A 42,296-nucleotide genomic window follows, 5' to 3' on the forward strand; every position below is an offset into this window, starting at 1 on the left:
GACGCCGTCCAGCTCCTCGGCGGCTACGGCTACACCCGCGACTACCCCGTCGAGCGCATGATGCGCGACGCCAAGATCACCCAGATCTACGAGGGAACCAACCAGGTCCAGCGCATCGTCATGGCCCGCAACCTCCCGTAACCACCCGCCACCCGGTGTGGCCGACGCCGGCCGGAGGCGATCCCCCCAGGGATCGTCTCCGGCCTTTTCGTGTCCTCGGGGTGACCGGGGGGCCGCTGAACGGAAAAGGTTCTGTGGAGGTACCGTGATCGGGCCGGCGGGACGTTCGAGTCCCCGGTGGTCGAGGGGGACCGCACAGCCGGTGGGGGACGACAGACGACACTTCGCGCGGGGGGCGTGCGAGTGCGGCACTCGGCAGGACCGCCCGTGCCGTGGCGCGCACATTCTCGGACCGCCGGCCCACGGGCCGGCGGTATGCGCGTCCGAGCGAGTTCAGTGAGGCACCACCCAGTGACAGGCGAACACCAGACCACCCCGGCCGTCGCGCTGCCCGACGCATGGGCGAGCACCCCGCTGACGGTCGTCATGCCGACCTACAACGAGGCGGGCAACGTCCCCGCTATGGCAGAGCTGCTGATGGGCCTTGAGATACCCGGCCTCCGGCTCCTCGTGGTCGACGACTCATCCCCGGACGGAACCGGCGAGATCGCCGAGAAGCTGGCCGAGCGGTACGTCACCGCCGACGGCAGGCCGCGCATGTCGGTCATGCACCGCACCGCCAAGGACGGCCTCGGCCGTGCCTACGCGGCCGGCATGGGCAAGGCCGTCCAGGACGGCGCCCGGTACGTCCTCCAGATGGACGCCGACGGCTCCCACCCGGGCGCCAAGATCGCCGAGATGCTCGGGGTCGCGCTCTCCACCGGCGCCGGTCTCGTCGTCGGCAGCCGCTACGTCCCCGGCGGCACCCTCTCCGACGCCTGGGGCACCCACCGCAAGCTGCTCTCGCGCTGGGCCAACGCCTACGCGAGCACCATCCTCGGCACCCGGGTCCGCGACATCACCGGCGGCTTCAACCTGTGGAGCGCGGACGCCCTGCGTGCCATCGACCTCGCCTCGGTCGGCAGCGCCGGCTACAGCTTCCAGGTCGAGATGAAGTACGCCGCCCTGCGCCGCGGCTTCCAGGTCATGGAGGTCCCGATCCACTTCGAGGACCGCACCGTCGGCGAGTCCAAGATGAGCCTCGCCGTCCAGCTGGAGTCCATCGCCATGCCTTGGAAGCTGCGCGCCCGGTCCGTCGGCCGCCGCTGAGTCCGGAGCAGCTCTACATGTCCAGCGTGCTTGACACCAGACCCGTCGTGCCCCGCTCCGGCAGCCGCCGACGCCGCCCGCCGCGTCGGCGGCTGCTCGGCGTCGACCGCCTGGTCGCCGCCCTGAACGGAGCGGTACTGCTGGTGGCCGCGACCTTCACCTTCATGATCGTCAGACTGCCCTGGATCGGCGACATGGGCGTGCACGCGGCCACGATCGAACGGCTCCGCCACGACCTCGTCCACCCCGGGAACCCCATGGTCGACTCGCCGACGGAGAGTCCGTACTACTCCCCGTGGACGGTCTTCCTCGCCCTGCTCGCCAAGGCTACCGACCTCGACACCTTCGACGTGCTGCGGTGTGCCGCCGTCATCAGCCTGCCCCTGCTGCTCAGTGGCGTCTGGCATTTCACCCGCACCCTCACCCGGCACCGCGGCGCGCCGCAGCTGGCCGTGCTCTGCCTGCTCTTCCTGTGGGGCGGCGAGTCCCTGCTGTGGAGCGGCTTCCTCGGGTTCTTCTCCCTCTCCCTGAACGCCTCCTACCCGAGCACCTTCGCAGCCGGCCTCGGCTTCCACTTCCTCGCCCTGCTCGCCAGGGCACTCCACCGCACCTCCACCGGCTGGGCGGGCTACCTCGGCCTGGGTGGGCTGTGGGCCGTGACGGCCCTGATCCACCAGTTCTCCGGCGTGGTCTTCACCTTCGGCGCACTGGGCGTGCTGGCCTCCCTGCGCACCTGGCCGGCCAGGACCGTCCGGTTGCGGCTCGGCGCCGCCCTCGCGTTCGGCCTCGCGGTCCTGGCGGCATGGCCGTACTACTCGTTCTTCAGCCTCATCGGCGTCGGCGGTCTGGAGACGATCCACCAGGACCTGTACTGGCGGGCGAAGCTTCGCTTCACGCTGATCCCCATCGGCGTGCTCGCCCTGGCCCTGCGCCTGCGCCGCAACCGCCGGGATCCGCTGGTCATCTGGTTCCTGCTCGGGGTGGTGACGGTCGGGGCCGGTGCCGTCCTGGGCAAGTGGTCACTGGGCCGGGCCGAACCCGCCGTCGTCATGCCCGCACAGATCGCCGCCGCGATATGCGCGGTCGAGGGCGGCAGACGCCTCTTCCGCCTGTCCTTCGGCGCCGTGCTCGCCGCGGCCCTGGCTGTCGGCCTCTGGGCCCAGAAGGACGCCCTCAACTTCATCCTCCGCGAGGACGCCCTGCCGAAGGCCGTCGCGGAGAGCGGGGTGCAGTCGAGGATCTCGTACACGTGGACGACCCCGTACGTCGAGTACGGCGACGTCCTCATGACCGGACCGTGGACCGCGCAGAAGATCCCCGGCTACGGCGGCTACACCGTCATGGCGGGCTACCCCGACTTCTTCCTGCCGGACGAGAAGCAGCGCATCACCGACACCGAGCGCTACTTCGCCCCGGGCACCCCGCGCGAGGAGCGGCTGGCCATCCTGCGCAAGTACCACGTGAAGTGGGTCCTGCAGTGGGGCCCCGAGGGCGGGCTCTCCGGGAAGGACCCGGCCCTGCGCCTCGTGAAGAAGGGCCCGAACGCCCAGTTCCTCTACCGCGTGGCCGGCTGACCGCGGACGATGCGACGGCGCCCCCGCGTTCACGCGAGGGCGCCGTCGTGCATCGTGCGGGGAGGTCAGCGGGTGGAGGTGACCGTGACCGGCTCGTCGTTGCGGATCTGCTCGACGAGCTGCTTGACCTTCGGCATGTCCCACTTCAGGGAGTTCTGCGGGGCACTGCCCGAGATCGGCATGTTCATCGACTTGCCGTCGCCGCCGCTGATGCCCTTCATCGCGAAGAACATCTTGCCGAGGTCGTAGAGCGACATCTCCTTGTCCACGATCAGCGTGTCCAGACCCGCGCCCAGCGTCGGGTAGAGCGCGAACGGGTTGAGGATCGTGCCCGGCGTGGCCGCCTCGTTGGCCAGGGCCGACAGGAACTTCTGCTGGTTCTTCGTCCGGGCCAGGTCCGACTCGGCGAAGGCGTAGCGGGTACGGACGAAGGCCAGGGCCTGCTCGCCGTTGAGGGTCTGGGTGCCGGCCTGGAAGTCGGCGCCGGACTTCTTGTCCTTGAAGCCCTTCTCGATGTTCAGCTCCACGCCGCCGAGCGCGTCCACGATGTTCGCGAAGCCGGCGAAGCCGATCTCCGCGTAGTGGTCGATGCGCAGCCCGGTGTTGAACTCGACCGTGCGGACCAGCAGCTCCGGGCCGTCCATGGCGTACGCGGCGTTCAGCTTGGAGCCGCCGCGCGCCTCGTACTTCTTGCCGGACTCCGAGCCCACGAAGGACGGGATCGTCACCCAGGAGTCGCGGGGGAGCGAGACCATCGTGTTCCCGCTGGAGCAGGCCGCGAGGATCATCATCGAGTCGGTCCGCTTGCCCTCGGCGGAGCCGGTGTGCAGCTTCTTCTTCTCCTCGGCCGTCATGCCCTCGCGGCTGTCGGAGCCGACGATCAGATACGTGGTGCAGTCGCCCTCGGAGGGGCGCTCGATCACCTTGGCGAGGTCGACCTCGCCCCGCATCTTCGAGCTGGCCCACGCGTACGTGCCGACGCTCCAGCCGACCACGGCGATGACCAGGACGATCGAACCGATCTTGATCCGGCGCCGCCAGTCGGGCCCGGCCGCGCCGGGTCCGGACGGCGGCGCGTACTGCGGCGGGACGGTGCCCTGGCCGCCCCGGCCGGGCGCCTGCGGGGCGCCGTAGACCTGGCCCGTGTTGTACCCGGAGTCGTAGCCGGAGGCCTGCTGCTGGGTGAAGTTCGGGTTGTAGCCCTGGTCGTACGACGGCTGGCCGTACGGCTGCTGCTGCGGGGGCACCTGCGGACGCTGTACATGGCGCATCCGGCGCGGCCCCTCGGGCTGTCCGTTCGCGCTTCCGCCGCCGTATCCGCGGTCTTCGGGCCAGTCATTCATGCGGACCAGTCTGCCGTTCGGCCCGGTCGGCCCGACAGGGCGGGTGGGGAATCGGGGCGGCGTCGTTGCGAAGCTGATGCAATCAGGACGGCGCCGGGACCCCGCTGAGGACCAGGCATAAGGTAGAGGGCATGACAGATCAGGGCGACATCCCGGGCAAGCCCACCTCCGCGTCCCGCACCACTCTCAGCCACATCATGACGAGCCACGACACCAACCTCCTCGGTACGGTGCACGGCGGCGTGATCATGAAGCTGGTGGACGACGCCGCGGGCGCGGTCGCGGGCCGGCACTCGGGTGGCCCCGCCGTCACCGCCTCGATGGACGAGATGGCCTTCCTCGAGCCCGTCCGGGTCGGCGACCTGGTCCACGTGAAGGCCCAGGTCAACTGGACCGGGCGGTCCTCCATGGAGGTCGGCGTCCGGGTGCTGGCCGAGCGGTGGAACGAGTCCACGCCCGCCACCCAGGTCGGCTCCGCCTATCTCGTCTTCGCGGCCGTCGACGGTGACGGCAAGCCCCGCCCGGTGCCGCAGGTCATCCCGGAGACCGAGCGCGACAAGCGCCGCTACCAGGAGGCCCAGATCCGCCGTACCCACCGACTGGCCCGCCGCCGCGCGATCAAGGAGCTGCGGGAGCGCCGCGCGGCGGAGGGCTACGAGGACTGACTGACTCGGCCACCGGCGGCCGGGCCCCAGCCCGGCCCCCCGGCGGCCGGTGCCCCTACGGGCACACCACCTGGTCCCCCCGTACCGCCTCGAACTGCCCCGACTGGGTCTCCCGGGCACGTACCGGCGTGACCCCCTTGTAGTCCGCGCCCACCGTGACCCGCAGCGTCGGCCCCTGGCCCGGGACCGGCTCCAGCTCGGCGCCCGGCAGCGCGGCCGCCAGGGACTTCGCCGAGCGGTCCCAGCGCGGGTCGAACGCGACGACCGTACGGCCGTGCCCCTTCCCCCCGGCCGTACGCGGCGCGCCCGTCGTGTCGAAGCCGGTGCCGCGCAGTGCCGCGTCGACCCGGCCCCCGAGGCCGTCGGTCCGCGTCCCGTTGTAGACCTGCACCCGGACGCTCTTCGGCGCGACGTCCACGTCGGCCGGCCGCGGCCCCTTCGCGGCGCCGGGACCGGCCGCGGCGGGCCCGGCGGCGGGCGCGGCGGCGGGCGCGGCGAGCGGCCGGTCCTCGCGCAGCGACTGGAAGAGCCTCTGCGCCTTGGCCGCGTCCCACTTCACGGTCGAGCCGATCCCCTTCACCGGGAAGCTCATGACCCCGATGGGCACGGACACGAACTCCGACGACGCCGGCGTGAAGCCGCGCATCGCCTTGGCGAGGGCCAGCATCTGCTCCGTACCGAAGCCCTGGTCGGCCCGGACCGAGCTGAGCGTGGTCGTGGCGACCTCGCGGAACCGCACCGGATTGAGCAGCACCCCGCCGCTGGTGATCCGGTCGATCAGCGCCGCCAGGAACTTCTGCTGGCGCTGCATCCGCCCGAGGTCCGCCGCCCCGTCGACATGGCGGGAGCGCACGTACTGCAGCGCCTGCCCGCCGTCGAGCTCGTGCGGTCCGGCCGGCAGGTCGAGGCCGGTGTAGGAGTCCTTCAACGGCTTGGTGGTGCAGATCTGCACCCCGCCGACCGCGTCGACCGTCTTGATGAAGCTGGTGAAGTCGACCTCCAGGTAGTGGTCGATCTTCACCCCCGTCATCGACTCGACGGTCCGCAGGGTGAGCGCGGGCCCGCCCTCCGCGTAGGCGGCGTTCAGCTTCACCGGGTGCGCGTGGTGGCGCCGGCCGGTGGTCAGATCCGTGTGCTCGGGCATCTCGGCGTACGAGTCCCGGGGCAGCGAGACCACGCTGGCCCGCTCCCGGTCCTCGGAGATGTGCACGAGCATCACGGTGTCCGTGCAGTGGCACGGGGCACCGCCGAGCCGGTACTGCCGGCGCTCCTGCTCGGTGACCTTGTCCCGCCCGTCGGTGCCGACGACCAGCACGTTCATCCCGTGCCCGGCCTGCGGGCGGTTCTTCATGTCCTTGAAGGGGTCGATCCGGGTGATGCCGGTGTCCAGGCTCGTCACCACCGCGTGCCCGATCCCCCCGGCGGCGAGCACGGCCACCGAGAGTCCGGTCGCGACCCGCATCCCCCACCTCGGCCTCCTCGGCCTCCTCCGTGGCCGCCGGCGGACGGGCACGGGCCGGGCGGCGGGCCGGGGACGGGGCGGCGTGCGGGGCGGTGTGGGCACCGGGGGACACCTCCGCGGGTGTGACAGGGGGACCGTGAGCACCGTAGGCCCATACGATCAGCGCCACCCCGCACGGCTCCGGCGGCGCGCGACCGGGTCCCCCATTCGCGGTAACGTGGCGGACGATGAACGCCAAGCCCCCTGTCTCCGTGATCATGCCGGTCCTCAACGAGGAGCGGCATCTGCGCAACTCGGTCCGTCACATCCTCGAGCAGGAGTACGACGGCGAGATGGAGGTGGTGATCGCGCTCGGCCCGTCCACGGACCGCACCGACGAGATCGCCGCCGAGCTCGTACGAGAAGACCCGCGCGTCCACACCGTGCCGAACCCCACGGGCCGTACGCCCGCCGCCCTCAACGCGGCGATCAAGGCGTCCCGTCACCCGATCGTGGTCCGCGTCGACGGCCACGGCATGCTGTCGCCGAACTACATCGCCACGGCCGTCCGGCTCCTGGAGGACACCGGCGCGCAGAACGTCGGCGGCATCATGCACGCCGAGGGCGAGAACGCCTGGGAGGACGCGGTCGCCGCCGCCATGACGTCGAAGGTCGGCGTGGGCAACGCGGCCTTCCACACCGGCGGCCAGGCCGGCCCGGCCGAGACCGTCTACCTGGGCGTCTTCCGCCGCGAGGCGCTGGAGCGACAGGGCGGATACAACGAGGAGTTCATCCGCGCCCAGGACTGGGAGCTGAACTTCCGCATCCGCGAGGCAGGCGGCCTGATCTGGTTCTCGCCCGAGCTGCGCGTCCAGTACCGCCCCCGGCCCAGCGTGCGCGCGCTGGCGAAGCAGTACAAGGACTACGGCCGCTGGCGGCACGTGGTGGCCCGCTACCACTCCGGCTCCATCAACCTGCGCTACCTCGCCCCGCCGACCGCCGTCTGCGCGATCGCCGCGGGCCTGGTCGTGGGCGCCGTGCTCACCCCGCTCGGCTTCGTGATCCCGGCCGGCTACCTCGCCGCCATCACCGCCGGCTCCGTCCCGGCCGGCAAGGGCCTCTCCCTGAAGGCCCGCCTCCAGATCCCGGTGGCGCTGGCGACGATGCACATGTCGTGGGGGTACGGCTTCCTCACCAGCCCCCGGTCCCTGGCGAGGAAGGTCATCGCGAGCAAGCGCCCCGCGGTGCAGGCCGAGGCCGAGCACGCCGGCGCCGAGCAGGCCTGACACACCGGACGCGAACGGCCGGGCCCCTGCACAGGGACCCGGCCGTTTCGCCGTTCACATCGGGCTCAGCCCGCCTTGCCGTTCGCATCGGGCTGAGCCCGCCTTGCCGTTCGCATCGGGCTGAGCCCGGCTCGCCGTTCACGCCGGGCGGGCTCAGCTCTTCTTGCCGTTCCACCGGTAGACCGAGTAGACGTCCATGCACTCCACCTTGTCGTCCGCGCCCTCCGGCAGGTCGCCGGCCGCGATCTTCGGCTTCTTGTACGTGGACCCCTCACGCCAGTCCGAGCCGATGACCAGGGTGATCCCCTCGGCCTTGGCGTCGGCCCGTACCGCCGAGTCCGGCAGGCCAAGGGACTTGGCCACGGAGGCGGCGTTCGCCTTGCCCTGGTCGCCGTCCGCCTTCGGGTAGAGCACCACGCTGTCCTTGCGCGGTGCGGCGGACTGCGAGGAGTCGGCCTGGGTGAAGCCCTTGCCGCGCAGGATCCCGGCCACGTCGCCGGCCCGGCCCTCGGTCGCCGATTCGCCGTCCCCCGCGGTGCCGTTGACGACCGCGACCTTGAAGGACCCGGACTCCTCGGCGGCCGTCGTCGGCTTCGCCGACGCGGACGGCTTCGGCTTGGCGCCGGACTCGTCGCCGTTCTTGTCGAGGGCGACGTCGTCGCGGAGCATCGCCCAGATCTTGTCGGCGGCGCTCGGTACCATGACGAGCTTGTCCTTGTTCTGCGCCCACTCGACCGTCGGCACCGTCGCCGTCGTCAGCCGGTTCACGTTCACGTTCTTCAGCTGCATCGACAGGTCGAAGAGCTTCTTCACCGTCTTGATCTCCTCGGAGACCTGGAACGCCCTGGTGGCGGTGTCGGCGAGGCTCATGAGCTGCCCGGTGTCGCTCCAGGCGTCCTGCTCCTGGAGCTTCTTCATCAGGCCGTTCATGTACATGTGCTGGGCCTTGGCGCGGCCCTGGTCGTTGCCCCAGGCGTGCCGCGTGCGCAGCCACTGCAGGGCCTGCTCGCCCTGGACCTCATGGGTGCCCTCGGGCAACTGGAGGCCGGAACCGCCCTTCACCAGCCGCGTCGACCTGTCCCAGACGCCGGTCTTCACACAGACCGGGACGCCGCCGACCTCGTCCGCCATCGCCACCACGCCCGCGAAGTCGATCATCATCCAGTGGTCGATGTAGACCCCGGTGATGCTCTCCCAGGTGGTGAGGGTGCAGCCCGGACCACCGCGGGCCAGGGTCTCGTTGATGGGCTGGTTGGTCGTGGCCGGGTACGTCTGGCCGTCCTCGCCCGTGCACTTGGGGATCGGCACGATCGTGTCGCGCGGTATGGAGGTGATCGAGGCGTTCTTCCGGTCGGCCGAGACGTGCAGCAGCATCTGCACGTCGGCGAGCGCCGCCCGGTTGCGGTCGTTCTTGCCGCCGCCGAGGGCCACGTTCTTCGCGTCGGCGCGGCTGTCTGAGCCGATGAGGAGGATGTTCAGCGGAGTGTCGCCCAGCGCGTTCGGCGCGGCCTTCTTCACGCCGCTGTCGCCGCCGGCACGGTCACCGCTGCGGATGTTGCCGTTGAGGTGCTCGTAATACAGGTATCCGGCGCCGGCCGTGCCGAGTATCAGCAGCGACAGCGTCGCGGCCACCCAGCGCAGCACCTTGCGTTTGCCGGTCTTCTTGGCACGCCGGCGCGGGCCGCCGCGCCGGTGGCCCTTACGGCTGTCGCCGTCACCGCCTCCGTCGCCGGAGCCGCTGTCGCCCGCGTCGGCGGCACGGCGGGAGCGGGGCACGGAGACGTCCGACGCCTCGCCCTGCTCCTCGTAGAGACTCTCGTCCCAACCAAGATCGCGGGCGTGCGGGACGCGTTCCCGCGACCCTCCCCTACGCACGCTGCTACGTCCCACCCCAGGTCTCCTCGTCCTTCAGGTGCGGTCCAAGGCCGGATGGCTCCGGGTCACTTGGCGCATACCTGCTTGTCTGCCGTCTGCGCACCCTCCGGCGTCTTTGCCGGACCGGTGAGGGGCACCCCCGCGCCCTTGAAGTCCGCGCCGAGGACGAGCGTCATCGGCTCGCGCTCCCCGGCGTCCTGCGTGCCCGGCTTGAGCGCCGTGGCGGGCAGGCCCATCAGATCCGCGAGCTTGCGGGCCTGGTCGGCCTGGTTCGGTGCATACGTGAGCGTGGTCTTGGCCGCCTTCTGGGGGGCGTTGCTCTTGTTGGTCGACCGCGTCACGCCGTTGTCGTTCTGGAGCCAGTTGATCGTGGACTGCGCCGCGCCCTGGATGCCGCTGCCGTTGTAGACGTCGACGCGGACCTCGCGGGCGGTGGAGCGCTCGCCCTTCAGGAGCGCCGCCTGGGCCTGCGCCTGGGCGTTCTTGGCGTCCTGCTGCTTCTGCTTCACCTCGGTGAGCGAGGTGTCGGACTGCATCATCGCGAACAGCTGCGGGGCCTTGACCGGGTCCGGGACGACCGTGATCGGCTTGGGCTCGGCGGGGTTGTCGATGACCGGCAGCGTCATGAAGGTGATGTTCTTGGCGTCGATCTTGGCGAGCTCCTCGGCGAGTGCCGTGAGCTTCTTGATGCTCCCTATGCCCGTGTCGACGGTGAGGGCGTTGGTGGCCGCCTCGGCGAGCCCGTACATCTTGGTCGGGGACGTCAGGGTGTCGTCCGACTTCATCTGACGGATCATCGAGCTGAGGAACTGCTGCTGGACCTTGATCCGGTCCAGGTCGCTCTCGTTGCCGAAGCTGTGCCTGGTGCGGACGAAGGCGAGCGCCTGCTCGCCCATGATCGTCGACTCGCCGGCGGGCAGGTTCAGCTTGGAGTCCTTGTCCTTGACCGGCTTCTCGACGCAGACCTTCACGCCGCCGACGGCCGTCGTCATCTCCTTGACGGCGTTGAAGTCGGCCATCATGAAGTGGTCGACGGTCAGGCCGGTGATCGCCTTGACCGTGCGCATCGTGCAGCCCGGGTCACGGTCGGACTGGCCCAGGCTGACGTTGAAGCGGGTGTTCGACTGCGCCGGGATGGTCTTCGTGGTGCCGTCGGGGAGCTTGCTCTGGCACTCGGGGATGTCGGTCATCAGGTCGCGCGGGATGGACATCGCCGTGGCGTTCGTCCGGTCCTTGGAGACGTGGAACAGGATCGTGGTGTCGGCATGGCCGGGACTGTTCTTGTCCCCGTAGCCCGCGTTGCCGTCGCCGGTCCGCTTGTCGGTGCCGATGAGAAGGACGTTGAAGGCCTCGTCCTTGCGGAAACCGCCACTGCCGGCGCCGGCCACGTCGACGGTCTTGATGTTGCCGTCGAAGTGCTCGTACAGGGCGTACGCGCCCGCCGCGCCGCCGACGAGCACGAAGGCCATCGTGCCGCCGGTCCAGATCAGGACCTTCTTCTTGCGGGACGACCCCTGCTTGCGCTTGCGACGGCTCGCCGAGGCGCGCTCACCGGGCTCGGCCGCGCGCCGGCGGCGCTGGCCGGGCACGGGCGGCGCGGTCTCCGCGGCGCGGTCCTGCGGCACCTGGACTCTGCGGTCTCTCTGGCTCGGCGGGGTGGCGCCGCGGTGGGTGCCGGGGCTCTGGTGGGACGGGGCGGCCTGGCGCGGCTGCCCAGCGGAGTGGTCCAGTCGCAGTTCGTAGTTGCCGGTCTGCGGGTTGAGTACCCACTGGTCGGCGGGGTCGATCTCGTCCGCCCGTCCACGGCTGTGCGCGTCCACGGTTACTTGAGTCCTCCGTCGGTGCCACGCGAGGCGCCTCCCCCTCGGGCGCTCGGTCGTTCGATCCAAAGCGTGCGCGACCACATGGCCGGGAGCACTGGATCGCGTCACACTATCCGCCCAGTTCAGCGTGGGGCGACGTCCGTGACAAATTCCACGCACCTTACAACCGGGCAATTCGCTCAAACCTCATCCCCTGCGTCCCTCCCCTTGGTTTCGCCTTTAAGAAGTGCGGGGGAACCCTCTCCCTCCCGCAAACCCCCAACGGCCCCTCGGTGCCCCCCTAGCAGGCCCCCTCCGCGGCGTTCCGCCCCGGGAAGGCCGGGGTCTCCGACGGGCTCGGTGTGCTCTCGGTCTCGTCCGTCTTGCCGTCGCCGTCGCTGTCGCCGCCCGGCCGTACGGTCACCGGCAGGTCGGCCTTGAGGCGGGCGAAGAGCCGGTCCGCGGCGGGTTGCACCAGTTCGTCACGGTTCGGGTTGTACGCGTAAGGCCGCCGAGGCACCGTCAGGAACTGGACCTTCTCGGTCGGGATCGCCCGCATCGACCGGGCCAGGTCGTACAGGTCGCGCAGCGAGTCGAGCCCCGGGTCGGTGGTGATCGACTTGGTGGCCGCGTCAAGGACCGGGTAGAGCCGGGTCGGATTGAGCAGCACGCCGTCGCTCTGGATCTTGTTCACCAGGGCGCCGAGGAACTGCTGCTGGCGGTCCATCCGCTCGGTGTCGCTGCCGTTGCCGAGCGACTTGCGGGCCCGTACGAAGCCGAGCGCCTGCTCCCCGCGGAGCGTCTGGCGCCCCGCGGGCAGCTTCAGATGGGCGTCGCGGTCGTCGATCGGCTCCTTGAGGCAGATCTCGACCCCGTCCACGGCGTCGACCATCTTCTTGAAGCCCCGGAAGTCGATCACCATGTGGTGGTCGATGCGGATGTGGGTCAGCTTCTCCAGGGTGCGGATCGTGCATGCCGTACCGCCCAGCTCGAACGCCCAGTTGAATTGGGCGAACTGTTCGCGTGTGCGCTTTTTATCGGGTTTCGCGCAACTGGGGATCCGCACCATCAGATCGCGTGGGATGGAGACGGCGGTCGCGCTCTTCCCGCCCTCCGCGAGGTGCAGCAGGATCGTGGTGTCCGAGCGCTGGGTGCCCCCGTCCTGCCCGTACTCCGAGTTCCCGGCGCCCGAACGCGTGTCGGAGCCGATCAGCAGGATGTTCCGCGCCGCGTTGACGGCCGGGGACGGCCGCTCGCTCTCGTACGCGCGCAGCTCCGCCTCGGCCGTCGTGTCCGTGGTGATGTTGGCGTCGAGCTTGCGGTAGAACCACCAGCCGACCCCGGCCGCGGCGAGCACCACGGCCGCCACGGCCAGAGCGGTCCAGCGCAGCCAGTGCCGCTTGCGTTCGGCGGGCGGTTCTGCGCTGTCCGTCACGTCTGGGTCCGTCCTTGATGGCGTCTTCGGCGGACCGGGCGGCCGTCATGTCGCTGAAGTAGACGGCCGATCCCGGCGCTTGGTTGTGCGGAAGGCATCAGTACCCCCCGGCCGATCATGTACCGGAGTCGACGTCCGGACCCGGGTACTCGGCGCGTCGGTAGGCCGTACGGGTGGGTCGGGGGGTGCGGAGCGGGTGACGGTCGGACGAAAGGAGGTCCCCGCGGGCAGGACCTCCGGGGGAGGGGGTTTCTGCGAAAGAGGGTCTCTGTGGAAGAGGGTCTCTGCGGAAGGGCTCAGTCGGCGAGGGTGACGGTGACCCGCTCGCTCTCCACCCGCTTGGCCAGCCCCTCGGCCCCCAACTGTGCGAGGTTGCGGCACAGGACGACGGAGCCGCCGGCGGCGAGCGGCGCGTAGAGCCCGGCCGACAGTCCGGCCCAGGTGTCGTACGGGCGCCCGGAGAGCAGTCGCGCGCCCGGCGCGAGCCCGAGCTCTTCGGCGTCCTTACGGGCGCGGTCGACGAGCTGTGCGCCCGTCAGTTCCGTACCGTCGACGACGAGAGCGGGCATATCGGGATTTACCGGCACGAACGGGGTGAACCGATCACCCTGGCTCGGCACCTCCACCGCGTAGTCCGCGTACCCCGCGGGCGGCGCAGGGAAGCGGCGGCCCAACGGGGCCAGGGAGAGCGCGATCCGGTCTCCCGAACACGCCAGGCCCGCCTCCAGGCCCTCCGGCCCCGCGACCACGTAGTCGGCGTCGGCCGGGTCGCCGCCGAGCTCGACGGTCACGCCGACGGACGAGCAGGCGAGCAGCCACGCGGCGGTCTGCCAGTGCGCGGGCAGCAGCAGCGCGAGCCGGTCGCCCGGGGCGGCGGACAGCTCGCCCTGGAGGAGATTGGCGGTCTTGGCCACCCAATTGGCGAAGGTGGCCACCGACAATTCCACGCGTTCACCGGTGGCGTCGTCGTAGAAAGTGACCAAGGGGCGGGCCGGGTCCGCGGCGAGCGCGGATCGCAGCAGGTCGGCGGGGGTGCGGTCGCTGGCGTTCACGCGGGCAAGGGTACGCGCGGGCGCCCGCGCGGTCCGCCGTACCGGTGACCCCGTCCACCGGTCGGCCCGACGGGCCGTCAGTTTCCGCGCGGATTCCCGCCGAGCGGAACGCCCGCGCGGTACGGACGATCACCCCATGCGTGCCTACCTCGCCTCCTCGATCGCCGTCAGTTGCGCGGCAGTGCTCGCACTGCCCCTCTCCCTCGCAGGCCCGGCCGCGGCGACGGGCCCGACCGTCCTGACACCGGGCCCACCGGCCGCGCCGGCGACGCCCCCCGTACAGCCGGCCATGCCCGGCACCAACCCCAGCACCAACCCCAGCCCCGACCCCAGCCCTGACGCCGACACCAGAGCCGGCGCCGCCGTCGGCGAAGTCGCCGGCTCCACCCAGTCGCTCCCGCTCGGACCCCTGGCCGCGGCCGGCCCGAGCACCCGGGTGCTCGGCGGGGCCGCCGCGCCGGCCGAGCGGGGGCTGAACCGACAGGACGTCAGTCCCTTCTCCCTCGTCGGCGTCGTCTGGGACGACGTCCACACCCCGCTGCGCGGCACCGTCCAGGTCCGCACCCGCGCCACCGGCAGCGGCGTCTGGTCCGACTGGCAGTCCGTCGAGACCCACAACGACGAGCACGGCGCCGACCCCGGCACGGCCGAAGGCCACTCGGGTGCCCTGCGCGGCGCCACGGCCCCCCTGTGGGTCGGCGACTCGGACGGTGTCGAGGTCCGCGTACGCCCGGAGGCCGGCGGTACGGAACAGGCGCCGCCGCTCCCGGCCGGGCTGCGCCTCGACCTGGTCGACCCCGGGCCTGAACCGGCCGCCGCCCCGCAGAACCGCGCCATCAAGCCCGCGGCGGCGCTCGCCGCACCGGCCGGCCTGACCGAGCTCCCGGCCCTGACGAGGGCCCAGACGCTGGCGACACTCCCCGCCGCGGCCGCCAAGGCGAAGCCGTACATCGGCCCCCGCCCGAAGATCATCACCCGCAAGGGGTGGGGCGCGGACGAGCGGATGCGCGAGAAGGGCTTCGTGTACACGAAGACGATCAAGGCGGTCTTCGTCCACCACAGCGCCACCGGCAACCGCTACACCTGCCGTCAGGCGCCCTCCATCCTGCGCAGCATCTACCGCTACCACGTGAAGAGCAGCGGCTGGCGGGACTTCGGCTACAACTTCGCCGTCGACAAGTGCGGAAACATCTACGAGGGCCGGGCCGGCGGCGTGACCAAGCCGGTCATGGGTGCCCACACCCTCGGCTTCAACACCAACAGCATGGGCATCGCCGTCCTCGGCTCGTACGGCGGCACCACCCCGCCGGCCGCGGCCGTGACCGCCGTCGCTCGGCTGACCGCGTGGAAGCTGGGGCTGCATGGTGTGAACCCGAAGGCCAAGACGTATCTCACATCGGGAGGCGGAAACCTCTATAAAAAGGGCAGAAAGGTCAAGTTCAACGTGATCGCCGGTCACCGCGACGGCTTCGCCACCGAATGCCCGGGCAAACGCCTCTACGGCAAGCTCGGTACCGCCCGGACGGCGTCGGCGAAGCTCCAGGGACGGCGGTGATGGAGGGATGGGCTCAACCATCTGCATAAACTGACCGGTCATATCGTACGGACGGGCGAACGACCGCCCCCGGGCCAAGGACCGGACCCGAACAGGAAGCAGAGACGACAGGTGACAGAAGCGATCCTCCTGGTCGGCGGCAAGGGCACGCGGCTGCGTCCCCTCACGGTCAACACCCCCAAGCCCATGGTCCCGGCGGCGGGCGTCCCCTTCCTGACCCACCAGCTGGCCAGGGCCAGGGCCGCCGGCGTGGACCACATCGTGCTCGCCACCTCGTACCTGGCCGAGGTCTTCGAACCCCACTTCGGCGACGGCTCGGCGCTCGGCCTGAGCATCGAGTACGTCACGGAGGAAGAGCCGCTCGGTACGGGCGGAGCCATCCGCAACGTCGCCTCGCGGCTGCGCTCCGCCCCCGAGGACCCGGTCCTGATCTTCAACGGCGACATCCTCACGGGCCTGGACATCCGCGCCCTGGTGGCGACCCACGAGTCCTCCGGCGCGGACGTCTCGCTCCACCTGACGAGGGTCGAGGACCCGCGCGCCTTCGGCCTGGTCCCGACCGACTCCACGGGCCGGGTCACGGCCTTCCTGGAGAAGCCGCAGACGCCGGAGGAGATCGTCACCGACCAGATCAACGCGGGGGCGTACGTCTTCAAGCGCTCGGTCATCGACACGATCCCGGCGGGCCGGCCGGTCTCCGTCGAGCGCGAGACCTTCCCCGAACTCCTCGCGTCCGGGGCGCACCTCCAGGGCATGGTCGACTCCACGTACTGGCTCGACCTGGGCACCCCGCAGGCCTTCGTCCGCGGCTCCGCCGACCTGGTCCTGGGCCGCGCCCCGTCCCCGGCCGTGCCCGGCCGCTGCGGTGACCGCCTGATCCTGGACACGGCCACGGTCGCCCCGGACGCCAAGCTCACGGGCGGTACGGTGATCGGCCCCGGCGCGGTGGTCGGCGCGGGCGCGCGGGTGACCGGCTCCACGGTCCTGGCGGGCGCGGTCATCGCCCCGGGCGCCGTCATCACCGACTCCCTCATCGGCGCCGCCGCCCACATCGGCGACCGCACGGTCGTCACGGGCTCGGTCATCGGCGACGGCGCGCACGTGGGCCCGGACAACGAACTCCGCGACGGCATCCGCATCTGGTGCAACGCCCACCTCCCCGCACGCTCGGTCCGCTTCTCCTCAGACCAGTAACCCCGCCCCCGCCCCGGGCATCCACCCCACGGGCGCGCCCCGGTGGCGGGCCTCCGCCCCCGCCATGGGCATTCGGGCCGCTTCCGCGGGTCGGGTACGGGGGCCTCTACCCCCGCCCGCCGTTGTGGGCCTTCACCCGCTGGGCCCGTGAGTCGCGTTCGGGGGCTTGCGCCCCGCCCCGCCGTTGTGGGCGTTCGCCCCGCCGGCGGTTCCGTGGGTCGTGTTCGGGGCGCCTCCGCCCCGCCGTTGTAGGCGTTCGCCCCACCGGGCGCCGGTTCCCTCTGTCGCGTTCGCTGGGCCTCCGCCCCCCGTTGTGGGCAATCGTCCCGCAGGGCGGGACGGGTGGGCACAACGGGACGGCGCCCCTTGCCGGGCCTAGGCTCCCGGTGCCTGAACGGCCACCGATGCGCGCGGCGCCCTGGTGGTGCGGGCAGGTCCAAGGGGCGGAGGCACCCGCGAGGGTGCCGTCCCGTGTGCCCACCCGTCCCGCCCCAGCGGGACGAATGCCCACACGGGGCGGGGCTCGCGCGGGGCGGAGTCCCGGGGCGGGCCTCACATGGGGCGGGCCCACATGGGGCCGGGTCCCTACACGGGGCGGGGCTCACGCCGGGCGGAGTCCCACATGGGGCAGGCCTCACACGGGGCGCCTACATGGGGCCGGGTCCCCACACGGGGCGGGGCGCCGCATGGGGCGGGCCTCATACGGGACGGGGCCGAGGTCCCGGGGGAGACGGGGCACGCGCAGGCGCAGCCCGCACGGGCAGGCGGTCCAGCGCGCACAAGCGGGGCGCAGCCCGCGCGCGCCCCGTTACGCTCGTACGCATGGCCGGCCGCTTCACCCCCCACACCCCCTCCACCCGCACCACCGTGCGCGGCGGCCACGTCCCCGTACCCGCGCCGCGGTCCCTCGACCTGGACCTGGATCTCGGGCTCACGCTCGGCCCCCTCCGTCGCGGCCCCGCCGACCCCACCTTCCGTACGACCCAGGACGGCTCCGTCTGGCGGGCCAGCCGTACCCCCGACGGCGCCGGCACCCTCCGCGTGCGGATCCACGCGGGCGCCGTCGCCGCGGAGGCGTGGGGACCCGGCGGCGCCTGGCTCCTCGACCGGCTGCCCGACCTCCTCGGGGCCGGCGACGACCCCGCCGCCTTCGTCCCCCGCCACAAGCTGCTCGCCGTCACCCACCGCGCCCGCCCCGGCCTGCGGCTGACCCGCACCGGCCTGGTGATGGAGTCGCTGATCCCGTCGGTCCTGGAGCAGAAGGTCACGACGGACGAGGCCTACCGCGCCTGGCGGCTGCTCGTGCGCAAGTACGGCGAGCCCGCCCCCGGCCCCGCTCCGGACGGCATGCACGTGATGCCCGACGCCCGCACCTGGGCGATGATCCCGTCCTGGGAATGGCACCGCGCGAACGTCGACGGCAAACGCTCCGCCGCCATCGTGCGCGCCGCCCGCGTCGCCGCCCGCATGGAGGAGGCCGCGCACATGCCTCCCGCCGAGGCGCGCAAGCGCCTGGAACTGATCCCCGGCATCGGCCCCTGGACCTCCGCCGAGACCATCCAGCGCAGCAACGGCGCCCCGGACGAGGTCACCACCGGCGACCTCCACCTCCCCGGCATCGTCGGCTGGGCCCTCGCGGGCGACCGCACCGCCGACGACGCCGCCATGCTGGAGCTGCTCGCGCCCTACGAGGGCCAGCGGCACCGCGCCGCCCGTCTCATCCTGCTCAGCGGCCGCGTACCACCCCGCCGGGCGCCCCGCATGACACCCGGCAACATCACAGCGATCTGACCGGCGATGTGACCGGCCGTCTGAGCGGCCTTTTGACCGGCCGTCCGACCGGCCTTTTGACCGGCCGTCTGACCGGCCATGCGACCCGGCCGTCCGACCGGCCATACGACCCGGCCGTCCGACCGGCCGTCCGACCGCCTCCATGACGGCGCCGGCCGTCCGACCGGCCATCCGGCCGTCCGTCCGACGAAGCGCCGCCTCACCGCACCTCGATGAACGCCCCCGCCTGCCGCACCGCCCGCTCCTTCGGCGGCGCGGCCGGCCGTCCGACGGCCACCGCGCCCATCGGGTCCCAGTCCTCCGGCAGCCCGAGCACGTCCCGTACGACGTCACGGCAGAACATCGTCGAGGACACCCACGCCGAGCCGAGCCGCTCCCCGGCGAGGGCGACCAGCAGGTTCTGCACGCCCGCGCCCGCCGCCACCACGAACATCTCGCGCTCGGCGGCGTCCCGGCGCGCGTCGCCGTAGTGGTGGGCGCCGTCCGTCACCAGGCAGGGCACGATCAGGTACGGCGCGTTGCGCAGCACGTCCCCGCGGCGGATCCGCTTCGCGATGGACGCCTCGGACTTCCCGTCCGCGCGCAGGTCCGCGATCCAGGCGTCCCGCATCGCGTCGAGCAGCCGCGACCGCACGTCCGCCGATTCGAGCAGCACGAAGCGCCACGGGGTGGTGTGGTGCGGCGCGGGCGCCGTGACGGCCGCGGCGACGGCCCGCCGTACCGCGCCCGGGTCGACCGGGTCGTCGGTGAACTCCCGTACGGTGCGCCGCAGCGTCACCGCCTCACGGACGGCCTCCGAGGTGCCCAGCCGGAACATGTCGTCGGCCGCGCCGCGTACGAGCGCCGCGGCCCCCGGCTCCTCGTCGCCCGCCAGGACGTGGGGCAGGCCGCGGACGACGGCGACGGGCCGGCCTGCGGCCTTGCCCTTCACCAGGTCGCCGGCGGCGGCGAGTTCGTCGGCGGTGGCGACGACGGTCGCGACGAGCGGATTGCCGTACGCGTCGGTCCCGCCGCGCAGGTCGTCCAGGACCCTCACCCCGGCCGCGCCGATGGCCACGTCGGTGAGTCCGCTGCGCCAGGGCCGGCCGAAGGTGTCGGTGATGACGACGCCGACCTCGACACCGAGCGCCTCGCGCAGCCCCTCGCGGATCCGGCGGGCCGAGCCGTCCGGGTCCTCGGGCAGCAACAGGATGGTCCCGGAAGGGGTGTTGGAGGCGTCGACGCCGGCCGCGGCCATGACGAGGCCCTGCCGGTTCTCGACGATACGGAGCGTCCCGCGCCGCGCCACGACCCGTACGGTCTCGGCGTCGATCGCCTCCTCGCGGTCCTCGGCGGCGATCACCCGCCCCTCCGCCTTGCTCACGATCTTCGAGGTGACGACGAGGACGTCTCCGTCGAGCAGCCCGGGCGAGACGGACACGATCAGCTTGGCGATGTCGTCCCCGGCCGCGACCTCGGGAATCCCGGCGGGCGCCCACACCTCGTACCGCGCCACACCGCCCTCGGCTCCCGTGCCGACCCCGCCCGCACCCGGCCCGCCCGTCCCGGCCCCGCGTGCACCCGCCGAGCCGGCACCGGACCCGCCTGCACCGGCCCGACCCGCACCCGGCCCGCCCGTAGCGGCCGAGCCCGTACCGGCCGGGCCCGTACCCGCCCGACCCGTACCCGCCCCGCCCGTCACGCGTCCGCTCCGCTGGCTCCGCCGGCCTCGCGTACCTGCTCCGCAAGCCCCAGCGCCTCGCGCGCCATCGCGGCCGTCGCGTCCAGGTCCGTCATCATCAGGGGCACCGCCCGGCAGCGGATGCCCGCCGCCTCGACGTCCGCGACCGCGCCCGCGTCGACGGTGTCGACGAGCCAGGCGTCGATGAGCCCGGAGCCGTAGTGCCGGGCGACCGCCGCCGCCGTGGATTCCACGCCGACCGCGGCGAGGACCTTGTCGGCCATGCCCCGTACGGGGGCGTCGCCGACGATGGGGGAGAGGCCGACCACCGGCGCGGGCGCGGCGGCGACGGCCTCGCGGATGCCGGGCACGGCGAGGATGGTGCCGACGGACACGACCGGGTTGGACGGCGGGAAGACGATGACGTCCGCGTCGGCGATCGCCTCCAGGACGCCCGGCGCGGGCTTCGCCTGCTCCGCGCCGACCGGCACGACGGCCTGCGCGTCCACGGAGGCGCGCATCTTCACCCAGTACTCCTGGAAGTGCACGGCCTTCCGCTCGCCGTCCACGTCGATGGCGACGTGCGTCTCGACGCGGTCGTCGGACATGGGGAGTAGGCGTACGCCGGGCTGCCAGCGGGCGCACAGCGCCTCGGTGACGGCGCTGAGCGGGTAGCCCGCACCCAGCATCTGGGTGCGGACGATGTGCGTGGCGAAGTCGCGGTCGCCGAGGCCGAACCACTCCGGTCCCACGCCGTACGCCGCCAGTTCCTCCTTCACCGCGAAGGACTCGTCCTCGCGGCCCCAGCCCTGCTCCTCGTTGATGCCACCGCCGAGGGTGTACATCACGGTGTCGAGGTCGGGGCAGACCTTGAGGCCGAAGAGATGGATGTCGTCACCGGTGTTGCCGATGACCGTGATCTCCGCGTCGGGCGCGGCCTGCTTGAGGCCGCGAAGGAAGCGGGCACCACCGATGCCACCGGCCAGAACCACAATGCGCATGCACAGCAGTTTGTCAGGCGGTGAGCACCTGTGGGGCGGCCGGGGCCGACGGGGCGGCGGCGCACCGGGCGCGCACCGACTCGTGCATCGGCATCTCGGTGAGACCGGGGTAGTAGACGTGCAGGCTGACGGCGGGCTCGAGGGAGTCGTTGACGACCTCGTGGACGTAGCCCGGTGCGAACACGCGCTGCGCGCCGGATCCGAGCGCATGCGCGCCCCGCTGCGTACGTTCCGTCAGTTCGCCTTCCAGGACGGTCAGTACGCCGGAGGAAGGTCCGTGGTCGTGCCGGCCGCTGCTCTGGCCGGGCAGCCAGGAGAGCAGCCAGATCTCGTAGCCCGGGCCCGTGCGGAGCCGGTGGTACCAGCGGGTGGTGGCGTCGTACTCGACGTACGGCGCCCAGTTGGCGCGGTCCGCGGCGATCTCGCGGGCGAGACCGGCGAACTCGGCCACGGTGGCGGGGTGCTCGCGGGCGGGCTGCAGGAGGTGCGGTACCTCAAGGATGTCGCCGGCGATCTGAAGGTCGCTGTCCATGTTCATGGGTGCGGTGGTTCCTCGGCAGGAGAGTGCTGGGGTGTCGCAGAGCAAGGGGTGGAACGGGAGAGGCGCGGCCTGGGAGGAGCCGCGTGGGAAGCCGGAGCGCTAGAGGAGAAAGGCGCGCATCAACAGCTGGGACAGCAACAGCAACAGCGCGCCTGGACAGCGCGGCGGAACCCACGGGCGTGGGTCGCGGAAGGCGCTGCGGTCGCTGGCATGCCACCAAAGTGGCGGGAGAGACACCCGACTGTCAACCCAATGCCCGATTTGGGGGCAATGTTTCACCTCATCCGGTTACAGTGCGCGGAGAAAGGTTTGTGCAGCCCGTGACCAGGAGACATGGCGCAGCATCCGCGTCCGTAAACACGGTGGGGATCCTGTGATCAGACTGTGATCCGGATCGCTTCCGTGGCTGGATCGCAACAGGATCCACGTCTCGGTCGTCCTTCTCCGTGGGGCGCGGCGGTGCGACAAGACCGGCGGCATGTGTCACGTTTTTTGGTGATTTGAACACTTTCCGCATACGCTTGGTTCCGCAGAGTGAATACGGGGCCCAATAGCAGATCTCGGCTTGACTCGCACAGAGCACGAACTTGTAATTTCACTCGTGTCGTTCGGCCGGAATCGGTAACGGCAACATCACGGGGACGCAAAGACAGACGAGGGGCGCACATGACCGAGACGTTCCAGGAACTGCTGGTCGAGGACGCGGGCGAGGAACTCGGCTGGCAGGAGCGCGCACTGTGCGCCCAGACCGACCCCGAGTCCTTCTTCCCCGAGAAGGGCGGCTCGACCCGAGAGGCCAAGAAGGTCTGCCTCGCCTGCGAGGTCCGCTCCGAGTGCCTCGAATACGCCCTGCAGAACGACGAGCGTTTCGGCATCTGGGGCGGCCTTTCCGAGCGCGAGCGCCGCCGCCTCAAGAAAGCCGCCGTCTGAAATAAACACGCACACAACGAACGGTCCGCACCCTGTGCTCTGTCCACAGGCGGCGGACCGTCGCCGTGCCAGCCGTTAGTGTGGGCCTCCGTCCGAGACGCACCCACGCCCCCTCGCGGGCGACCCCCGGCCGGAGGGCCCGTAGCTCGATGTCCTCAACTCCTGAGTTTCCGCGACACGTCGTCACCGCCGTGCTCGTCGCCCACGACGGCGCCCGCTGGCTGCCGGACGCCCTCGCCGGGCTGCTCGCCCAGGAGCGCCCCGTACAGAACGCCGTCGCCGCCGACACCGGCAGCGCCGACGACTCCGCGCAGCTCCTGGCCGGCGCCCTCGGGCCCGACCGGGTCCTCCACCTCGCCCGCCGCACCGGATTCGGCGCCGCCGTCGAGGAGGCCGCGCGCACCGCGCCCGTGCTCGGACCCGAGGACCTGCCCTATCTGAAGCGGCCCAGCGGCTGGGACCCGGTCACCAGGACCTGGCGCGACGACGCCTACGACCTGCCCGAACTCCCGCACGGCGAGCCCGTCCAGTGGCTCTGGCTGCTCCACGACGACTGCGCCCCCGAGCCCGGCGCGCTCGCCGAACTCCTGCGCGTCGCCGACTCCGACGCGTACGCCGCCGTCATCGGGCCCAAGCTGCGCGGCTGGTACGACCGCAAGCAGCTGCTCGAAGCCGGCGTCTCCATCGCCCGCAGCGGCCGCCGCTGGACCGGCCTCGACCGCCGCGAGCAGGACCAGGGCCAGCACGACCAGGTCCGCTCCGTCCTGTCCGTCTCCAGCGCCGGCATGCTGATCCGGCGCGACGTCTTCGAGGAACTCGGCGGCTTCGACCGGCGCCTGCCCCTCATGCGCGACGACGTCGACCTGTGCTGGCGCGCCCACGCCGCCGGCCACAACGTCCTCGTCGCCCCCGACGCCGTCCTGCGGCACGCCGAGGCATCCGCCCGCGAACGCCGCACCGTCGACTGCGCCGGCCGCACCGCCGCCAACCCGCACCGCGTCGACAAGGCTGGCGCCGTCTACACCCTGCTCGCCAACACCCGCGGCCGCGCCCTGCCGTACGTGTTCCTCCGCCTCGTCCTCGGCACCCTGCTGCGCACCCTCGCCTACCTCGTCGGCAAGGTGCCCGGCCAGGCCGTCGACGAGGTCATGGGCCTGCTCGCCACCCTGCTTCGCCCCGAGAAGATCCTCGCCGCCCGCCGCAGGCGCAAGAACCCGGCCGTCCCGGCGAGCGAACTGCGCCCGCTGTTCCCGGCCCCCGGCGCCACCGTCCGCGCCACCGCCGAACAGCTCGCCTCCCACTTCGGCGGCTCCGACGCCGACTCCGGCGGCTCCCGGCACGGCGCCGTCGAGTCGGGACCCGGCGGAGACGACGCCGACTTCCTGGAGATCGAGCAGTTCGCCCGGCTGAAGAAGATCGCCCGCAAGCCTGGGCCCGTCCTCTTCGCCCTCCTGCTCGTCGTCTCCCTCGTCGCCTGCCGCAACCTCTTCGGCGGCGGCTCCCTCGCCGGCGGCGCCCTGCTGCCCGCCTCCGACACCGTCTCCGGCCTCTGGTCGCGCTACGCCGACGACTGGCACGCCCTCGGCACCGGCGGCACCCAGACCGCCCCGCCCTACCTCGCCGTCCTGGCCGCGCTCTCCGTACTCTTCCTCGGCTCGACCTCCTTCGCGCTGACCCTGCTGCTCGTCTGCTCGGTCCCGCTGGCCGGCTTCACCGCGTACTTCGCCTCCCGCGGCATCGTCGAGTCCAAGCTCCTGCGCGCCTGGGGCGCCATCGCGTACGCCTTCCTGCCCGCCGCCACCGGCGCACTCGCCACCGGCCGGCTCGGCACCGCCGTCCTCGCGATCCTGCTGCCGCTCATCGCCCGCGCCGCCGTCGCCGCACACGGCCTCGGCAGCGCCGAGCGCGGCAGCTGGCGCGCCACCTGGGCGTACACCTTCCTCCTCACCTCCGCCATGGCCTTCACGCCGGTGGTCTGGCCGCTCGCCGTGCTCCTCGGCATCGGCGTGCTCGTGCTGCGCCGCGCCGACATCACGGCGTACGGGCTGCGCTTCCTCGCTGCCGTCGGCGCCCCGCTCCTCGTCCTGGCCCCCTGGTCGCTCTCCCTGCTGACCGGCCCCTCCGCCTTCCTGCGCGAGGCAGGCCTCGATCTGCGCACCGGCACCGCGAGCGCCCTCGACCTGCTCGGCACCAGCCCCGGCGGGCCCGGCGCCACCGGCGGCCTCGTCCTCATCGGCCTGGTGCTCGCCGCCCTCGCCGGCCTGCTGCGCGAGGAGCGCGTCCTCGCCGTCCGCGCCGCCTGGGCCGCCGCCCTCGCCGGACTCCTCTTCGCCGTCCTCGGCAACGGCGCCGGCGGCACCGGCTGGGCCGGCCCCGCCACCCTCGTCTACGGCGCCGCCCTGCTCGCCGCCGGCATGATCGGCGCCGAGGGCGGCCGCACCCGCGTCGCCGCCCACGGCTTCGGCTGGCGCCAGCCCGTCGCCGCGCTCATCGCGCTCGCCTGCGCACTCGGCCCGGTCGTCGCCGCGGCCGGCTGGATGATCGGCGGCGCCGACGGCCCGCTCACCCGCCGCGACCCGGTCCAGGTGCCCGCGTTCGTCGCCGAGGAGAGCGGCACCCGCGACCAGGCCCGCACCCTCGTCCTCGGCGGCAGCTCGGCCGGCGAGGTCGCGTACACCCTGGTCCGTGGCTCCGGCGCCCGCCTCGGCGACGCCGAACTCGCGGTGACCGGCGGCAGCGACCCGCGCCTCGACGACGTCGTCGCGCACCTCGTGGCAGGCTCCGGCGCCGACCAGACCCAGGAGCTCAGCGGCTTCGCGATCCGCTACGTCCTCGTACGGGACGGGGCACCGCGCTCCATGAGCCGCGTCCTCGACGCCACCCCGGGCCTGTCCCGGCTCAGCCAGCTCGACGGCAGCGCGCTGTGGCGGGTCGACCGCGAGGTCGCCCGCGTCATGATCGTGCCCGCCGCGGGGAAGCCGACGACGACGGGGACGACGACGGGGACGACGACGGGGACGGCGGCGGGGACGGCGGCGGAGTCCGCGAAGCCGGTGGCCGTCGCCGCGGGCCCCGTCGAGGCCCACAGCGACATCCCGGCGGGCGCCGCGGGCCGCGTCCTGCGCCTCGCCGACCGCGCCGACGAGGGCTGGACCGCCACCCTCGACGGCAAGGAACTCACGCCGACCACCGTCGACGGCTGGGCCCAGGGCTTCGAACTGCCCGCCGACGGCGGCCGCCTCGACCTCACCTACGACGAGCCGCTCACCCACACGCTGTGGATCTGGGCGCAGGCGGGCCTCGCGCTCGTCCTGCTCGTCCTCGCGCTGCCCGGCCGCAGTCGCGACGTCGACGACGACCTGCCCGAGGAGGAGCTCGCCATCCCCGCCCCCGCCGCCGAGGGCGACGGCCGCCGCGCCCGCCGCCTGCGCGCCGCGGCGGAGGCCGAGGCGGAGGCCGCCGACCAGGCCCCGGGGGCGGAGCCCGAGCCCGAGCCGGTGCCCGTGGCCGCCCCCGTACCCGAGCAGCCGGCGTACGAGCAGCAGCAGGAATGGGACGGCCAGGGCTACTACCAGGAGCAGTACGCGTACGACCCGTACGCACAGCCCCAGCAGCAGTACCCGGAGCAGTACGCGCAGCACGGCGAGCAGCAGCAGTACGCGGAGCAGCCGTACGACCCGTACGCACAGCAGCAGGCCCAGCAGGGCGGCTACGAGCAGCAGCCGTACGACCCCTACGGCTACGGATACGGCTACCCGCAGGCCGGCCGGACCGGCCAGGACCCCGAGCAGCGTCCCGACGGGAGCAGCAACCAGTGAAGCGCACCACCCTCTCCCTCGCCGCGGTCGCAGCCGCCCTCGCCGCCGTCACCGGCGTCGCCTCCCTGACCGCCCCCGACGGCCCGGCGACCCCCACCGCCAAGGCGCCGACCCGGCTGCCGGTCGAGCGGACCAGCCTGCTCTGCCCGGTACCGAGCACCTCGGAGGTGGCGGAGACGACGTACACGTCGTACACCCCGGGCGCGGCCGGCACGGACAAGCCGAAGGCGGGCGACGACGCGAAGGCGGGCGACGACGCGAAGGCGACCGACGGCGCGAAGGCGGAGCTCAAGCCCGCCGGCACCGCCGCCCTCCCCGGTGACACCCCGGCCAAGAAGCCCAAGGAACCCAAGGCGCCCGCGACCGTCACCAAGCCCGGCACCCCGGTCACCGCCGAGGCGAACGGCGCCACCGCCCCGGCGCTCTCCGGCACGGCGACCGGCACGCTCGCCCCCGGCTGGACCGTCCAGCAGACCACCGTCGTCCCGGCCGGCGGCTCCCGCGGCCTGCTCGGCGTCGGCTGCACCGCCCCCGACACGGACTTCTGGTTCCCGGCCGCCTCCACCGCGAAGCAGCGCCAGGACTACGTCCACCTCACCAACCCCGACGACACTGCCGCCGTCGCCGACATCGAGCTGTACGGCCCCGAGGGCGCCCTGAAGTCCCAGATCACCGAGGGCATCCCGGTCCCGGCCCACTCCACCGTCCCCGTGCTGCTGCCCACCCTCACCGCAGGCCCGGCCCAGCAGGACCTCACCGTCCACGTGACCACCCGCAGCGGCCGCGTCGGCGCCGTCGTCGGCTCGGCCGACGACAAGCTCGGCAGCGACTGGCTGCCCGCCTCGGCCGACCCGGCCGGCACCGCGGTGCTGCCCGGCATCCCGGCCGACGCGACCTCGGTGCGGCTCGTGGCGTACGCGCCGGGCGACGACGACGCCGAGCTGAAGGTCCAGCTGGTCACCCCGACCGGCACGATCGTCCCGGCGAGCGCGGGCGCCCTGCACGTGAAGTCGGGCATGACCGCCGCCGTCGACCTGCCGGACCTCACCCGCGGCGAGCCCGGCTCGCTGCTGCTGACCCCGGCCGACCCGAAGAAGGCGACCCCGTTCGTGGCCGCGCTCCGGGTGGTACGGGGCAAGGGCGAGCAGCAGGAGGTGGCGTTCATCCCCGCGACCGCAGCGATCGACGGGCGGGGCACCGTCGCCGACAACCGTGCGAAGCGCGGCACGCTGACGCTGACCGCGCCGGGCGCCGCCGCCGAGGTCAGGATCACCGCCTCGGCGGGTGCGCAGGGCGGGACGCCGGTCACCAAGACGCTCACGGTGAAGGCGGGCACGACCACGGCCCTCACCCCGCCGGTCCCGGAGGGCCTCAAGGGCTCCTACGCGCTGACCGTCGAGCACGTCTCGGGCGGCCCGGTGCACGCCTCGCGCATGCTGGCGCTGCCGCAGGACGGCATCCCGATGTTCACGATCCAGCCGCTCGACGACGACCGGGGCACGGTCGAGGTCCCGGCGGCACGACAGGACCTGTCGGTCCTGGACGACTGAGCACCGGCCCTGGGGGGCGAGGCCACGGACCGGAGCCTCCTCGGGCCTCCGGCCGCCGGGGCCCGGCCTGGGCCCCCGGGGTGCCGGCCTGGGACCCCCGGCCCCGGGCCGACCTTCCGGCCCCCGGGCCCGGCCTCAGACGCCCCCGCCCGGCCCGGCCCCGAGCCGCCCCCGGCTCCCCCGGGCCCGGGCACCCAGCCTCCGGCCTCCTGGTGGCCCAGGACGTCCCCGTACGGGTGGTCCACGGCTCCCGTAAGGGTGGTTCCAGGGGCCCGGGGGTCAGTCCTGCCCGTACCGGGGGTCGACCGACTCGGGGGACAGGCCGAGCAGATCCGCGACCTGCTCCACGACCACCTCGTGGACGAGCAGGGCGCGCTCGTCGCGGCTCTTGGAGCGGATCTCCACGGGCCGCCGGTAGACCACGACCCGGGCGGGCTCGTTCTTCTCCGCCGGCGTCGAACCGCCCAGCGGCACCGTCTCGCTCGTCACCGCCGGCGGGACCTCCATCACCAGGAACTCCACGTCCGCCAGCTGCGGCCAGCGCCGCTCGAGGCGCTCCACCGAGTCCAGGACCAGATCGCGGAAGGTGTCCGCCCGGCTCGCGGACAGCGGAACCTGCGGCGGGGCGACCGGCCCCCGCATGCCACGGCCGTGCCGGTCGCGGCGCCGTACGCGCGGCGCGGGACTGTCCATGCTGTCCATCACTGACGCAGCGTAACCCTCCCCGGTGTTCCGGGACCGTCGCATAACCGCCGAGAAGCCCCTTCCCGGCCCCCACGGCTGTCGATAGTTGAGCGTTCCGGCCAGACAAGGGCACGATTTCCTGAGCTCCCGGGATCGGCCATCTGGCGGTGGTTGACCGGATTTCCCCCTGCTGATGTCCGGATCGCGCGGCGCCCCCGGCCCCGTACCCCGCCTCTCCCGCAGGTCAGCACCGCTGCCCGTACGAGGCCCGTGGTGGAGGTCACACCGCGACACGGTGGAGTGACCTGGGGGAGAGTCGTCGCGGCCCGCTCAAGAGTGCGGTACCGTCCAACGTCGTGAGCCCTGTACGTCGCTGTTCGCGCACCGCGTGCGGCCGCCCTGCCGTCGCGACACTGACGTACGTCTATGCCGACTCGACTGCGGTCCTCGGCCCGCTCGCCACCTACGCCGAGCCCCACTGCTACGACCTGTGCGCCGAGCACAGTGAGCGTCTGACCGCCCCGCGCGGCTGGGAGGTCGTGCGGCTCTCCGACGGCTCCGCCCCGGCCCGCCCCAGCGGCGACGACCTCGAAGCCCTCGCCAACGCGGTACGGGAGGCGGCCCGCCCCCAGGAGCGCGCGGCGGAGGCCGGAGGCAAGGGCGGCGGGCGTGGCGCCGACCCGATGGAGGTCGGGCGAAGGGGCCACCTGAGGGTGCTGCGTTCCCCCGAGAACTGATCAAGGTCCCTTCCCGGGTAGTTTGGGCGCTCCGTACGCGCGCCGCATTCCGCGCGTCCGTGACTGCCGAAACTTCAGGAGGGTTGATCCGTGGCTGCTGATCTGTCGCAGATCGTGAAGGCGTACGACGTCCGCGGGGTGGTGCCGGATCAGTGGGACGAGGGCCTGGCCGAGCTGTTCGGCGCCGCCTTCGTCCGCGTGACGGACGCCGAGGCGATCGTCATCGGCCACGACATGCGCCCCTCTTCGCCGGGTCTCGCCGCGGCCTTCGCGCGCGGTGCGGCCGGCCTGGGCGCCGACGTGACGATGATCGGCCTGTGCTCGACGGACCAGCTGTACTTCGCGTCCGGCTCGCTGAACCTGCCCGGCGCGATGTTCACCGCGTCCCACAACCCGGCCCAGTACAACGGCATCAAGATGTGCCGCGCCGGCGCCGCTCCGGTGGGCCAGGACACGGGCCTCGCGGACATCCGCGCGCTGGTCGAGGGCTGGCTGGAGCAGGGAGCGCCGGAGCAGGCGAAGACCCGCGGCGAGGTGACCGAGCGCGACACCCTGACGGACTACGCGGCCCACCTGCGCGGCCTGGTCGACCTGACGTCGATCCGCCCGCTGAAGGTCGTCGTGGACGCGGGCAACGGCATGGGCGGCCACACGGTGCCGACCGTGTTCGACGGCCTGCCGCTGGACGTCGTCCCGATGTACTTCGAGCTCGACGGCACGTTCCCCAACCACGAGGCGAACCCGCTCGACCCGAAGAACATCGTCGACCTCCAGGCCCGCGTACGCGCCGAGGGCGCCGACCTGGGCCTCGCGTTCGACGGCGACGCGGACCGCTGCTTCGTGGTGGACGAGAACGGCGAGGGCGTCTCCCCGTCGGCGATCACGGCACTGGTCGCGGCCCGCGAACTGGCGAAGACCCCGGGCGGCACGATCATCCACAACCTGATCACGTCGTGGTCCGTCCCGGAGGTCGTCCGGGAGAACGGCGGCACGCCCGTCCGCACCCGGGTGGGCCACTCCTTCATCAAGGAGGAGATGGCGAAGACCGGCGCGATCTTCGGCGGCGAGCACTCCGCCCACTACTACTTCAAGGACTTCTGGAACGCGGACACGGGCATGCTCGCCGCGCTCCACGTCCTCGCCGCCCTCGGCGGCCAGGACGGCCCGCTGTCCTCCCTGGTCTCCGCGTACGACCGTTACGCGTCCTCGGGCGAGATCAACTCCACGGTCGCCGACCAGACCGCCCGCCTGGCGGCGGTGAAGGCCGCGTACGAGCCCCAGCCCGACGTCACCCTCGACGAACTCGACGGCCTCACCGTCACCTCCACCGACTGGTGGTTCAACCTCCGCGCCTCCAACACCGAACCCCTCCTCCGCCTCAACATCGAGGCCCGCGACGAGGCGACGATGACAAAGCTGCGCGACGAGGTCCTGAGCCTGGTACGGGCCACGGACTGAGCCTGAAAGGGGGGCGAGGCCCCGCCCCGCCCCCCACCCCGCCCCTCAGGCTGCGGCCCACCGCCCGCCGTTCCTTCGTGGGCGTACGGCCGCCGGGGCGGCGCCCGCCCGACCCGTCCCGCTGCACCCCTTCCCTCCGCTGTGGCGTCCGGCCCGTCCGGCTGCACCCCGCCGTTCCGTTGTGGCGTCCGGCCCGTCCCGCTGCACGCCGCCGTTCCGTTGTGGTGCCCGGCCCTCCCGCTGCAATCCCGCGGTTCCGTTGTGGCGCGCCCGCGCCGTCCGCGTTCCCGTCGTTCCGTTGTGGGCATTCGTTCCGCTGGGGCGGAACGGGTGGGCACAACGGAACGGCGCCCTTGCGGGCGCCTCCGCCCTTTGCTGGTACCCGCACCACCACCGCGGTGCCGTCCCGTGCGGGCCACGCCCGCAGGGCCTCGGGTCCGAACCCGCCCCCCGCTGCGGGGCACCCTCGCGACAACAGGGGCCCAGGGGCCCGGGGGCCCAGGGGCCCGGGGGCCCAGCCCCCGGACGACCAGTCGCCCCCCGTTTCCCCGCAGGCCCACCCCCGGCCCCCCACCAGCCACCCCCATCCCGCACCGTGACCCCGTCGCGGTCAGCGGCGCCGCCGACCGCCCGGCGGTAGGCTGACCTGGCCCGAGACCGTCCGTCACGTCCGAAGGGACACCCCATGCCGCTCGAAGCCGGCCTCCTGGAGATCCTGGCCTGCCCGGCCTGCCACGCCCCGCTGAACGACCGGACGGCCGCGGAGACCCCCGAGCTCGTCTGCACGTCCGCCGACTGCGGGCTCGCCTACCCGGTCCGCGACGGCATCCCGGTCCTGCTGGTCGACGAGGCCCGCCGCCCCGAGTAGCCCGCACGGAGCGCCGCCGCCTCGGCCGGGTCCGGACGGCGGCAGCCACCCGCGCCACGGGCACCCCAAGGCAACACCCCGCTCCGACGACCGGAGGCCCCGCCACATGCTCGACGAGACACTCCTCGACGCACCGGACGCCCTCGCCCTCGCCGACCGCCGCGGTCTGCTGCGCGGCGCCGCGGAGGCGGGCGCCCGGGTAAGGACCGCCGCCCGGCACGCCGCCGAGGCCGGCATCGTGGATCTCCGCCCCGAGGGCCGCCCCCGCGCCGTCCTCGTCGCGGGCCCCGGCACCGCCGCCGCCGGCGTGGCCGACCTGATCGGCGCCCTCGCGGGCGCGGCCGCCCCCGTCATCCGCCTGAAGCCCACCGGCGTCGCACCCGCCGCCGGGGCCCTGCGCTGGGCCCTGCCCGGCTGGGCCGGCTCGGTGGACCTGCTCCTGATCCCGACGACCGACGGTTCGGAACCCGGCCTCGAACTCCTCGTCGAGCAGGCGTACCGCCGCGGCATCACCGTCGTCGCCGTCGCCCCCAGGACCTCCCCGCTCGCCGAGTCCCTCAGCGGCTCCCGCGGTGTCCTCGTGCCGATGGCGACGGCCCCGCACGAGAGCACCGAGGAGTACACCGAGACCCTCGCCGCCAGTCCCGGCGACCTGTGGGCCCTGTTCACGCCCCTGCTCGTCCTCCTGGACCGCGTCGGCCTGGTCGAGGCCCCGTACGAAGCCCTGGAACTGGTCGCCGACCGCCTCGACCGCACCGCCGAACGCTGCGGCCCCGCCATCGCCACGTACAGCAACCCGGCCAAGACCCTCGCCGCCGAACTCGCCGACTCACTGCCGCTGATCTGGACCGAGGGCGACGCCGCCGGCCCGGCCGGCCGCCGCTTCGCCGCGATCCTCGCCGAGCTCTCCGGCCTGCCGGCGCTCGCCGCCGAGCTCCCGGAGGCCCTGCCGGCCCACGGCGTCCTCCTGGCGGGGGACTACGCGGCGGGCGCAGACCCCGACGACTTCTTCCGCGACCGCGTCGACGAACCGCAGGCCCTGCGCGCCCGCGTCGTGCTCCTCCGCGACCGCCCCGCCGAGGGCAACGTGCTGAGCGCCGCCCCGGCCGCCCGCGAGCTCGCCCTCGGCCACGAGACGGCCATCAGCGAGCTGGAGCCGGACGAGGGCGGCCCGCTCGAAACCCTCGCCGAGCTCGTAGCCGTCACCGACTTCGCCGCCGTGTACCTCTCGCTCGCCTCAGCGGGCCTCGCCCCCCAGTAGCCCGAGGGCAAGGCACCACCCCCCGGAGTCGCAGGACCGGACACGGTCCGGACCGCGGCCGGTCCTGCGACTCCGGTCCCGACCGCCTCCACGCCCCACCCACCGCATCCCGTCCGCCCCGGAGCCCAGGCCCGGCCACGGACCCGGACTCCGGACCACCCCACCCCACCCCGGCCCACCCCGCCCCAGTCCTCCCACCCCGCCCCGCACCGCCCCACCCCAGTCCAGTCCAGCCCAGCCCAGTCCCGTCCGTCACCGCCGCACGTCCATCACCGCACCCGCCGCACTGAAAGAGCTGGAAGCCCCATGGACCGCCTCGTCAACACCGTCCGCCCCTACGCCTGGGGGTCCACGACGGCCATCCCCGAGCTGCTCGGTGTCGCACCCACCGGCGAGCCCCAGGCCGAGATGTGGATGGGCGCCCACCCCGGCGCCCCGTCCCGCACCGACCGCGGTCCCCTCAACGAGGTCATCGACGCCGACCCCGTACGGGCCCTCGGCCCGGCGGCCGTCGAGAAGTTCGGCCCGCACCTCCCCTTCCTGTTCAAGGTGCTCGCCGCGGGCGCCCCTCTCTCCCTCCAGGTCCACCCCGACCTCGACCAGGCACGCACCGGCTTCGCCGCCGAGGAGGCCGCCGGGGTCCCGATCGACGCCCCGCAGCGCAACTACAAGGACGCCAACCACAAGCCCGAACTCATCTGCGCCCTCACCCCGTTCCACGGCCTGTGCGGCTTCCGAGACCCCGTCGAGGCCGCCGACACGATCGCCGCGCTTGGCGTCGACTCCCTCAAGCCGTACGTCGACCTCCTCCACGCCCACCCGGAAGACGCCGCCCTGCGCGAGGTGCTGACCGCGCTGCTCACCGCCGACCGCGCCGAGATGGCCCACACCGTCACCGAGGCCGCGGCCGCCGCCGCCCGCCTGGGCGGCGAGCACGCCCCGTACGCGCAGATCGCCCACCACTTCCCGAACGACCCCGGTGTCATCGCCGCCATGCTGCTCAACCCGGTCCGCCTGCAGCCCGGTGAGGCCATGTACCTCGGCGCCGGCGTCCCGCACGCCTACCTCGACGGCCTCGGTGTCGAGATCATGGCCAACTCGGACAACGTGCTGCGCTGCGGCCTCACCCCCAAGCACGTCGACGTCCCCGAACTCCTCCGCGTCGTCCGCTTCGAGGCCACCGACCCGGCGGTGCTGCGCCCCGAGGCGTCCCCGTCGGGCGAGGAGGTCTACGAGACCCCGATCGACGAGTTCCGCCTCTCCCGCTTCGTACGGGCGGAGGGCGCGGCCCCGACCGATCTCACCGCCACCACCCCGCAGATCCTCCTCGCGACAGCGGGCCGCCCCGTCGTCGGCGGCCCCGGCGGTCCCGATGGCCCCCATGGCCCCGATGGCTCCGATGGAGGGACCGCCCTCGGCCCCGGCGAGTCCGTGTTCGTACCGGCGGGCGAAACGACCGAACTGTCCGGTACGGGAACGGTCTTCCGCGCCACGGTCGTCGCCTGATGCGACAATGACCGGCCGAACGACGGCAGCACGGCCGGATCACCGACGAAGGGAACACGTAGACCCATGAGCGCGTCAGGCGGAACCAAGGCGATCGTGGCGGCGCTGGCCGCCAACCTCGCGATCGCCGTAGCCAAGTTCGTGGCGTTCCTCTTCAGCGGTTCGTCCTCGATGCTGGCCGAGAGCGTCCACTCGGTCGCCGACTCCGGCAACCAGGGCCTGCTCCTCCTCGGCGGCAAGCGCGCCCAGCGCGAGGCCACCCCGCAGCACCCCTTCGGCTACGGCCGCGAGCGCTACATCTACGCCTTCCTCGTCTCCATCGTGCTGTTCTCCGTCGGTGGCATGTTCGCCATCTACGAGGGCTACGAGAAGATCAAGCACCCGCACGAGATCGAGGCCTGGTACTGGCCGGTCGGCGTCCTCGTCTTCGCGATCATCGCGGAGGGCTTCTCCTTCCGCACCGCGATCAAGGAGTCGAACGAGCTGCGCGGCACCCTGTCCTGGAAGGACTTCATCCGCCGCGCGAAGGCCCCCGAGCTCCCGGTCGTCCTCCTGGAGGACTTCGGTGCCCTGGTCGGCCTCGTCCTCGCCCTCGGCGGCGTCGGCCTCGCCCTGCTGACCGGCGACGGCATCTGGGACGGCATCGGCACCCTGTGCATCGGCATCCTGCTCATCCTGATCGCGATCGTGCTCGCCGCCGAGACCAAGTCGCTGCTCCTCGGCGAGGCCGCCGGCGTCGAGGACGTGAAGAAGATCGAGGACGCGATCGTCGACGGCAGGACCGTCACCCGCCTCATCCACATGCGCACGCTGCACCTCGGCCCCGAGGAGCTGCTCGTCGCGGCCAAGATCGCCGTCGAGCACGACGACACCGCCACCGAGGTCGCCAACGCCATCAACGCGGCCGAGGAGCGCATCCGCGCCGCCGTCCCGATTGCCCGGGTCATCTACCTGGAGCCGGACATCTACAGCGAGAAGGCGGCCGCGTCGGGCGCCTGATTCGCCGCTGCGCGACGCGCGGAGGGCCCCGGACCTGATCACCAGGTCCGGGGCCCTCCGCACGTCCGCCGATTCAGCCCACGACGTACGGCGCCGATGCCGATGCCGGCCCCGCCCGCCGTGCCGACCGCCCGGTCAGCCACCCCGCCAGAGCGAGTCCGAACCCGACAAGGAACATGATCACGCCGATCCCGGCCCCACCGAACGCGGCGTACGAGCCGACGGGGCTGTCCGTGGCCCGTTCCTTCACGGCGGTCGACGGCACCGTCCCGCCGGGGAACTCGTCCTGGTGGTAGCGCGAGTCGAGGGAGTTGCCCCGGTTGTCGCCGAGCAGGAACAGCCGCCCCTCCGGGACCCGCACGTCGAAGGTCGCACCCGCGACCGGGTCGCCCCCGGCGACGTACGGCTCCGTCAGCGGCCGGCCGTTGACGTACACCCGCCGGTCGTCGGCTGTGACCCGGTCGCCGCCGACGCCGATCACCCGCTTGACGGCGAGGCCGTCGTGGATGCCCCACTCCGGCACGGAGACGAGGACGACGTCCCCGCGCCGCACCTCGGACGGCTCGATCCGCTCGGCGTACAGCATGCCGCCGGGCTCGTAGGTGGGCCGCATCGACTCACTCGGGACCCGGTGGCCGGGATAGGCGTCGCGCAGCAGAAGCCCCCCGGCGAGCAGCAGCACGCCCAGCGGGAGCAGCACCCATCCCGTGGCCCGCAGTCCCCGCCCCGGTCGCATCCCCAGCCCTTCCGCCGGTCCAGCCCGCACCCTATCGGCGCGAACGGACCGGATGGGCCTTCGCGTACCCGATCCACCTGACCTGCCAGATCTCCCCGACCTACCTGATCCACCTGACCTGCCCGACTACCTACCCGATCTCCCCGAGCAGCCGAAGGATCTCCGCCGCATCCCGCGCCGCCAGGAGCCGCTCGCGGAACCGCGCGTCCATCAGCCTCCGGGGGAGCAGGGCCAGGATCCGCCGGTGCTCGTCCCCGGCGACGGCCTCGGCACCGCCATCACGGGGATGAGCCAGCCTTCGTGCCGTCGAGCGAGCCCTACCCGACGCCCTCGGGGGAGCGGGCGAAGCCGACGACCGTTGCCGAGACGGCGTCCGTCCTCGCGTGCGGGATGCCGATCTCCTCGCCGAGCCCCGTCGTGCCCGGGCTTCCCGAGCGAACGCGGCCCGTACGAGCACGTCGAGGTCGACCACCCTGCCCGTACCCGAGAGCATCCCGGCCCTCTCGCGGATCGCCGCGTCCTTGCTCACGGCGTCGAGCCGCACCTTCACCGTGCGCCCGGTCAGATACCTGGACGGCACTTCGCCCCTGTACTCCGGTGGTACGGGCACGGGTGCGGCGGCCGTCGCTCCCCTCGGAGCCGTACCGCCTGCACCGACGCGCCGCCCCGCCCCGCCCCCGCCGCTCGCGGAGTCGATGAGCGCATTCTTCGTCAGCGCGGTGACCACGGCCCTCGCCGCCACCGCGAGGAACAACATCGGCACCCCGCCGACCGCGCGAGCACCGCCACGATCGGCCCGCCGTCCGTCGCCCCGGCCGGGCCGGCAAGCGCACCGGCCACCGCGCCGCCCAGCATGTTCGCCGGGATCACCTGCGCGGGGCGGGTGGCCGCGAACGGAATCGCGCCCTCGGAGATGCCGAGCAGGCCCATGAAGAGCGAGGCAATGCCGGTCTCCCGCTCCTGCTCGGGTTCAGCTTGCGCCGGATCAGCTTGGCCAGACCTGGCCGGATCGCGCTGGTGCCGGTCATCCCGCCGAGCAAGCTCGTCAGGTGCTCAGACGCCGTTCATCAGCGCCATGTACGCGCCGCTCCGCTCGTTCCCGCCGCTGCCTCTACCGCTGACGCCCGCCGGGGTTGCCCCCCGCCGCCCGCGCCCGCGTCCCAGCCGTGCACGGGAGCGCCGCCCACCTGCTCGATCAGCCGCTCGGGGCGGTGGATCCCCTCGGCCACGCCGACCGCGGCGACCCGCTTGCCGACGAACCACTCGGCCCTTTGCGGCCCCTTGCCGAGCACGTGTCCAGCCCGCGCCAGGTCCTTGCCGAGCCCTCACGGGCCCTGACCAGGCCCCTACCAGACCCCCATCAAGCCCCTGCCGAGCCCCTGTCGAGCCCAGATCCGGCCGAATCCGGAACCGGGCCGGGCTGTGGGCCGCTGCGCCGATCGGTGTAGATTCGTGACCAGCCAGACGTCGCTGCTGATGGCGGTCGGGCGGTCCCACCGGGACCGGCCGAGGGAGAGAGGGCCTCCGACGACTGCACCGCGGGAGTACCCGGGCATTCGTATGCCCGCGTCACCCACAGCCGCGGTGCCAGGTGCCCACTCGACCCCTCGAACCCGATCCACGAGGAGCAGCCCCAGTCATGACGACTGTCGCCAAGCAGGACTTCAAGGTCGCCGACCTCTCCCTGGCCGCCTTCGGCCGCAAGGAGATCACCCTCGCCGAGCACGAGATGCCCGGCCTGATGTCGATCCGCCGCGAGTACGCCGAGCAGCAGCCGCTGGCCGGCGCCCGCATCACCGGCTCCCTGCACATGACCGTGCAGACCGCCGTCCTCATCGAGACCCTGGTCGCCCTCGGCGCCGAGGTCCGCTGGGCCTCCTGCAACATCTTCTCCACCCAGGACCACGCCGCCGCGGCCATCGCCGTCGGCCCGAACGGCACCCCGGAGAACCCCCAGGGCGTCCCGGTCTTCGCCTGGAAGGGCGAGACCCTCGAGGAGTACTGGTGGTGCACGGAGCAGGCCCTGACCTGGCCGAACACGCCCACCGGCGGCCCGAACATGATCCTCGACGACGGTGGTGACGCGACCCTCCTCGTCCACAAGGGCGTCGAGTTCGAGAAGGCCGGCTCCGCTCCGGACCCGTCCACCGCGGACAGCGAGGAGTACGGCCACATCCTCCGTCTCCTCAACCGCACCCTCGGCGAGAGCCCGCAGAAGTGGACGCAGCTGGCGTCCGAGATCCGCGGCGTGACCGAGGAGACCACCACCGGTGTCCACCGCCTCTACGAGATGCAGCAGGCCGGCTCGCTGCTCTTCCCGGCGATCAACGTGAACGACGCCGTCACGAAGTCGAAGTTCGACAACAAGTACGGCTGCCGCCACTCCCTCATCGACGGCATCAACCGCGCCACCGACGTCCTCATCGGCGGCAAGACCGCCGTCGTCTTCGGCTACGGCGACGTCGGCAAGGGCTGCGCCGAGTCCCTCCGCGGCCAGGGCGCGCGCGTCATCGTCACCGAGATCGACCCCATCTGCGCCCTTCAGGCGGCGATGGACGGGTACCAGGTCGCGACCCTGGACGACGTCGTCGAGACCGCCGACATCTTCATCACCACGACCGGCAACAAGGACATCATCATGGCCTCCGACATGGCCAAGATGAAGCACCAGGCCATCGTCGGGAACATCGGCCACTTCGACAACGAGATCGACATGGCCGGCCTCGCCAAGATCGAAGGCATCGTCAAGGACGAGGTCAAGCCGCAGGTCCACACCTGGAAGTTCCCCGACGGCAAGGTCCTGATCGTCCTCTCCGAGGGCCGCCTCCTGAACCTGGGCAACGCGACCGGCCACCCGTCGTTCGTGATGTCGAACTCCTTCGCGGACCAGACCCTGGCCCAGATCGAGCTCTTCACCAAGCCCGAGGAGTACCCGACCGACGTCTACGTGCTCCCCAAGCACCTCGACGAGAAGGTCGCCCGCCTCCACCTCGACGCCCTCGGCGTCAAGCTCACGACCCTCCGCCCGGAGCAGGCCTCCTACATCGGCGTCAAGGTCGAGGGCCCGTACAAGCCGGACCACTACCGCTACTGATGAACCGGCACCCGGCGACCGTGCACTGACGCCAGGGCGCCCGGAACACCCGTAGAGGAAGAAGGCAGGCCCCCGCACCCCCGTGTCGGGGGCCTGCCTCGTCTCTCGACCACCGCTACCGCTCCAGGAAGCACCCCGAGGAACCATGCCCCGCGGCCGCTATTCGCTCCATGATCCGCACGATCACACCCCCCTCGGTGAAGAGCACTTCAACTGCGCGCCCGGCCCCTCCGGCTGGCGCTACGTCTCACAGACCACCACCCCCTCCGGCGACCCCGCCGGCTCCGTCGACCTGGCCATCGACGAACTGGGCCGCCCCATCCGCCTCGAACTCCACGCCGCGCACTGGCAGGTCCGCGGCGCCGCCCTCGAAGGCGTCACCTGGGTCCGTACCGACCCCACCGGAACCCACGCAACCGAAGGCAATGTGCGCGCCCATGCCTTCACCGGCACGTCCCCGGCGTTCCTCGTCGCGATCTCCCGGCTCCTGCGCCTCACCCCCGATTCCCCGGAGACCCGCCTCCGGCTCGTCGCGTTCACGGATCCCGTGCTCGCCCCCCTGACGGTCGACCAGTCCTGGGCCCTGCTGAAGAGTGAAGCGCACGCCACTGACAACGGCCCCCTGATCGTGGACGAGTACCAGGTCAGCGCCCTCGACACGGGGGAACGGCACACCGTCCACATCGCCGGCGACGTGGTTCTCTCGGCCCCCGGCATCGAGCTCGAACAGCTCGACACCCCACCGTCCGCCTTCTGACCTCAGGCCGGAGGCGCGAACCCGGTCGCCGGGGGAGCCGGCGCAGGTGCAGGTGCAGGAGCAGCCGAAGCCGCAACAGGGGCCGGAGCCGCCCGGGGAGCCGACGCCGGAGCAGGCGCAGCCATCCCCGTCCCGGCACCACGCACTCCCATCCCCGCACCGCCCACTCCCACTCCGGCACCGCCCATCCCCGCACCGCCCGTCCCCGGGGCGAACGCCCTCCGCGCGTCCCGGGCCTGCCGCTCGGCCACCACACCCGCCAGATACGCGTCCGCCGGCACCCCCGCCGGCGGAGGCGTCCCCGTGCGCGCCACCAGCTCGGTGGCCAGCCGTTCCGCGAGCCTCTGCCCGATCGCGGGATCCAGCTGGCGCATCCGCGTGAGGTACTGCCGTATCTCCAGCCACAACCCGTCCGGCACCGCCGAAAGATCGAGCCCCGTGAACCGCCCCACCAGCCACGGCGGGGGCGGCGGTACGGCCATGGTCGGCGCCGAGGCCACCCGCTCGCGGACCACCAGCGTCCCGGCGAAGACGTCGCCGATCCGCCGCCCGCGCTCGGACACCAGCGAGGCGATGCAGGCGACGATCCCGGAGGTCATCAGGATCTCCACGACCCCCATCGCCCCGCGCATCAACGCGTGCCGGAACCGGATCGGCCCCCCGTCGTCCCGCACGACCCGCAGCCCACACGCGAGCTTCCCCAGCGACCGCCCGTGCGAGAGCGTCTCCACGGCTATCGGCGTCCCGATGAGGATCAGCAGGAAGGACACGACGGATATCGCCATCGCCGCGGCCTCGTCCAGGGACGCCGTGGCCAGGGCGAGCCCGAAGCTGATCAGCAGATACCCGGTCCACACCACGACGAGATCGATGAGCAGCGCCAACGCCCGGCTCGGCAGCCGCGCCGGCTGCAACCCCAGTACGACGGCATCCCCCGTCACGACCCCGCTCACGCCGCCCGCCCTCCGTCGACCTGCCGAACCCCGTCCGAACGCCAGTCTGCCAAGCTGACCCGCAGCGCGCCGCAGTTGTACGACGGACCCGTACGCACCCAGTGCCTGGAGCAGCAGCCGATCATGGACCTCGACGTCTTCGTCACCGCCCACCGAGCCGAGTGGGACCGACTCGACCACCTCGTGCGCCGTGGCGGCCGGCTGAACGGCGCCGAGGCGGACGAACTCGTCGCCCTCTACCAGCGCACCGCCACGCACCTCTCCCTCATCCAGTCCAGTGCCCCGGACCCGATGCTCACGGCCCGGCTCACCCAGCTCGTCGCCCGTGCCCGCGCCACGGTCACCGGCACCCGCCGCGCCTCCTGGCGCGACGCGGTCACCTTCCTCACGGCGGGATTCCCGGCCGCGGTGTACCGCTCACGGCACTGGTGGATACCGACCGCGGTCGTCTCCACCCTCGTCGCGGCCCTGATCGGCTGGTGGATCGGCGCGCACCCCGAGGTCCAGGCCGCGATGGGCGCCCCGGCCGACCTGCGCGAGATGACCCGCCCCGGCGGCCAGTACGAGACCTATTACTCCAGCCACCCCGCGGCGTCCTTCGCCGCCCAGGTCTGGACGAACAACGCCCAGGCCGCTGCCACCTGCCTGGTCCTGGGCGCGTTCCTCGGACTACCGGTGCTGGCGATCCTCTTCCTCAACATGCTGAACCTCGGCGTCGGCATCGGTCTGATGTCCTCGGCGGGCCGTCTCGACATCTTCCTGGGCCTCGTCCTCCCGCACGGCCTGCTCGAACTGACCGCGGTTTTCGTCGCCGCCGGTACGGGCCTCCGCCTTGGCTGGACCCTCATCGACCCCGGCCCCACCACCCGCCGTGCCGCCCTGGCCCAGCAGGGCCGGGCGGCGATCGGCATGGCCATCGGCCTGGCACTGGTCCTGTTCGTCGCGGGCCTCATCGAAGGCTTCGTCACCCCGTCCGGCCTGCCGACCTGGGCCCGTATCGCCATCGGTATCAGCGCTGAACTGGCATTCCTCGCGTACGTCTACGTCCTCGGCGGCCGTGCGGCCCGAGCCGGCGCCACGGGTGACGTCGAGGAGTCCGACCGCAGCGCCGAGCTGCCCATGGCAGCCTGATGTGCGCAGCACCCCGCTGACCTGCTAGTCTCCTCTTCGCCCGCAAAACCCGTTGACACGGATGGCGCGGGGAGGTAGATTCAAACGGTTGCCTGGAGCTGGACAAGCTCAGGGCTGACGAGTTAGAATCTCTCTCGCTCCGGTCGGAAATTAGATGACGACGGAGCCACTCCGATTCCTTATCCGAATCACGAAGCCACCGATTAGGTCGGCGGAAATGAATCTGATAAAGTCGGAACCGCCGGAAGGGCCCGAAAGCGAAAGCGAAAAGGGACCGGAAAGCACCGAGGAAATCGGATCGGAAAGATCTGATAGAGTCGGAAACGAAGG

Annotated in this window: 33 protein-coding genes and 1 pseudogene; 20 read left to right on the forward strand and 14 right to left on the reverse strand. The window is 72.6% G+C overall.

Annotated elements, in window-relative coordinates:
- The 3 genes from ACIGEZ_RS33730 to ACIGEZ_RS33740 form a co-directional block, all read left to right on the forward strand.
- A partial coding sequence (locus tag ACIGEZ_RS33730) for an acyl-CoA dehydrogenase family protein (protein WP_329849561.1) occupies positions 1–141 on the forward strand: 141 nt, incomplete at its 5' end.
- Positions 142–471: 330 nt separating this feature from the next.
- A complete protein-coding gene (locus ACIGEZ_RS33735) occupies positions 472–1,269 on the forward strand; it encodes a polyprenol monophosphomannose synthase (RefSeq protein ID WP_399839084.1) in 798 nt (265 codons plus the stop codon).
- 17 nt (positions 1,270–1,286) lie between these two features.
- Positions 1,287–2,843, forward strand: coding sequence for a hypothetical protein (locus tag ACIGEZ_RS33740; RefSeq protein WP_399839087.1), 1,557 nt, complete (start codon positions 1,287–1,289; stop codon positions 2,841–2,843).
- 65 nt (positions 2,844–2,908) lie between these two features.
- Here the strand turns inward: ACIGEZ_RS33740 and ACIGEZ_RS33745 are convergent, their stop codons facing one another.
- Positions 2,909–4,186, reverse strand: coding sequence for an LCP family protein (locus ACIGEZ_RS33745; protein ID WP_399839089.1), 1,278 nt, complete (start codon positions 4,184–4,186; stop codon positions 2,909–2,911).
- 131 nt (positions 4,187–4,317) lie between these two features.
- Here ACIGEZ_RS33745 and ACIGEZ_RS33750 point away from each other — a divergent pair, with 131 nt between their 5' ends.
- On the forward strand, positions 4,318–4,851 hold the full coding sequence (locus ACIGEZ_RS33750) for an acyl-CoA thioesterase (RefSeq protein WP_399839092.1): 534 nt from the start codon (positions 4,318–4,320) through the stop codon (positions 4,849–4,851).
- Positions 4,852–4,906: 55 nt separating this feature from the next.
- Here ACIGEZ_RS33750 and ACIGEZ_RS33755 read toward each other — a convergent pair whose 3' ends face one another.
- Positions 4,907–6,313 (reverse strand): LCP family protein, encoded by a 1,407-nt coding sequence (locus ACIGEZ_RS33755; protein ID WP_399839094.1) that lies wholly within the window; start codon positions 6,311–6,313, stop codon positions 4,907–4,909.
- 227 nt (positions 6,314–6,540) lie between these two features.
- Between ACIGEZ_RS33755 and ACIGEZ_RS33760 the strand changes: the two genes are divergently transcribed.
- Complete coding sequence (locus tag ACIGEZ_RS33760; RefSeq protein ID WP_399839097.1) at positions 6,541–7,578, forward strand: glycosyltransferase family 2 protein; 1,038 nt, start codon at positions 6,541–6,543, stop codon at positions 7,576–7,578.
- A 153-nt stretch (positions 7,579–7,731) separates the two neighbouring features.
- On the opposite strand, the gene ACIGEZ_RS33765 is transcribed toward ACIGEZ_RS33760, so the two are convergent.
- From ACIGEZ_RS33765 to ACIGEZ_RS33780, 4 genes are all read right to left on the reverse strand, one after another.
- Complete coding sequence (locus ACIGEZ_RS33765; RefSeq protein WP_399839101.1) at positions 7,732–9,468, reverse strand: LCP family protein; 1,737 nt, start codon at positions 9,466–9,468, stop codon at positions 7,732–7,734.
- A 50-nt stretch (positions 9,469–9,518) separates the two neighbouring features.
- Positions 9,519–11,273: an LCP family protein gene (locus ACIGEZ_RS33770; protein ID WP_399839104.1), complete on the reverse strand. Its 1,755-nt coding sequence runs from the start codon at positions 11,271–11,273 to the stop codon at positions 9,519–9,521.
- Positions 11,274–11,556: 283 nt separating this feature from the next.
- Positions 11,557–12,690 (reverse strand): LCP family protein, encoded by a 1,134-nt coding sequence (locus ACIGEZ_RS33775; RefSeq protein WP_399839107.1) that lies wholly within the window; start codon positions 12,688–12,690, stop codon positions 11,557–11,559.
- 296 nt (positions 12,691–12,986) lie between these two features.
- Entirely contained in the window at positions 12,987–13,742 is a 756-nt protein-coding gene (locus ACIGEZ_RS33780; RefSeq protein ID WP_399839110.1) for a TIGR03089 family protein, read from the reverse strand.
- A gap of 136 nt (positions 13,743–13,878) precedes the next feature.
- Here ACIGEZ_RS33780 and ACIGEZ_RS33785 point away from each other — a divergent pair, with 136 nt between their 5' ends.
- The 3 genes from ACIGEZ_RS33785 to ACIGEZ_RS33795 all read left to right on the forward strand — a co-directional run bounded on the left by ACIGEZ_RS33785 (position 13,879) and on the right by ACIGEZ_RS33795 (position 18,282).
- Positions 13,879–15,297, forward strand: coding sequence for a peptidoglycan recognition protein (locus tag ACIGEZ_RS33785; protein WP_399839112.1), 1,419 nt, complete (start codon positions 13,879–13,881; stop codon positions 15,295–15,297).
- A 111-nt stretch (positions 15,298–15,408) separates the two neighbouring features.
- Positions 15,409–16,491 carry a sugar phosphate nucleotidyltransferase gene (locus ACIGEZ_RS33790; RefSeq protein WP_399839115.1) on the forward strand — a complete coding sequence of 361 codons (1,083 nt, stop codon included), beginning with the start codon at positions 15,409–15,411 and terminating at the stop codon, positions 16,489–16,491.
- 822 nt (positions 16,492–17,313) lie between these two features.
- Positions 17,314–18,282 (forward strand): DNA-3-methyladenine glycosylase family protein, encoded by a 969-nt coding sequence (locus tag ACIGEZ_RS33795; RefSeq protein ID WP_399839118.1) that lies wholly within the window; start codon positions 17,314–17,316, stop codon positions 18,280–18,282.
- 199 nt (positions 18,283–18,481) lie between these two features.
- Here ACIGEZ_RS33795 and ACIGEZ_RS33800 read toward each other — a convergent pair whose 3' ends face one another.
- From ACIGEZ_RS33800 to ACIGEZ_RS33810, 3 genes are all read right to left on the reverse strand, one after another.
- Entirely contained in the window at positions 18,482–19,777 is a 1,296-nt protein-coding gene (locus tag ACIGEZ_RS33800; RefSeq protein WP_399839121.1) for a coenzyme F420-0:L-glutamate ligase, read from the reverse strand.
- 182 nt (positions 19,778–19,959) lie between these two features.
- Positions 19,960–20,943, reverse strand: a complete 984-nt coding sequence (gene cofD, locus ACIGEZ_RS33805; RefSeq protein ID WP_399839124.1) for a 2-phospho-L-lactate transferase — start codon at positions 20,941–20,943, stop codon at positions 19,960–19,962.
- 13 nt (positions 20,944–20,956) lie between these two features.
- Entirely contained in the window at positions 20,957–21,481 is a 525-nt protein-coding gene (locus ACIGEZ_RS33810; protein WP_399839127.1) for a cysteine dioxygenase, read from the reverse strand.
- A 669-nt stretch (positions 21,482–22,150) separates the two neighbouring features.
- Here ACIGEZ_RS33810 and ACIGEZ_RS33815 point away from each other — a divergent pair.
- The 3 genes from ACIGEZ_RS33815 to ACIGEZ_RS33825 all read left to right on the forward strand — a co-directional run bounded on the left by ACIGEZ_RS33815 (position 22,151) and on the right by ACIGEZ_RS33825 (position 27,782).
- Positions 22,151–22,414, forward strand: a complete 264-nt coding sequence (locus tag ACIGEZ_RS33815; protein ID WP_389215982.1) for a WhiB family transcriptional regulator — start codon at positions 22,151–22,153, stop codon at positions 22,412–22,414.
- Positions 22,415–22,563: 149 nt separating this feature from the next.
- The gene (locus ACIGEZ_RS33820) at positions 22,564–26,232 is read left to right on the forward strand and encodes a glycosyltransferase (protein ID WP_399839130.1); all 3,669 of its coding nucleotides are present in this window, start codon (positions 22,564–22,566) and stop codon (positions 26,230–26,232) included.
- On the forward strand, positions 26,229–27,782 hold the full coding sequence (locus ACIGEZ_RS33825) for a DUF5719 family protein (RefSeq protein WP_399839132.1): 1,554 nt from the start codon (positions 26,229–26,231) through the stop codon (positions 27,780–27,782). The genes ACIGEZ_RS33820 and ACIGEZ_RS33825 overlap by 4 nt, the downstream gene beginning before the upstream one ends.
- A gap of 279 nt (positions 27,783–28,061) precedes the next feature.
- Here the strand turns inward: ACIGEZ_RS33825 and ACIGEZ_RS33830 are convergent, their stop codons facing one another.
- Positions 28,062–28,484, reverse strand: coding sequence for a metallopeptidase family protein (locus ACIGEZ_RS33830; RefSeq protein WP_399839165.1), 423 nt, complete (start codon positions 28,482–28,484; stop codon positions 28,062–28,064).
- Between the two features lie 287 nt (positions 28,485–28,771).
- Between ACIGEZ_RS33830 and ACIGEZ_RS33835 the strand changes: the two genes are divergently transcribed.
- The 6 genes from ACIGEZ_RS33835 (at position 28,772) to ACIGEZ_RS33860 (ending at position 35,295) form a co-directional block, all read left to right on the forward strand.
- On the forward strand, positions 28,772–29,203 hold the full coding sequence (locus ACIGEZ_RS33835) for a DUF3499 domain-containing protein (protein ID WP_399839168.1): 432 nt from the start codon (positions 28,772–28,774) through the stop codon (positions 29,201–29,203).
- Positions 29,204–29,293: 90 nt separating this feature from the next.
- Entirely contained in the window at positions 29,294–30,661 is a 1,368-nt protein-coding gene (locus tag ACIGEZ_RS33840) for a phosphomannomutase/phosphoglucomutase (protein ID WP_399839135.1), read from the forward strand.
- Positions 30,662–31,346: 685 nt separating this feature from the next.
- Positions 31,347–31,529 carry a Trm112 family protein gene (locus ACIGEZ_RS33845; RefSeq protein ID WP_399839138.1) on the forward strand — a complete coding sequence of 61 codons (183 nt, stop codon included), beginning with the start codon at positions 31,347–31,349 and terminating at the stop codon, positions 31,527–31,529.
- A gap of 106 nt (positions 31,530–31,635) precedes the next feature.
- A complete protein-coding gene (locus ACIGEZ_RS33850; protein ID WP_399839141.1) occupies positions 31,636–32,790 on the forward strand; it encodes an SIS domain-containing protein in 1,155 nt (384 codons plus the stop codon).
- 306 nt (positions 32,791–33,096) lie between these two features.
- Positions 33,097–34,296, forward strand: coding sequence for a mannose-6-phosphate isomerase, class I (gene manA, locus ACIGEZ_RS33855; RefSeq protein WP_399839144.1), 1,200 nt, complete (start codon positions 33,097–33,099; stop codon positions 34,294–34,296).
- 66 nt (positions 34,297–34,362) lie between these two features.
- Positions 34,363–35,295, forward strand: coding sequence for a cation diffusion facilitator family transporter (locus tag ACIGEZ_RS33860; RefSeq protein ID WP_399839147.1), 933 nt, complete (start codon positions 34,363–34,365; stop codon positions 35,293–35,295).
- A gap of 73 nt (positions 35,296–35,368) precedes the next feature.
- Here ACIGEZ_RS33860 and lepB read toward each other — a convergent pair whose 3' ends face one another.
- The 3 genes and pseudogenes from lepB to ACIGEZ_RS33875 all read right to left on the reverse strand — a co-directional run bounded on the left by lepB (position 35,369) and on the right by ACIGEZ_RS33875 (position 37,323).
- Positions 35,369–36,031, reverse strand: coding sequence for a signal peptidase I (gene lepB / locus ACIGEZ_RS33865; RefSeq protein WP_399839150.1), 663 nt, complete (start codon positions 36,029–36,031; stop codon positions 35,369–35,371).
- A gap of 130 nt (positions 36,032–36,161) precedes the next feature.
- A pseudogene (locus ACIGEZ_RS33870) lies at positions 36,162–37,032 on the reverse strand (PTS sugar transporter subunit IIA); the annotation flags it as partial.
- Between the two features lie 66 nt (positions 37,033–37,098).
- Complete coding sequence (locus ACIGEZ_RS33875) at positions 37,099–37,323, reverse strand: hypothetical protein (RefSeq protein WP_399839153.1); 225 nt, start codon at positions 37,321–37,323, stop codon at positions 37,099–37,101.
- Between the two features lie 347 nt (positions 37,324–37,670).
- On the opposite strand from ACIGEZ_RS33875, the gene ahcY reads away from it, so the two are divergent.
- Entirely contained in the window at positions 37,671–39,125 is a 1,455-nt protein-coding gene (ahcY, locus tag ACIGEZ_RS33880; protein ID WP_399839156.1) for an adenosylhomocysteinase, read from the forward strand.
- A gap of 145 nt (positions 39,126–39,270) precedes the next feature.
- A complete protein-coding gene (locus tag ACIGEZ_RS33885) occupies positions 39,271–39,882 on the forward strand; it encodes a hypothetical protein (protein WP_399839158.1) in 612 nt (203 codons plus the stop codon).
- A gap of 2 nt (positions 39,883–39,884) precedes the next feature.
- Here ACIGEZ_RS33885 and ACIGEZ_RS33890 read toward each other — a convergent pair whose 3' ends face one another.
- Positions 39,885–40,835, reverse strand: a complete 951-nt coding sequence (locus tag ACIGEZ_RS33890; protein WP_399839160.1) for an RDD family protein — start codon at positions 40,833–40,835, stop codon at positions 39,885–39,887.
- Between the two features lie 123 nt (positions 40,836–40,958).
- On the opposite strand from ACIGEZ_RS33890, the gene ACIGEZ_RS33895 reads away from it, so the two are divergent.
- Positions 40,959–41,966, forward strand: coding sequence for a stage II sporulation protein M (locus ACIGEZ_RS33895; protein ID WP_399839171.1), 1,008 nt, complete (start codon positions 40,959–40,961; stop codon positions 41,964–41,966).
- Positions 41,967–42,296: the final 330 nt, after the last annotated feature.

Origin of the sequence: Streptomyces sp. NPDC085481 (assembly GCF_044541845.1) — a bacterium.
Lineage (GTDB): Bacteria > Actinomycetota > Actinomycetes > Streptomycetales > Streptomycetaceae > Streptomyces.

What these genes read in the sequence shown, in the direction of transcription:
- ACIGEZ_RS33845 (WP_399839138.1), top strand. Translation starts at nt 31,347, where the DNA reads ATGCCGCTCGAAGCCGGCCTCCTGGAGATCCTGGCCTGCCCGGCCTGC.
- lepB (WP_399839150.1), bottom strand. Translation starts at nt 36,031, where the DNA reads ATGCGACCGGGGCGGGGACTGCGGGCCACGGGATGGGTGCTGCTCCCG.
- ACIGEZ_RS33830 (WP_399839165.1), bottom strand. Translation starts at nt 28,484, where the DNA reads ATGGACAGCATGGACAGTCCCGCGCCGCGCGTACGGCGCCGCGACCGG.
- ahcY (WP_399839156.1), top strand. Translation starts at nt 37,671, where the DNA reads ATGACGACTGTCGCCAAGCAGGACTTCAAGGTCGCCGACCTCTCCCTG.
- ACIGEZ_RS33755 (WP_399839094.1), bottom strand. Translation starts at nt 6,313, where the DNA reads ATGCGGGTCGCGACCGGACTCTCGGTGGCCGTGCTCGCCGCCGGGGGG.
- ACIGEZ_RS33815 (WP_389215982.1), top strand. Translation starts at nt 22,151, where the DNA reads ATGACCGAGACGTTCCAGGAACTGCTGGTCGAGGACGCGGGCGAGGAA.
- ACIGEZ_RS33760 (WP_399839097.1), top strand. Translation starts at nt 6,541, where the DNA reads ATGAACGCCAAGCCCCCTGTCTCCGTGATCATGCCGGTCCTCAACGAG.
- ACIGEZ_RS33785 (WP_399839112.1), top strand. Translation starts at nt 13,879, where the DNA reads ATGCGTGCCTACCTCGCCTCCTCGATCGCCGTCAGTTGCGCGGCAGTG.
- ACIGEZ_RS33745 (WP_399839089.1), bottom strand. Translation starts at nt 4,186, where the DNA reads ATGAATGACTGGCCCGAAGACCGCGGATACGGCGGCGGAAGCGCGAAC.
- ACIGEZ_RS33895 (WP_399839171.1), top strand. Translation starts at nt 40,959, where the DNA reads ATGGACCTCGACGTCTTCGTCACCGCCCACCGAGCCGAGTGGGACCGA.
- ACIGEZ_RS33860 (WP_399839147.1), top strand. Translation starts at nt 34,363, where the DNA reads ATGAGCGCGTCAGGCGGAACCAAGGCGATCGTGGCGGCGCTGGCCGCC.
- ACIGEZ_RS33740 (WP_399839087.1), top strand. Translation starts at nt 1,287, where the DNA reads ATGTCCAGCGTGCTTGACACCAGACCCGTCGTGCCCCGCTCCGGCAGC.
- cofD (WP_399839124.1), bottom strand. Translation starts at nt 20,943, where the DNA reads ATGCGCATTGTGGTTCTGGCCGGTGGCATCGGTGGTGCCCGCTTCCTT.
- manA (WP_399839144.1), top strand. Translation starts at nt 33,097, where the DNA reads ATGGACCGCCTCGTCAACACCGTCCGCCCCTACGCCTGGGGGTCCACG.
- ACIGEZ_RS33750 (WP_399839092.1), top strand. Translation starts at nt 4,318, where the DNA reads ATGACAGATCAGGGCGACATCCCGGGCAAGCCCACCTCCGCGTCCCGC.
- ACIGEZ_RS33850 (WP_399839141.1), top strand. Translation starts at nt 31,636, where the DNA reads ATGCTCGACGAGACACTCCTCGACGCACCGGACGCCCTCGCCCTCGCC.
- ACIGEZ_RS33885 (WP_399839158.1), top strand. Translation starts at nt 39,271, where the DNA reads ATGCCCCGCGGCCGCTATTCGCTCCATGATCCGCACGATCACACCCCC.
- ACIGEZ_RS33820 (WP_399839130.1), top strand. Translation starts at nt 22,564, where the DNA reads ATGTCCTCAACTCCTGAGTTTCCGCGACACGTCGTCACCGCCGTGCTC.
- ACIGEZ_RS33810 (WP_399839127.1), bottom strand. Translation starts at nt 21,481, where the DNA reads ATGAACATGGACAGCGACCTTCAGATCGCCGGCGACATCCTTGAGGTA.
- ACIGEZ_RS33795 (WP_399839118.1), top strand. Translation starts at nt 17,314, where the DNA reads ATGGCCGGCCGCTTCACCCCCCACACCCCCTCCACCCGCACCACCGTG.